44 protein-coding genes, 5 tRNA genes and 1 riboswitch (2 of these 50 running past the window's edge) are annotated in these 57,671 nt (G+C 71.3%); of the genes, 30 read left to right on the plus strand and 19 right to left on the minus strand.

The window, feature by feature from the left end; translation table 11 throughout:
* Window positions 1-185: the 3' portion of a hypothetical protein gene (locus tag ACW69E_RS19975; RefSeq protein WP_457499638.1), read on the plus strand. Its footprint begins 676 nt before the window's first position; only the last 185 of its 861 coding nucleotides appear in the window; its start codon lies beyond the left edge, outside the window; the stop codon is at window positions 183-185.
* Window positions 186-708: 523 nt separating this feature from the next.
* A complete protein-coding gene (gene bldC, locus ACW69E_RS19980; protein ID WP_020869672.1) occupies window positions 709-915 on the plus strand; it encodes a developmental transcriptional regulator BldC in 207 nt (68 codons plus the stop codon).
* Window positions 916-1,506: 591 nt separating this feature from the next.
* Here the strand turns inward: bldC and ACW69E_RS19985 are convergent.
* The 3 genes from ACW69E_RS19985 to hrpA form a co-directional block, all read right to left on the minus strand.
* A complete protein-coding gene (locus tag ACW69E_RS19985; RefSeq protein ID WP_457499639.1) occupies window positions 1,507-1,797 on the minus strand; it encodes a DUF6274 family protein in 291 nt (96 codons plus the stop codon).
* A gap of 134 nt (window positions 1,798-1,931) precedes the next feature.
* Window positions 1,932-2,006, minus strand: a tRNA-Asp gene (locus ACW69E_RS19990).
* 161 nt (window positions 2,007-2,167) lie between these two features.
* Window positions 2,168-6,232, minus strand: coding sequence for an ATP-dependent RNA helicase HrpA (hrpA, locus tag ACW69E_RS19995; protein ID WP_457499640.1), 4,065 nt, complete (start codon window positions 6,230-6,232; stop codon window positions 2,168-2,170).
* Window positions 6,233-6,338: 106 nt separating this feature from the next.
* Between hrpA and ACW69E_RS20000 the strand changes: the two genes are divergently transcribed.
* The 3 genes from ACW69E_RS20000 to ACW69E_RS20010 all read left to right on the plus strand — a co-directional run bounded on the left by ACW69E_RS20000 (window position 6,339) and on the right by ACW69E_RS20010 (window position 8,268).
* Window positions 6,339-7,511: an ABC transporter permease gene (locus tag ACW69E_RS20000; protein ID WP_457499641.1), complete on the plus strand. Its 1,173-nt coding sequence runs from the start codon at window positions 6,339-6,341 to the stop codon at window positions 7,509-7,511.
* A 158-nt stretch (window positions 7,512-7,669) separates the two neighbouring features.
* The gene (locus ACW69E_RS20005) at window positions 7,670-7,933 is read left to right on the plus strand and encodes a hypothetical protein (protein ID WP_457499642.1); all 264 of its coding nucleotides are present in this window, start codon (window positions 7,670-7,672) and stop codon (window positions 7,931-7,933) included.
* The gene (locus ACW69E_RS20010; protein WP_457499643.1) at window positions 7,930-8,268 is read left to right on the plus strand and encodes a type II toxin-antitoxin system PemK/MazF family toxin; all 339 of its coding nucleotides are present in this window, start codon (window positions 7,930-7,932) and stop codon (window positions 8,266-8,268) included. Before ACW69E_RS20005 ends, ACW69E_RS20010 begins: the two co-directional genes overlap by 4 nt.
* An 89-nt stretch (window positions 8,269-8,357) precedes the next feature.
* On the opposite strand, the gene ACW69E_RS20015 is transcribed toward ACW69E_RS20010, so the two are convergent.
* The 4 genes from ACW69E_RS20015 to ACW69E_RS20030 form a co-directional block, all read right to left on the minus strand.
* Window positions 8,358-8,431, minus strand: a tRNA-Phe gene (locus tag ACW69E_RS20015).
* A 4-nt stretch (window positions 8,432-8,435) separates the two neighbouring features.
* A tRNA-Asp gene (locus tag ACW69E_RS20020) sits at window positions 8,436-8,510 on the minus strand.
* Window positions 8,511-8,548: 38 nt separating this feature from the next.
* A tRNA-Glu gene (locus ACW69E_RS20025) sits at window positions 8,549-8,621 on the minus strand.
* A gap of 102 nt (window positions 8,622-8,723) precedes the next feature.
* A complete protein-coding gene (locus ACW69E_RS20030) occupies window positions 8,724-10,355 on the minus strand; it encodes a metallophosphoesterase family protein (RefSeq protein WP_457499644.1) in 1,632 nt (543 codons plus the stop codon).
* A 138-nt stretch (window positions 10,356-10,493) separates the two neighbouring features.
* Between ACW69E_RS20030 and ACW69E_RS20035 the strand changes: the two genes are divergently transcribed.
* The 13 genes from ACW69E_RS20035 to ACW69E_RS20095 all read left to right on the plus strand — a co-directional run bounded on the left by ACW69E_RS20035 (window position 10,494) and on the right by ACW69E_RS20095 (window position 23,369).
* Entirely contained in the window at window positions 10,494-10,856 is a 363-nt protein-coding gene (locus ACW69E_RS20035; protein ID WP_457499645.1) for a metallopeptidase family protein, read from the plus strand.
* Between the two features lie 74 nt (window positions 10,857-10,930).
* The gene (locus ACW69E_RS20040; protein ID WP_457499646.1) at window positions 10,931-11,401 is read left to right on the plus strand and encodes a FluC/FEX family fluoride channel; all 471 of its coding nucleotides are present in this window, start codon (window positions 10,931-10,933) and stop codon (window positions 11,399-11,401) included.
* An 8-nt stretch (window positions 11,402-11,409) separates the two neighbouring features.
* A complete protein-coding gene (gene crcB, locus ACW69E_RS20045; protein WP_457499647.1) occupies window positions 11,410-11,784 on the plus strand; it encodes a fluoride efflux transporter CrcB in 375 nt (124 codons plus the stop codon).
* 54 nt (window positions 11,785-11,838) lie between these two features.
* The gene (locus ACW69E_RS20050; RefSeq protein ID WP_457499648.1) at window positions 11,839-12,621 is read left to right on the plus strand and encodes a hypothetical protein; all 783 of its coding nucleotides are present in this window, start codon (window positions 11,839-11,841) and stop codon (window positions 12,619-12,621) included.
* 252 nt (window positions 12,622-12,873) lie between these two features.
* Complete coding sequence (locus ACW69E_RS20055; RefSeq protein WP_457499649.1) at window positions 12,874-14,838, plus strand: DEAD/DEAH box helicase; 1,965 nt, start codon at window positions 12,874-12,876, stop codon at window positions 14,836-14,838.
* Window positions 14,839-15,151: 313 nt separating this feature from the next.
* A complete protein-coding gene (locus ACW69E_RS20060; protein ID WP_457499650.1) occupies window positions 15,152-17,257 on the plus strand; it encodes a LamG-like jellyroll fold domain-containing protein in 2,106 nt (701 codons plus the stop codon).
* 79 nt (window positions 17,258-17,336) lie between these two features.
* Window positions 17,337-17,409, plus strand: a tRNA-Lys gene (locus ACW69E_RS20065).
* A gap of 395 nt (window positions 17,410-17,804) precedes the next feature.
* On the plus strand, window positions 17,805-18,161 hold the full coding sequence (locus ACW69E_RS20070; RefSeq protein WP_457499651.1) for a PRC-barrel domain-containing protein: 357 nt from the start codon (window positions 17,805-17,807) through the stop codon (window positions 18,159-18,161).
* Window positions 18,162-18,202: 41 nt separating this feature from the next.
* On the plus strand, window positions 18,203-18,364 hold the full coding sequence (locus tag ACW69E_RS20075) for a hypothetical protein (RefSeq protein ID WP_457499652.1): 162 nt from the start codon (window positions 18,203-18,205) through the stop codon (window positions 18,362-18,364).
* Between the two features lie 234 nt (window positions 18,365-18,598).
* Window positions 18,599-19,027 (plus strand): SHOCT domain-containing protein, encoded by a 429-nt coding sequence (locus tag ACW69E_RS20080; RefSeq protein WP_457499653.1) that lies wholly within the window; start codon window positions 18,599-18,601, stop codon window positions 19,025-19,027.
* Between the two features lie 210 nt (window positions 19,028-19,237).
* A complete protein-coding gene (locus tag ACW69E_RS20085) occupies window positions 19,238-20,548 on the plus strand; it encodes an APC family permease (protein ID WP_457499654.1) in 1,311 nt (436 codons plus the stop codon).
* Between the two features lie 125 nt (window positions 20,549-20,673).
* Window positions 20,674-21,900 (plus strand): PP2C family protein-serine/threonine phosphatase, encoded by a 1,227-nt coding sequence (locus tag ACW69E_RS20090; protein WP_457499655.1) that lies wholly within the window; start codon window positions 20,674-20,676, stop codon window positions 21,898-21,900.
* A 226-nt stretch (window positions 21,901-22,126) separates the two neighbouring features.
* A riboswitch (cyclic di-AMP (ydaO/yuaA leader) is annotated at window positions 22,127-22,305 on the plus strand.
* Window positions 22,306-22,316: 11 nt separating this feature from the next.
* The gene (locus ACW69E_RS20095) at window positions 22,317-23,369 is read left to right on the plus strand and encodes a M23 family metallopeptidase (protein ID WP_457499656.1); all 1,053 of its coding nucleotides are present in this window, start codon (window positions 22,317-22,319) and stop codon (window positions 23,367-23,369) included.
* A 147-nt stretch (window positions 23,370-23,516) separates the two neighbouring features.
* Here ACW69E_RS20095 and ACW69E_RS20100 read toward each other — a convergent pair whose 3' ends face one another.
* Window positions 23,517-24,269: an antibiotic biosynthesis monooxygenase gene (locus ACW69E_RS20100; protein WP_457499657.1), complete on the minus strand. Its 753-nt coding sequence runs from the start codon at window positions 24,267-24,269 to the stop codon at window positions 23,517-23,519.
* A gap of 190 nt (window positions 24,270-24,459) precedes the next feature.
* Here ACW69E_RS20100 and ACW69E_RS20105 point away from each other — a divergent pair, with 190 nt between their 5' ends.
* Window positions 24,460-25,170, plus strand: coding sequence for a hypothetical protein (locus tag ACW69E_RS20105; RefSeq protein ID WP_457499658.1), 711 nt, complete (start codon window positions 24,460-24,462; stop codon window positions 25,168-25,170).
* 15 nt (window positions 25,171-25,185) lie between these two features.
* Here ACW69E_RS20105 and ACW69E_RS20110 read toward each other — a convergent pair whose 3' ends face one another.
* From ACW69E_RS20110 to ACW69E_RS20120, 3 genes are read right to left on the minus strand one after another with little or no spacing between them, the layout of a single operon-like run.
* Window positions 25,186-25,674: a glutathione peroxidase gene (locus ACW69E_RS20110; RefSeq protein WP_457499659.1), complete on the minus strand. Its 489-nt coding sequence runs from the start codon at window positions 25,672-25,674 to the stop codon at window positions 25,186-25,188.
* Window positions 25,675-25,684: 10 nt separating this feature from the next.
* Window positions 25,685-25,909, minus strand: a complete 225-nt coding sequence (locus ACW69E_RS20115) for a DUF397 domain-containing protein (protein WP_457499660.1) — start codon at window positions 25,907-25,909, stop codon at window positions 25,685-25,687.
* The gene (locus ACW69E_RS20120) at window positions 25,909-26,754 is read right to left on the minus strand and encodes a helix-turn-helix domain-containing protein (protein WP_457499661.1); all 846 of its coding nucleotides are present in this window, start codon (window positions 26,752-26,754) and stop codon (window positions 25,909-25,911) included. Before ACW69E_RS20120 ends, ACW69E_RS20115 begins: the two co-directional genes overlap by 1 nt.
* A gap of 253 nt (window positions 26,755-27,007) precedes the next feature.
* Here ACW69E_RS20120 and ACW69E_RS20125 point away from each other — a divergent pair, with 253 nt between their 5' ends.
* From ACW69E_RS20125 to ACW69E_RS20140, 4 genes are all read left to right on the plus strand, one after another.
* Window positions 27,008-27,601 carry an ATP-binding protein gene (locus ACW69E_RS20125; RefSeq protein WP_457499662.1) on the plus strand — a complete coding sequence of 198 codons (594 nt, stop codon included), beginning with the start codon at window positions 27,008-27,010 and terminating at the stop codon, window positions 27,599-27,601.
* 56 nt (window positions 27,602-27,657) lie between these two features.
* On the plus strand, window positions 27,658-28,104 hold the full coding sequence (locus ACW69E_RS20130; RefSeq protein WP_457499663.1) for a very short patch repair endonuclease: 447 nt from the start codon (window positions 27,658-27,660) through the stop codon (window positions 28,102-28,104).
* Between the two features lie 94 nt (window positions 28,105-28,198).
* Complete coding sequence (locus ACW69E_RS20135) at window positions 28,199-29,179, plus strand: DNA cytosine methyltransferase (RefSeq protein WP_457499683.1); 981 nt, start codon at window positions 28,199-28,201, stop codon at window positions 29,177-29,179.
* Window positions 29,180-29,352: 173 nt separating this feature from the next.
* Window positions 29,353-30,462 carry a DNA cytosine methyltransferase gene (locus tag ACW69E_RS20140; protein WP_457499664.1) on the plus strand — a complete coding sequence of 370 codons (1,110 nt, stop codon included), beginning with the start codon at window positions 29,353-29,355 and terminating at the stop codon, window positions 30,460-30,462.
* 53 nt (window positions 30,463-30,515) lie between these two features.
* Here ACW69E_RS20140 and ACW69E_RS20145 read toward each other — a convergent pair whose 3' ends face one another.
* From ACW69E_RS20145 to ACW69E_RS20155, 3 genes are read right to left on the minus strand one after another with little or no spacing between them, the layout of a single operon-like run.
* The gene (locus ACW69E_RS20145; RefSeq protein WP_457499665.1) at window positions 30,516-31,412 is read right to left on the minus strand and encodes a DUF6339 family protein; all 897 of its coding nucleotides are present in this window, start codon (window positions 31,410-31,412) and stop codon (window positions 30,516-30,518) included.
* Complete coding sequence (locus tag ACW69E_RS20150; protein ID WP_457499666.1) at window positions 31,409-32,383, minus strand: hypothetical protein; 975 nt, start codon at window positions 32,381-32,383, stop codon at window positions 31,409-31,411. Before ACW69E_RS20150 ends, ACW69E_RS20145 begins: the two co-directional genes overlap by 4 nt.
* Window positions 32,380-34,470: a helix-turn-helix domain-containing protein gene (locus ACW69E_RS20155; RefSeq protein WP_457499667.1), complete on the minus strand. Its 2,091-nt coding sequence runs from the start codon at window positions 34,468-34,470 to the stop codon at window positions 32,380-32,382. Before ACW69E_RS20155 ends, ACW69E_RS20150 begins: the two co-directional genes overlap by 4 nt.
* A gap of 655 nt (window positions 34,471-35,125) precedes the next feature.
* Between ACW69E_RS20155 and ACW69E_RS20160 the strand changes: the two genes are divergently transcribed.
* From ACW69E_RS20160 to drmB, 5 genes are all read left to right on the plus strand, one after another.
* Entirely contained in the window at window positions 35,126-35,371 is a 246-nt protein-coding gene (locus ACW69E_RS20160; protein WP_457499684.1) for a hypothetical protein, read from the plus strand.
* A gap of 477 nt (window positions 35,372-35,848) precedes the next feature.
* Entirely contained in the window at window positions 35,849-40,546 is a 4,698-nt protein-coding gene (locus ACW69E_RS20165) for a DEAD/DEAH box helicase (RefSeq protein WP_457499668.1), read from the plus strand.
* Window positions 40,543-42,462: a UvrD-helicase domain-containing protein gene (locus tag ACW69E_RS20170; protein ID WP_457499669.1), complete on the plus strand. Its 1,920-nt coding sequence runs from the start codon at window positions 40,543-40,545 to the stop codon at window positions 42,460-42,462. The genes ACW69E_RS20165 and ACW69E_RS20170 overlap by 4 nt, the downstream gene beginning before the upstream one ends.
* Window positions 42,463-42,470: 8 nt before the next feature.
* A complete protein-coding gene (locus tag ACW69E_RS20175; protein WP_457499670.1) occupies window positions 42,471-45,701 on the plus strand; it encodes a helicase-related protein in 3,231 nt (1,076 codons plus the stop codon).
* A 1-nt stretch (window position 45,702) separates the two neighbouring features.
* Window positions 45,703-47,559, plus strand: coding sequence for a DrmB family protein (drmB, locus tag ACW69E_RS20180; RefSeq protein WP_457499671.1), 1,857 nt, complete (start codon window positions 45,703-45,705; stop codon window positions 47,557-47,559).
* A 128-nt stretch (window positions 47,560-47,687) separates the two neighbouring features.
* Here the strand turns inward: drmB and trmB are convergent, their stop codons facing one another.
* Entirely contained in the window at window positions 47,688-48,422 is a 735-nt protein-coding gene (gene trmB / locus ACW69E_RS20185; RefSeq protein WP_457499685.1) for a tRNA (guanosine(46)-N7)-methyltransferase TrmB, read from the minus strand.
* Between the two features lie 222 nt (window positions 48,423-48,644).
* On the minus strand, window positions 48,645-49,946 hold the full coding sequence (locus ACW69E_RS20190; protein WP_457499672.1) for an alpha/beta hydrolase: 1,302 nt from the start codon (window positions 49,944-49,946) through the stop codon (window positions 48,645-48,647).
* 154 nt (window positions 49,947-50,100) lie between these two features.
* Here ACW69E_RS20190 and ACW69E_RS20195 point away from each other — a divergent pair, with 154 nt between their 5' ends.
* Window positions 50,101-50,952: an SAM-dependent methyltransferase gene (locus tag ACW69E_RS20195; RefSeq protein ID WP_457499673.1), complete on the plus strand. Its 852-nt coding sequence runs from the start codon at window positions 50,101-50,103 to the stop codon at window positions 50,950-50,952.
* 41 nt (window positions 50,953-50,993) lie between these two features.
* Here ACW69E_RS20195 and lhgO read toward each other — a convergent pair whose 3' ends face one another.
* Both lhgO and ACW69E_RS20205 read right to left on the minus strand, forming a co-directional pair.
* Window positions 50,994-52,286 (minus strand): L-2-hydroxyglutarate oxidase, encoded by a 1,293-nt coding sequence (gene lhgO, locus ACW69E_RS20200; RefSeq protein WP_457499686.1) that lies wholly within the window; start codon window positions 52,284-52,286, stop codon window positions 50,994-50,996.
* A 136-nt stretch (window positions 52,287-52,422) separates the two neighbouring features.
* On the minus strand, window positions 52,423-53,913 hold the full coding sequence (locus ACW69E_RS20205) for an MFS transporter (protein ID WP_457499674.1): 1,491 nt from the start codon (window positions 53,911-53,913) through the stop codon (window positions 52,423-52,425).
* 725 nt (window positions 53,914-54,638) lie between these two features.
* On the opposite strand from ACW69E_RS20205, the gene ACW69E_RS20210 reads away from it, so the two are divergent.
* Window positions 54,639-56,834, plus strand: a complete 2,196-nt coding sequence (locus ACW69E_RS20210) for an asparagine synthase-related protein (RefSeq protein ID WP_457499675.1) — start codon at window positions 54,639-54,641, stop codon at window positions 56,832-56,834.
* Window positions 56,835-56,922: 88 nt separating this feature from the next.
* On the opposite strand, the gene ACW69E_RS20215 is transcribed toward ACW69E_RS20210, so the two are convergent.
* A protein-coding gene (locus ACW69E_RS20215; protein WP_457499676.1) for an NPCBM/NEW2 domain-containing protein crosses the window boundary here: on the minus strand, window positions 56,923-57,671 show its 3' end. It continues 1,135 nt past the right edge of the window; 749 of the gene's 1,884 nt are visible here — the last part of the coding sequence; its start codon lies off the right edge, out of view; it ends in the stop codon at window positions 56,923-56,925.

Consider the following 57,671-nt stretch of genomic DNA (forward strand, 5'->3'; position numbering starts at 1 on the left):
AGCTGGACTACGGCGGACTGGTGTATACCATCCCGGAGGAACAGCTCGCCTCCGACCACTCCGCGGCCGACACCGCGGAGGGGCTGGCGGCGCTGCGGGAGGGCGACGGCGAGCGCGCGAGCGCCGTCTACGAGCGGCTGACCGAGCGATGGCGGACGGTACGGCACCGCGGGATGGCCAGCTGAGGCGTTCCGCGTGGGCGGGACGGCGGGGCCGGGGGCTCCGGCGGACGCCCTGTGCGCCGTGAACCGGATCCTTCCGATCCGTTCCGGACCTTCGGGTCGGGGGCGCCCCAAGGTGACCGACCGCACTTACCGGGGTCTTGCCTCGAAGGGCATCTCTCATGCCAAAATAGGACAAGGAGTCCGGAGGGGGCTTCATCCGTCCAACTAAGGTCGGATCCATCGGTATTGCGATCCCTTCCAGGGGGACTGGAGGGGTCCGCTCACGTTGTAACCGATCGTCACGATGGTGTGACCGTCCGTTATGACACGGTCCATCGGCTTCCGTCGAGGTTGGACACCTGAGAGGGCAATTCCATCGGTTTGGCCGACGTGGCTGGACAGATGGTGTAGTTGTAGTGCCGAGGACAAGCCGTTCGTCCTATAACCGACTCGGCCCGCGTCCGCCATTTCGGGCAACGCGGGTCAAGGTGCAGAATTTAGAGGAAAGAACCGTGATGGTTCGGTTCTCCCGAGGAGGCCGCTCATGACCGCTCGCACCCCTGATGCCGAGCCGCTGCTGACCCCGGCTGAGGTTGCCACCATGTTCCGTGTGGACCCGAAGACGGTCACGCGCTGGGCCAAGGCAGGCAAGCTCACGTCCATCCGCACGCTCGGAGGGCATCGCCGCTACCGCGAGGCGGAGGTGCGCGCCCTGCTCGCGGGCATCCCGCAGCAGCGCAGCGAGGGCTGAACAACCCCATGATTCGGGCGTGACGGGGCCCCCATCCCGCTTCGCCGCCCGACTCGGCACAACCTTTCCGGCCGGTGTCCCCCACGCGGCCTGAACGTCGATCGCGCTGGGCTCCGCCGGGTCCAGCGCGATCTTGCGTACTCCCTCGCGCCCGTGCGCCGTGGTGCGTGCGAAGGCCCCCCGGGTTCCGGCCGGGGGGCCTTCGCGTGCGGCCAACCCGGCCTGTTGTGTGCCCGGTTCACCGCGCCGGCCGGAGGTGTCGGGAGGTGTGCCCGAGGGCTGTTCGGAGTCCTCGCAGGGCCCCCTGCGGGGGGCGCGCAGAGGCACCGGGAGGGGCGCTCGGGTGCAGTGCAATGGCACATATTAAATTTACCCGATGTAGGAAGGGGTTAAATTCCTCTCTCTGATCAACCGATTCGGTGACTCCCGTCACACAGCACGGGTCTTGCACGCCCCAACTACCGTACGGTAATGGGAAATAAGCGTACGACGCCCCGTAATCGGACCTCCGGTCGGATGTCGCCCCCACCGCCGGCCGCCACCCGGCGGCGCACGAGCGGCCTCGCGGGCGAAGGGGCCGTCAGGCCCGGCTCAGGGCCCGCCGGGGCCCGGTGGGCCCTCCACGGGCGCGGCGGGCGGCTCGGGGTCCTCCCCGGGGTGTGCGGACCGCACAGGCCGTACGGGCGGCTCCGGGCACGGGACGGAGGAGGCGGCCGGGGGCGATCCGCCGGGACGCTCGCCCGCGGGCTCCATCGCCAGCCGCTGCAACCGGTGGCAGACCGGGCAGTGCCGGGTGGCGTGGCCGTAACGCGTCGCGGCGGACAGATGGGCCCGCAGCAGGGCCCGTGTCTCGTGCCGCGGATACCTCGGAGTCGTCGGCATCGCGCCCACCTCCCTGTAGCAGGGATGTACCCGCGGCCTGAGGAGCCGTCAAGACGGCCCGTGCGCCGGGGATGCCCAAGGGCGCGTAAAACGGCCAGTGGCCCGGATCCACGGGGGATCCGGGCCACTCGATGCGGTCCTGACGGGATTTGAACCCGCGGCCTCCACCTTGACAGGGTGGCGAGCACTCCAAACTGCTCCACAGGACCTGGAGGCCGCAGCGCCGGGCGCTGCCCGAGCTGCGAGAAGGACTCTACAGCAGCTCAGGGACACAAAGCGAACTCACTCTCAGTCCCGGCCCGGCTACCGGCCCGCCACCGGCTCGCGACCGGTCGGTCCCTGTGCCGGTCCGGCCCCTGTGCCGGTCCCGCTACGGCGCCGCCGCGTCCACCGCCTTCACGATGCGCTTGTCCGAGACCGGGTAGGCCGTCCCCAGGGCGTGCGCGAAGTAGCTGACCCGCAGTTCCTCGATCATCCAGCGGATCTCCCGTGCCTCCCGCGGCACCGGCCGCCCCTTCGGGAACTGCTCCAGCAGCCACTCGTACTCGTCCCGCATCTCCCTCACCTTCGCCATCCGGGCGCGGTCCCGGTCGGCATTGGTCGGGAGCTGCTGGAGACGGCGGTCCACGGCCATCAGATAGCGCAGCAGGTCCGGCAGGCGCCGGGCGCCGTGGGCGGTCACGAAGCCCGGTCCGACCAGCTCCGTGAGCTGCTGCCGCACATCCGCGAGGTTCGGCGCCAGCGTCGGGCTGACCGACAGCGGGGGCGACTTCATCCGGCGCTCGCACGACTGCCAGGCGGCGAGGACCTCGCGCACCTGCCGCACCGTCGCCACCGTCGCGTCGGTGATGTCGGCGCGCACGGCGTCGAAGAGCTTGCGGAAGTCCTCCTCGTTCCAGGCCGGGCCGCCGTGCGCCGCGATCAACCGGTCCGCGGCGGCCGTCACGCAGTCGTCGAACAGCGCCTGGACGCTGCCGTGCGGGGAGGCGGCGAGGGAGAGCCGGTCCTGGTTGGTGAGTTTGGACTGGGCGAACTTGGCCGGATTGGACGGGAGGTTGAGCAGGACGAGCCGGCGCGTGCCGCGCCACATCGCCTCGCCCTGCTCGTCCTCGGTGTCGAAGAGCTTCACCGACACCGACGCGCCGTCGTCCACCAGCGCCGGGTACGCCCTGACCGGCTGGCCGGCCCGCCGCGTCTCGAAGGTGCGCGGCAGGGCGCCGATGGTCCAGGAGGTCAGCCCGGTGCGCTGCTCCAGACCGCCGCCGGCGCCGTCGCCGCCCTTGTCCCGGGCGGAGTCGAACGCCTTGGACAGCGCGGCCCGGGTGCGCGGGCGCAGGGCGTCCCTCAGCTCCTCCAGGTCCTTGCTCTCGGCGTCGCCGGAGACCTTGCGGCGCCGCTCGTCCACCACCCGGAAGGTGATCTTCAGATGGTCGGGGACCCTGGACGGGTCGAAGTCCTCCGGGGCCACCCGCACTCCCGTCATCCGCGTCAGCCCCCGCGCCAGCACGGCCGTCAGCGGCTCGTCCAGCGTCTCCCGGGGGATGTCGCCGTCCCCTCCGGCGACGGTGTCCAGGAAGCGCCGGGCGAAGTCGGGGGCGGGCACGTAGTTGCGGCGGATCGGTTTGGGCAGCGAGCGGATCAGCTCGGTGACCAGATCCGCGCGCAGCCCGGGGATCTGCCAGTCGAAGCCTTCGGAGGAGACCTGGTTGAGCACCTGGAGGGGGATGTGGACGGTGACGCCGTCGGCGTCCGCGCCCGGCTCGAACTGGTACGTCACCCGGAACCTCAGCCTGCCCTGGCGCCAGGAGTCGGGGTAGTCGTCCTTGGTGACCTGCCCGGCCCGCTCGTTGATGAGCATGGACTTCTCGAAGTTGAGCAGGTCCGGCTCCTCCTGGCGTTTGCGCTTCCACCAGGAGTCGAAGTGCGCGCCGGAGACGACGTGTTCGGGGACGCGCCGGTCGTAGAAGTCGAACAGCGTCTCGTCGTCGACGAGGATGTCGCGGCGGCGGGCCCGGTGTTCCAGCTCCTCCACCTCGCCCAGCAGCCTGCGGTTGTCGTGGAAGAACTGGTGGTGGGTGCGCCAGTCGCCCTCCACCAGGGCGTTGCGGATGAACAGCTCGCGGCAGGTCTCCGGGTCGATGCGCCCGTAGTTCACCTTGCGCTGGGCCACGACGGGCACGCCGTACAGCGTCACCTTCTCGTAGGCCATCACCGCCGCTTGCTTCTGCTCCCAGTGCGGCTCGCTGTAGGTGCGCTTGACCAGATGACCGGCGAGCGGCTCGATCCAGTCCGGGTCGATCTTCGCGTTGACCCGCGCCCACAGCCGCGAGGTCTCCACCAGCTCGGCCGACATGATCCAGCGCGGCGGCTTCCTGAACAGCGCGGAGCCGGGGAAGACGGCGAACTTCGCGCTGCGCGCGCCCAGGTACTCGTTGCCCTTGGCGCTCTCCCGCCCGCCCTCGCCCGGGGAGCTCTTCCCGCTCTCCTTGACCTCCTTGAGGCCGATGTGCGAAAGCAGGCCCGCCAGCAGCGACTGGTGGACGCGGTCGGCGTCCGCGTCCTGGTCGTTCATGTGGACGCCCATGGACTTGGCGACCTGGCGGAGCTGGACGTAGATGTCCTGCCACTCGCGTATGCGCAGGTAGTTGAGGAACTCGGACCGGCACATCCGGCGGAAGGCCGAGGAGGACAGCTCTTTCTGCCGCTCGCGCACGTAGCGCCACAGGTTGAGCAGGGCGAGGAAGTCGCTGTTCTCGTCGCGGAACCGGGCGTGCTGCTGGTCGGCCTGCTGCTGCTTGTCGGCGGGACGCTCGCGCGGGTCCTGGATGGACAGCGCCGCGGCGATCACCATGACCTCGCGGACGCAGCCGTTGCGGTCGGCCTCCAGCACCATCCGCGCCAGCCGCGGGTCGACGGGGAACTGCGCCAGCTTCCGGCCCGTCTCCGTCAGGCGCTTGCGAGGGTCCTTCTGCTTCGGGTCGAGCGCGCCCAGCTCCTCCAGCAGCTGCACCCCGGCCTTGATGCTGCGGTGGTCCGGCGGGTCGATGAAGGGGAAGCGCTCGATGTCGCCCAGCCCCGCGGCGGTCATCTGGAGGATGACGGAGGCCAGGTTGGTGCGCAGGATCTCCGGGTCGGTGAACTCCGGCCGGGAGAGGAAGTCCTCCTCGGAGTACAGCCGGACGCAGATGCCGTCCGAGGTGCGGCCGCAGCGGCCCTTGCGCTGGTTGGCACTGGCCTGCGAGACCGGCTCGATCGGCAGCCGCTGGACCTTGGTGCGGTGGCTGTAGCGGGAGATGCGGGCGGTGCCGGTGTCGATGACGTACTTGATGCCGGGGACGGTCAGCGAGGTCTCGGCGACGTTGGTGGCCAGCACGATCCGCCGGCCGCCGTGCTTCTGGAACACCCGGTGCTGCTCGGCGTGCGACAGCCGCGCGTACAGCGGCAGCACCTCCGTCTCGTGCCCGATATGCGGCTTCGCCGCGTGGCGCAGGTTCTTCCTGTTCAGCGCGTCGGCGGTGTCGCGGATCTCCCGCTCGCCGGAGAGGAAGACCAGGATGTCGCCCGGCCCCTCGGCCTGGAGCTCGTCGACCGCGTCGCAGATCGCGGTGATCTGGTCCCGGTCGGGGTTGTCGCCCTCCTCCTCCAGCAGCGGCCGGTAGCGGACCTCCACCGGATACGTACGGCCGGACACCTCCACGATCGGGGCGTCGCCGAAGTGGCGGGAGAAGCGCTCGGGGTCGATCGTCGCGGAGGTGATGACGACCTTGAGGTCCGGGCGGCGGGGCAGCAGCCGGGCGAGGTAGCCCAGCAGGAAGTCGATGTTGAGGCTGCGCTCGTGCGCCTCGTCGATGATGATCGTGTCGTAGCGGCGCAGCTCGCGGTCGGTCTGGATCTCGGCCAGCAGGATGCCGTCCGTCATCAGCTTGACCAGGGTGTCCTCGCCCACCTGGTCGGTGAAGCGGACCTTCCAGCCCACCGCCTCGCCCAGCGGCGTGCGCAGCTCCTCGGCGACGCGCTCGGCCACCGTGCGGGCCGCGATCCGGCGCGGCTGGGTGTGCCCGATCAGCCCCTTCACCCCGCGCCCGAGCTCCAGGCAGATCTTGGGGATCTGGGTGGTCTTGCCGGAGCCGGTCTCGCCCGCGACGATCACGACCTGGTTGTCCCGTATCGCCTGAAGGATCTCGTCCTTCTTCTGGCTGACGGGCAGCTGCTCGGGGTAGTCGATCGCGGGGACGGCGTCCCGCCGTGCGGCCACGCGCAGCTCGGCGCGCTCGACCTCGGCGGCGATCTCCTCGAGCACGGCGCGCCGCGCCTCCGGCTTGCGGATGCGGCGGATGCCCTCCAGTCGGCGGCCGAGCCGCTGCTGGTCGCGCAGCATCAGCTCGGGCAGTCGCTCCAGGACGGCGGGGAGGCTGGGATCAGACACAGTGGACATACGGGCTCCAGGATCGCACCCGCACCGAGTGCCGGGCGAATCAATTCACCGCTCCTCGTGACAGGATTGCGGTGTTATGGGCGAAACGACTGTCTAGGGTGAGCGCATGAACGCCCGGCGCCACCCCCTCCCCGACGACCCCGAGGGCGCTGGGGAGCCCGACGGCTCGCGCACCGCGCACGGCTCTCATGATGCCCGCGCCGGGGAGGAATCCGGACAGGGCGGCCGGGGAGGGGGCACCGCCGGGCGGTGGCGGCGCTTCAAGGACTCGCCCTTCCTGCCCGCCGCCGTGCTGTCGCTGCTCATCGCCGCCGCGGCCGGGCTCTTCGCCGGCTCGTACACCTACGCCATGGCCGACCCCACCCCGCGCCGTATCCCCGTCGCGGTCGTCGGCGCCACCGGGGACGCCTCCGTCCACCGGGAGCGCGCGCAGGCGTTCGCCGCCGCGATCGGCGAGGACCTGAGCTCCTCCCTGGAACTGCGCGAGTACCCCACCGCCGCGGCGGCCGACGAGGCCCTGGAGTCGCAGAAGGTCTTCGCCGTGCTGCGCATCCCCGGCGACCCGGGCCGGGAGCGGCCGGTGCTGGAGGTCTCCAGCGCCTCGGGCGCCTCCGTCGCCGAGCTGCTGACCGAGGCCGCCCGATCGGTGGGCGAGGAGGCCGGACTGCGGGTGACGGTGCGGGACGCCAAACCACTGGACCCGGGCGACCCGCGCGGCCTGGCCCTGTTCTACGTCACCCTCGCGGCGGTGGTCACCGGCTTCATCGGGGCCATCCAGATGAGCGTCCACGCCGGGGGCCTGAACCCCGCCGAGCGGATCGCCTTCACGGCCGCCTACTCACTGCTGGGCGCCTTCGCCATCGCGGCGGCCGTGGACTGGCTGCTGAACGCGATCGACTTCCCCTTCGTCCACTCCTGGATGATCCTCGCCCTGACCATGTTCACCTCGGGCATGGTCTTCACCATGTTCCAGGCCCTGATCGGCCGCTGGGCCATGCTCCCCACCTGGGGCCTGATGGTCCTCATCGGCAACCCCTCCTCCGGGGGAGCGGTCTCCTGGCCCCTGCTGCCCTCACCGCTGGGCACCATCGGCCGCTGGCTCCCGCCCGGCGCCTCCGTCAACGCCCAGCACACGGCCGTCTACTTCCCCGGTTATCTGCACGCACAGCCCTATCTGGTGCTGGTCGGCTGGGCGGTCGTCTCCTGCGCCGTCTTCTGGATCCTGCGCCACCGCCATCCGGGCGGCCGGGACGGCGGCTCCCGGGCAGGGGGGTCCTGACCAGGCCCGGCCGGGGCGAGTTCCTTGACGCAGGTCGACAGCGGTCCCACACTGGTTGTATGACATCTGTACGACAGGCTGGAGGAGGAGTGGGTACCGCATCGACCCGCAGGAAACGGCCGGCCGGAAGGACCGCCGGACTCAACGAGACGGCGCCTGTGCTCGGGCCCAGCAAGCTGGCACAGGTCCGGCTCCGTAGTGATGAGATGGAGGCCCTCCAGGAGGTCATGCGGACGCTGCACCTCGGCTCAACCTCCGACGCCCTTCGTGAAGGGCTGAGGCTTCTCGCGAGGGAGGCGGCCGAGGTGGGGGCGGCCGAGGAGATCCGTGCCTTCTACCGCGGGCAGGCCGCGCCGCTGCCCGAGGGCGTTGCCGAGCCGAGTGACGCCGAACTCGCGGCGGCGGACGAGACGCAGTGGTGAGTCCTGGTACAGCGCTGCGCGGCGAGGTATGGGTTTGTGCGCTGCCCCAGCCGGTGGGACCGCATCCGGTGGTCGTCCTCACCGTCAACCGGATCGCGGAACCGCTTGCATCGGTCACGGTCGCACTCATCACGGGTACATCCGGCCCGCAGACCACCCACGTTCCGATCGGACCGGACGCGGGCCTGAAGAAGTACGACGAGTCCTACGTGAACTGCGCAGACCTCCACACAGTGGCCAAGCCGCGGCTGCGGAGAAAGCTCGGGCTTCTGGCCCCGGGCGAACTGCGCCGTGTGGAGGAATCCGTCCGGTTGATCCTCGGACTGAGGCACTGACCTCGGGGCCGACCCCGTCGGCGTACGGACCGGCGCGGAAACGGTGAAAGCCCCGCTCCGGAGACCCGGAGCGGGGCTTTCACCTGCGGTGGCTGGGGCCGGGGTCGAACCGGCGACCTTCCGCTTTTCAGGCGGACGCTCGTACCAACTGAGCTACCCAGCCGCAGCGGTCCTGACGGGATTTGAACCCGCGGCCTCCACCTTGACAGGGTGGCGAGCACTCCAAACTGCTCCACAGGACCAAGCTATGTACGAGCACCAGTCTCGCACAGGTTGTGCGTGCCCCCAACGGGATTCGAACCCGTGCTACCGCCTTGAAAGGGCGGCGTCCTGGGCCACTAGACGATGAGGGCTGATGGCCCACCTGGGCGCTTCTCAGCGCGTCGGGGACGTGAGAAGCATATGGGATGGCGGGACGGATCGCCAAAACGGATTTCCGGCGACGCCCGGGCGGGCTACTCGGCGGGCTGCCGGGACGGCGACTCGGACGGGGATCGGGACGGGGACTCGGAGGGAGACCCGGAGGGAGACCCGGAGGGAGACGGGGACGGGGAGGGGGAGCTGCCCGGCTCCACGTCCTCCGGCAGACGGCGGCTGACCTCGGCCGTCGTCAGGCCCAGACCGCCCAGGGTGATCTCGTCCCACGCCTGGAGCCGTTTGGTGTCCTGGTCCAGATAGAGCACCGAGGCCATCACCTTCTGCGGCTCGTCGCCCTCCACGGCCCGCAGTCCGCCGCCGCCCGTGGAGCCCTCGATCATCAGCCGGGTGCCCTCCTCCATCACCCGCGCCTCCCGGCGGTGGACGTGGCCGGCCAGCACCAGGGGCACGTCGCCGTCCGTCTGCTGGGCCGCGATCGGGTTGTGCGCGGCGGCGATGTGCACCGGCTTGCCCGCCGCCGCGCTCCTGCGCAGCGAGGCGGCCAGTTTCCGGCCCGCGACGCGCTCGGCCGCGTCGCCCTTGGCGACCACCGAGCGGTCCGGGGTGAACTGCGGATCGCCGACGCCCGCGATCCGCAGACCGCCCACGGTCACCGGCTTCCCGTCGTCCAGGACGTGGGTGTTGTCCAGCTTCTCGATGTACTCCTGGGTGGTGCGCGAGTCGTGGTTGCCGCGCACCCACACGTACGGCGCGCCGAGGTCCTCGACCGGGTCCAGGAAGCCGTTCTCGGCCGCGGTGCCGTGGTCCATGGTGTCGCCCGTGTCGATGATCACGGCGATGTCGTACTGCTCGACCAGTGACCTGACGATGTGCCACGCGGCCGGGTTGAGGTGGATGTCGGAGACGTGCAGCACGCGGATGGTGCTGGGGTCCGGCTGGTAGGCGGGGAGCGTGGACGTGGCGTCGTAGAGCTTGGTGACGTTGGTGACCAGACGCGCCAGCTCCTGCTGGTAGACGTCGAAGTCGGTGACGATGCTGCGCGCGTTGCCCACCACGCTCGGCGCGCTGGCCAGCAGCCCGGAGAACTTCGGCTCCAGCAGCGACTTCGGGTTCCACGTCGCGTAGGCGCTCGCGCCGGAGGCCGCCAGGAGCGCGAGCGCGAGACCGCCCGCCGCGAGCGCGCGCCGCGGGCGCCGGTAGACGGCCAGGCCGAGCGCCGTGGCGCCGGAGACCACCGCGACGGAGGCCTTCACCGCCAGGTCCCGTGTGCCGGACCGCACATCGCCGGTGATCTGCTCCTCCAGCCCGCTGATCCGCTCCGGGCGGTCTATCAGGGCCTGGGCGCGCTCGGGGTCGAGCTGGTCGATGCCGACGTCCAGGGCGAGCGGGGCGTGGTGGCTGTCCAGTTCGAGCGCGCCGAGCGGCGGCACGCTGATCTCGGTGCCCCCGGTCAGCGAGGGGCGCAGCGACATCCGGGTGTCCACCGGTCCCACGTCCGCCTTCACGCTGCCCAATGCGAGCAGTCCCAGCCAGGCGCCGAGCAGTGTGACGGCGGCCAGCGCGAACGCGCGGGCGTACGGGTGGGGGGTGTGGCTCAGGGAGTACACCGGCGCGGGCCGGTGCGCCCGGAAGCGGCTGCGCAGAGCACGGGGAACGGCTGCGGACCGGCGGGCGGGGACCCGGCGCGGCCGGAGGGGTTCTCGGCTCATGCCGTGCCATATGCCCGTCCGGGTGGCGACTATGCGGCGGACGCACGGTGGACGGGCGGCGTCCGCGCGGCCCGCCGCCGCGCCGCGGTCCTGTGCCGGCCCGTGCGCCGTCCGCGTGCCGTGACGGACAATGGGCGCGTGCTGGAGATAACGCGCGAGGAGTTCGAGGAACTGGTGGCCGAGGCGCTCGACCGGATCCCGCCGGAGCTGACGCGGCTCATGGACAACGTGGCGGTGTTCGTGGAGGACGAGCCGCCCGCCGAGGATCCCGAACTGCTCGGGCTCTACGAGGGCACGCCGCTGACCGAGCGCGGCGAGTGGTACGCGGGCGTCCTGCCGGACCGCATCACCGTCTACCGCGGGCCCACCCTGCGGATGTGCGAGCGCGAGGGCGGCGACCGGCAGACGGTCGTCGAGGAGGTGGAGATCACCGTGGTGCACGAGATCGCCCACCACTTCGGCATCGACGACGAGCGGCTGCACGACCTGGGCTACGCGTGAGCGGAGGCTTCCGGGACAGGCGCGGGAAGGGGACCGCGGAGGGCCCCGGGGAGGACGGGGGCCCGGGGGACGGGGTGATCGACCCCGACGTCGATCTGCACGTACCCGCCCAGCGCGCCGAGACCGCCGGGGCGCACGCGGTGGTCGTCCTCGCCGCCGTCGCGGCGGGCGGTGCGCTGGGCGCCTGCGCCCGGTACGCCCTCACCCTGCCCTGGCCGGCCGCGCCCGGGGGCTTTCCCTGGGCCGTCCTCGCCGTCAACGCCGCCGGGTGCGCGCTGATCGGCGTGCTGATGGCGCTGCTGGAGGAGCACGGTGGGAAGGGACCCGGTGGGGCGTGGGCGCGTCACCCGCTGGCGCGGCCCTTCCTGGGCACGGGCGTGCTGGGCGGTTTCACCACCTTCTCCGTGTACGCGCTGGATGCCGTACGGCTGCTGGAGGAGGGCGCCGCGGGTACCGCGCTGCTGTACCTGGGCGCCACCTTGGCCGCCGCCCTCTGCGCAGTGTGGGCGGCCACCGCCGCGACCCGGGCGGCCGTGGCGCGGTGAGTGGCGCGGTGGGCTGGCTCCTGGTGGCGCTCGGCGGCGCGGCGGGCGCGTGCCTGCGGTACACGGTGGACCGCGCGGTGCAGTCGCGGCACGAGTCGCTCTTCCCCTGGGGCACCCTCACCGTCAACGCCGTCGGCAGCCTGCTGCTGGGCCTGGTGACCGGCGCCGTCGGGGCGGGGGCGGCGGGGCCGGGGGCCGCCGCGCTGCTCGGCACGGGGCTGTGCGGCGCGCTGACGACGTACTCCACCTTCTCCTACGAGACGCTGCGGCTGGCCGAGAGCGGCCACCGGCGGGCGGCGCTGGCGAACGCGGCCGTCACGCCGCCGGTCGCCCTGGGAGCGGTGTGGGCGGGTCTGGAGCTGACGCGTTACCTGGCGGGCTGACGGGAGTTGGGCAGGGGGAGCCCGCCCGTCTCCCGCCCTCCGGAGGTGCCGCCCGTGCGCCCGTCCAGTCCCGCCCATCGCAAGCACGCCCATGAGCACGCCCGCCGGCCCGTCCGTACGGACGCCCGCGCGAGCGTCCGTACGGCCGCCGGCGCCCTGCTGCTGGCCACCCTCAGCGGCTGCATGACGGTCGGCTCCTCCGGAGGCGAGGGGGAGGAGGGCGGCGGCCGGGAGCCGGCCGGGCACCGGGTCTCCAGGGACGCCGGCGACCCGCGGACGGGCAGCGGGGTCGCTCCGCGCGGCGGGGAGCGGGGCGCGGACCACGCGGAGCAGGGCGGGCGGAAGGACCGGGGCGGTGAGGACGGGTCCTCGAAGCGGCCGTCCGGTTCGCCGTCCTCCTCGCCGTCCTCCGCCGCCCCCACGGCGGGCGCTCCGCGGCCGAAGAAGCCCTCCGCGTCGGCGAGTTCGGGCAGGGGCGGAGGACGTACGACCGCCCCGCCCACCCCCTCGCGCACCGCCGCGCCACCGCCCGCGGACCCCACGACCCCGCCCGCCGAGCCCACCCCGTCACAGGGGAGCGGCGGCACCGGCGGCGGGGACGGCGGCGGAGGTGACGGCGCAGGTGACGGAGACGGCGGGGGCGGCGAGGGCGGCGGGGGCGGCGGTGCGCAGGACGGCCCCGGCGAGGGCACGGAGTCCGGCGCCGAGGGGCTTTCCCGGCTGTCGGCGCGGTACGGAATGAACGGAGGGCCGTCCGTCGTTCACTCCTCGTACGACATCCACGGAACCGGCGGCCCGCACCACTCAGGCGAACGCTTCGGTCCCGCGGACCGGTAGACTTACCCGCAGGCGGTCGCCACCGCCGTTCCTCCAGCCCCACCGGCAGCGCGGACAACGGATTTGCGCTCGGGGAGGGGAGGTCGTATGGTGGCAGATCGTTTGCTCCCATTTGCCCGGCGCCGTGAATCAGTAGCGCGCCGTGTGGCGCGTTCCTCACCTGAGCCGTGGCTGACCGCATCGAGGCGGTCTTATGCGAAAACACGGAGTTGCGGGCGCGTGCCATGTGACTTCCGAGAGGTTTGTTTTCGCATGTCTGTGACCACCCCTGACGTCGTCCTGCCCGAGGACGAGCCGACGACCACGTTCGCCGACCTCGGTCTGCCCGGCGAGATCGTCCGCAAGCTCGCGCACAACGGCGTCACCGTCCCGTTCCCGATCCAGGCCGCGACCATCCCGGACGCGCTGGAGGGCAAGGACGTCCTCGGCCGCGGCCGCACCGGCTCCGGCAAGACGCTCAGCTTCGGCCTGCCGCTGCTGGCCCGCCTGGCCGGCGGCCGCACCGAGCGCAAGCGCCCCCGCGGCGTCATCCTCACCCCCACCCGTGAGCTGGCCATGCAGGTCAGCGACGCGCTCCAGCCGTACGGCGACGTCCTCGGCCTGAAGCTGAAGGTCGTCTGCGGCGGCACCTCGATGGGCAACCAGATCGCAGCCCTGGAGCGCGGCGTCGACGTCCTCGTCGCCACCCCGGGCCGGCTGCGCGACCTGATCAACCGCGGCTCCTGCTCGCTGGACGACGTGGAGACCGCGATCCTGGACGAGGCCGACCAGATGGCCGACCTGGGCTTCCTGCCCGAGGTCACCGAGCTGCTCGACCTGGTGCCGGCCGGCGGCCAGCGGATGCTGTTCTCCGCCACGCTGGAGAACGAGATCGACACCCTGGTGCGCCGCTACCTCGTCGACCCCGTCCACCACGAGGTTGACGCGGCCCAGGGCGCGGTCACGACGATGAGCCACCACGTGCTGATCGTGAAGCCGCGCGACAAGGCGCCGGTCACCGCCGCCATCGCCGCACGCAAGGGCCGCACCATCGTCTTCGTCCGCACCCAGCTCGGCGCCGACCGCGTGGCCGAGCAGCTGCGCGAGGCGGGCGTGCGGGCGGACGCGCTGCACGGCGGCATGACGCAGGGTCTGCGCACCCGGACGCTGGCCGACTTCAAGGACGGCCGCGTCAACGTGCTGGTGGCCACCGACGTCGCCGCGCGCGGCATCCACGTCGACGACATCGACCTGGTGCTCAACGTGGACCCGGCCGGCGACCACAAGGACTACCTGCACCGCTCCGGCCGCACCGCCCGCGCGGGCCGCTCCGGCACGGTCGTCTCGCTGGCGCTGCCGCACCAGCGGCGGCAGATCTTCCGGCTGATGGAGGACGCGGGCGTGGACGCCTCGCGCCACGTCATCGGCCGCGGCGACGCCTTCGACGACGATGTGGTGGAGATCACCGGCGCCCGGTCGCTGACCGAGGTGCAGGCCGAGTCGGCGCTGAACGCCGCCAAGCAGGCCGAGCGCGAGGTGGCCGAGATCGCCCGGCAGCTGGAGCGCGCGCAGCGCCGCGCCGCCGAGCTGCGCGAGGAGGCCGACAAGCTGTCGGCGCGCGCCGCCCGCGAGCGGGGCGACGACCCGGAGGCGGCCGTGGCCGCGGTCGCCGAGGCGACCGAGGCGGCGGTGGCCGAGTTCACCGCCGAGGCCGACGCGGCGGAGGCGAAGGCCGAGGCCGAGGCGCGCCGGGCGCGCGAGGAGCGGTCGTACGACCGCCGCGACGACCGGGGCAACTTCCGCCGCGACCGGGACCGCGACGACCGCCGCCCCTACGGCCGTGACCGCGACCGGGACCGTGACGAGCGCGGCGACCGCGGCGACCGGCGTCCGTTCAACCGGGACCGGCGTGACGACCGGGGCGACCGCGGTGACCGGGGTGAGCGTCGTCCGTTCAACCGCGACAGCCGTGACGACCGGGGCGGCTTCCGCCGCGACAACGACCGGCGCGAGTTCGGCCACCGCGGTGGCGGCGACCGCCCGTTCAACCGGGACCGCGACGACCGCCGTCCCTTCAACCGCGACCGCGACCGTGACGAGCGCCGCCCCTACGGCCGCCGTGACGACCACCGCGGTGGCGGCTACCAGGGCGGCGGGCACCAGGGCGGCGACCACCGCGGCGGCGGCCGCTCGTTCGACCGCCGTGCGGACAAGCCGCGCTGGAAGCGCAACGGCTGAGCCGGACAGACCAGTTGAGGGCCCGGCCCGGAGCACCGCTCCGGGCCGGGCCCTCCGGCGTGTCCGGCCCCGTGCGGGCGGCGGATATCGCGGTGCCGCTGTCACCGCCCGTTGGTAGCCTCCCGGGGACTCGCACGGCGGACGCACGGAACCCCCACCTCTCTCCTGCCTCCGCCTGCCTTCTCCTGCCTCCGTCTCCGCCGGGTGCGGTACGCGCGGAGGGTTTGTGTCCCCGAGGAATCCGAAGGGTGATCAGAACGTGCGAAAGCACCGAAGAGCCGGCCACCGGTCCAGACCGGCCCGGTTCGCCGCCGTGGCGGCGACCGCTTCCCTGGCCGTGACCGGCCTGCCGGCGGTGGCCGCCGCGGCGGAGAACAGCCCGCCCTCCCGGCCGCTCGTCTCCGAACTGTCCACCGGGAGCGCCGAGTGCGCCGCCGGAGAGGACCGCCCGCACGTCGGGACGCCTCCCCAGCTCCGGGCCGTACTCCACGACCCCGACGCCGCGCCGGTCGCGGGCGAGTTCGAGATCGGCTGGAAGGACGCCGACGGCGAGCGGCAGCGGCGCACGCCGGGCCCCACCACGTACAAGAAGAGCGGCTCCCCGTTCACCCTGTCCGCTCCTTCGGACATACCCGCCCACACGGTGATCTCCTGGCGGGTGCGGGCGCACGACGGCACGGAGTGGGGGCCGTGGAGCTCCTCCGGCGGGCAGCACCGCTGCGAGTTCGTCTACGACGACAAGGCCCCCGCCGCCCCGGCGGTCTCCTCCTCCGACTACCCCGACGACGACGTCTGGCACGACGGCGTGGGCGACTACGGGTCCTTCGTCCTCGAGGCGTCCGACGACGACACGGTGGCCTACCGGTACTCCTTCGACGGCGGCTCGCACCGGACCGTCCCCGTCCCCGTGCCCGGCTCCGGCGAGCCGGTGACGATCCGGTGGGCGCCCACGAGGAGCGGATCCCACTGGATCGAGGCGCAGGCCGTGGACCGGGCCGGCAACACGAGCGCCCCCGCCCGGCACGGCTTCCGGGTCAGCGACGGCCGCGCCCCCGTGTCCCACTGGAAGCTGGCGGACCCGGCCGGTTCCGGCGAGGCCGCGGACGAGTCCGGCCGGCACCCGGCCGCGGCCGGCGGTGGAGTGGAGTTCGGCGCGGCCGGCCCCTCCGGCACGCCCATCGCCTCGGCGGCCGCCCTCGACGGCACCGAGGACGCCCACCTCGCGCCCGGGGCAACTGCCGTGGACACCACCGGGGTGTTCTCCACGGGGCTGTGGGTGCGCCCCCGGAGCGTGGACCGCGACATGACGGCGGTCGGTCAGGACGGCACCTCGGGCGGCCCCTTCACCCTCGGCCTCGACGCGGACGGCGGCGCGGGCGGTACGGGCCCGGCATGGACCTTCGAGCTGCCGACCGGATCCGGCCCCCTCAAGGTCCGAGGCGGCCGCCCGGCGGCCGGGCAGTGGGCGCACCTCGCCGGCGTGTACGACCCGGTGGCGGGCACGGCCCGGCTGTACGTGAACGGCCGCGCCGTGGCCACCGAGGAGCCGGCCGCCGAGGCCGAGGCCACGGGGGCGCTGCAGATCGGCCGCGCCCACCGGGACGGTGAGGCGGGCGGCCACTGGCACGGCGAACTCGCCGACGTCCGGGCATGGGACCGGATCGCCGCCGCCGGCGAGCTGACCGGGCTGGCCGAGCGCGGGGCCGAGCGCACCGGCTACTGGCAGCTCAACGAGGCGCCGGACGGCACCAGTCCCGAGTACGACGGCGGTCAGGGGCTGACCCTGGGAGGCGGCGCCGAGGTCTTCGCACCGGAGTGCAGTACGGACACCGACATCTTCTGCGACGCCGAGCAGCCCCTGGTCGGCACCGGACACCTGCGGCTCGACGGTGACGGGGACCACGCGGCCACCGCGGCGCCGCCCGTCGCCACGGACGACGGCTTCACCCTGGCCGCCCAGGTCCGCGTCGCCGAGTACGAGCCGTCCCGCGACATGGCCGTGCTGTCCCTGCCCGGCGAGCACACCAACGCCCTCGTCGTCCGCTACCGCGCTGACGTCCACCGCTGGGAGCTGTCCGTCTCCCACGCGGACCGCGCGGACGCCGGGACGACCACCGTCACGGCCGAGCCCTACGCGGGCGACCCCTCGGGCCAGCACCTGGCGGTGGTGTACGACGCGAGCGGCGGCACCGTCCGGCTCTACGTGGACGGCAGCCTGCACGCCTCGGCCGAGGCGGACCTCCCGGCCTCCCGCACCTGGGCGGCCACCGGCGGCCTCCAGGTGGGCCGTGCGCTGACGGCCGACGGCTGGGGCGAGTATCTGCACGGTGACGTGGACGAGGTCCGTGCCTACTCGGGCACACTCACCGAGTCCCAGCTCATGATGCTGAGCATGCCCTGGGAGATGCCCGACCTGTAGGCCGCGCCGACCCACCGGCCGTGACACCGTGCGCAATACCTTCGGAGCGCGGCCGGTGGGCGGGCTATGCTTCGTGGGCGGGCCGTTAGCTCAATTGGCAGAGCAGTGGACTTTTAATCCATTGGTTGTGGGTTCGAGTCCCACACGGCCTACCGGGCCCCTCGGGGCCGGAACCCCCGCCGACGCAGGTCGGCGGGGGTTCCGCCGTTTCCGGCGCGGTCCCGTCTGCCGAACCAGCGGGCGCGGCGGGCGCGTTGTGCGTGCGGGCGCCGCTCGGCGGTGTGCCCGGCGCCGCGGGCGCGGGTGCGCGCGTACGGGTCCGGGTGCCTGGGCGCGGCGGAGGGTGCCGTACGGCGGGGCGGGGCGGGGCAGGACCCGCGGAGGCGGTGATTCGTCGCTTATGCCGGGAAAGCGGCTCGGGCGTAGCATGAGGGCGTAACCGGCGCGCCCGTGGCGCGGCGGGCCTCGGAGGCCGGCTCCGCGCACGCGTGCGGGCGGGCACGGCACGGGCCCGCCGTCCGGGCCGTCCGTCCAGGGAGCTGAGCGCATGATCCGTCCAGCAGACATCCGCGAGTGGCGCGGCCGTGACGTCGTCGACGCGGACGGGCACAAGGTCGGCCCGCTCGAGGCGGTCTACACCGACACGGCGACCGACGAGCCCGCCATGGTCACCGTGCGGATCGGGCTGCCCATCCGTCAGCGCCTGGTGTTCGTGCCCCTGGACGAGGCGGTCGCCGGCCCGGACTACCTCAGGGTGCGGTACGGCAGGGCGCTGGTGAAGAAGGCCCCCTCCATCGGCACCGACGACGTGCTGTCCGCCGAGGAGGAGGAGCCGGTCTTCCGGCACTACGGCGTCCCCTACCGGCCGGGCGCCGGGGGCGAGCGCCGGCTGGCGCGCGGCTGACCGGGGCCGCGCCCGAACCGTGTGAAGGAGGCGTCCACGACATGGCGGTCTTCCTGTTCCTGCTCCTCGTCGCGGCCGTGCTGGGTGTGCTCGGCGCGGTGGTGGAGGGGCTGTTCTACCTGCTGTTCATCGGTATCGGGGTCCTGGTGCTCGCGGTCCTCGTCGTCTCCCTGCAACGGTCCCGCCGCCGCACCGGCCGCTGAGGCCGCCGCACCCGGACGGGTGCCGTGTTGCGCGCCCGACCGGGGGCGCAATACTGAACGAGAGGGCCGAAAGCGCGTGAAAAAGCCTGTCCGGCCCTGTGGAAGCGGCCGGGCGGCGCCTTCGCGCGAGGACGCGCCCCGGCGGCGAACAGACGAACACGACAGCCGTGCCGGCCCGGTGCCCGAGGACCGGGGCGCCCGGGCGGAGCGACCGTCCGACCGCGAGGTGGAGCAATGGACGGGTACCTGTACATGGCCTACGACTATCCGGTGCTGGGGGCGTTCCTCACCTTCCTGTGGTTCTTCCTGTGGGTCGTGTGGCTGATCCTGCTGTTCAAGGTCATCACCGACGTCTTCCGCGACCACGAGCTGAACGGCTGGGGCAAGGCCGGCTGGCTCGTCTTCGTGATCGTCCTCCCCTACCTCGGCGTCCTCGTCTACCTGGTCGCCCGGGGCAAGGGCATGAGCGAGCGCGAGGTGAGGCGGGCCAGGACGGAGAGGGAGGCCTTCGACGCCTACATCCGCGAGACCGCGGGCGCGGGCACCGGCGCCGCCACCGGCGCCGCGGGCGTCGACCAGTTGGCCAGGCTCTCCGAGCTCAAGGCGAAGGGGGACCTCACCGAGAACGAGTACCAGCGGGCCAAGGAGAAGATCCTGGCCTGAGCGGCGGGCGGGGCCCGGCTCCGACGGCGGCGCGGACGGGTTCCGCGCCGCCGTCGTGCTCCTGCCCCCGCCTCCGCCCGGCGGCGGGCCCGGAAGCGGGGGCGGGCCCTGTGGCGGTAGCGTCCGGTGCCGCCGGCTGCTCGCCGGCCGCCGGCCGCCGGCCGGCAGCAGGCGGGGACGGCACGGGCACACCCACGGGAGGGGACGGGAATGAGCGGGACGGCGGAGGGCGCACAGGAGGCTCCCGGGCTGCAGAGGCGGCTGGGCACCGGCGACGCGGTGGTGATCGGCCTGGGGTCGATGATCGGCGCGGGCGTCTTCGCGGCCTTCGCCCCGGCGGCCCGCGCGGCCGGGGCCGGCCTGCTGCTCGGCCTGGCGCTGGCGGCGGTGGTCGCGTACTGCAACGCGACCTCCTCGGCCCGGCTGGCCGCCCGCTACCCGGCGTCCGGGGGAACCTACGTCTACGGCCGCGAGCGGCTGGGGGAGTTCTGGGGCCATCTGGCCGGCTGGGGCTTCGTGGTCGGCAAGACCGCCTCGTGCGCGGCGATGGCCCTGACGGTGGGGCTGTACGTGTGGCCCGAACAGGCGCACGCGGTCGCGGTCGCGGCGGTGGTGGCGCTGGTGGCGGTGAACTACGCGGGCGTGCGGAAGACCGCCTGGCTGACCCGCGCGATCGTGGTGACCGTACTGGCGGTGCTGTCCGCCGCCGTGGTCGTCTGCCTGACCTCCGGCGAGACGGACGCCGCCCGGCTGGCCTTCTGGTCGTCCCGGGCAGGGGCCGGCTCCTCCGGTGACTCCGGCGGTGTCTCGCCCGGCGGGGTGCTCCAGGCGGCGGGCCTGCTGTTCTTCGCCTTCGCCGGCTACGCGCGCATCGCCACCCTCGGCGAGGAGGTGCGCGACCCGGCCCGCACCATCCCCCGGGCGATCCCGGTGGCGCTGGGCATCGCCCTGGTCGTCTACGCCGCCGTCGCGGTCGCGCTGCTCGGCGTGCTGGGTGGCGACGCGCTGGGCCGGGCGACCGCGCCGCTGGCCGACGCGGTGCGGGCGGCGGGCGTACCGGAGCTGGCCCCGGTGGTACGGGCGGGGGCGGCGGTGGCGGCGCTGGGCTCCCTGCTCGCGCTGATCCTCGGCGTCTCCCGCACCACCCTGGCGATGGCCCGCGACCGGCACCTGCCGTCCGCGCTGGCCGCCGTGCACCCGCGCTTCGGCGTGCCGCACCGCGCCGAGCTGGCGGTCGGCGCGGTGGTGGCGGTGGTGGCCGCCACGGGGGACCTGCGCGGTGCGATCGGCTTCTCCTCCTTCGGCGTCCTGGCCTACTACGCGATCGCCAACGCCTCGGCCTGGACCCTGGGCCCCGGCGAGGGCCGGCCGCCGCGGATCGTGCCGGCGGTGGGGCTGGCCGGGTGCGTGGTGCTGGCCTTCGCCCTGCCGCTCGCCTCGGTGGTCTCGGGGGCGGCGGTGCTGGCGGCCGGCGCCGCCTCGTACGGGGTGCGCCGCGCGCTCGCCGCGCGCGGGGCGTAGGCGCCCCTTTCCACCCCCTCGCCCCGCGCCCCGGTCCGCCTCGTCCCCTCGTCCGGGGGCCCGTGTGGTCCGGCCGGCGCTTGATCGACTCGCCGGGGCGCCGGGGGTCGGGAAGAGTTGGAAGGGTGCACGGTGACGGGCGGCAGGAGACGGGCGGCGGCAGGACCCGGGTCCGCGCCATCCCCGTCATCGGCCGCCCGCCCTGGCTGCTGCCCCTGCTGCTGGTCCTGCTGGGGCTGTCGGTCAATCTGCTGACCGCTCCCGAAGTGTTCCTGAGCGCGCCGTTCATCGCGGCGTGCCTGATCGCCGCGGCCCTGTGGACGTTCGGCGGCACGGCTCTCACGGTGGCCGCCACGACGGTCGCGGTCATCGCCCTGCTGGTGCGGGCCGGGCTGCACCCGGCGGAGAGCACGGTGCGGCTGGCCACCAACGCCACCGTCGGAGTGCTGGCCCTCGTCCTCAACCGCGTCCTGCACCACAGCGATGTCAGCGTGGCCTCGGCCCACCAGGTCGCCGAGGCCGTCCAGCTCGCCGTACTGCCCGTGCCGCCCGGCCGGGTCGGCGACCTGAGAATCGCGGTCCGCTACGAGGCCGCGCAGGCGCACGCCCGGATCGGCGGCGACCTGTACGGCGTGCAGCGCACCCCGTACGGGCTGCGGCTGCTGGTGGCCGACGTGCGCGGCAAGGGGACGGAAGCCGTCGGCACGGTCACCGTCATCCTCGGCGCCTTCCGGGAGGCGGCCGAGACGGAGGAGGACCTGGGGACGGTCGCGGACCGCGTCGAGCACGCCCTGCTCCGGGAGGTCGGGCAGCGCGAGGCGGGGGCGGGCCGGTCGGAGGAGTTCGCCACGGCGGTGTTCGCCGAGGTACCGATCGGCGCCCCGGGGAGCCTGCGGCTCGTCAACCGGGGCCATCCGCCGCCGGTACTGCTGACCGGGCAGGGGGACGTGCGGCTGCTGGAGCCGGACACGGAGGTGTACGCGCTGCCGCTGGGCCTGGGGAGTCTGGGGAGCCCGGTGGGCGGCCCAGGAGACGGGGGCACGGAGCCGTTGCCCTTCCCGCCCGGCTCCCTGCTGCTGCTCTACACCGACGGCCTGACGGAGGCGCGGAACGCCGAGGACGCCTTCTACGACCCGGTGGAGAGGCTGCGAGGCCGGCGCTTCGCCGGACCCGCCGCCCTGCTCGACCACCTCCTCGCGGACGTCGACGCGCACACCGGCGGGCACCGGGGCGACGACATGGTGCTGCTGGCGGTCATGCGCGACCCGGCGTCCCCGGAAACCCCGGAACCTCCGGAGCCCCCGGAGTCCTCGAAGGCCCGCGGAACCCCCGCCTGCGGTGACCGTCCGTAGCCGACGCACATCCCTCCGCATAACAACTGAGGCAACGTCAGATGGTGTGGCGTGCGTCTCATGCGCCGATCCGGCGGTCGAATCGCCCGAATTGGCGTGCTGATGCCCGGATGCTCCTCCGTCAAGAAAGCCCCATGTCCAAAGAGGGGACTTGGAATCCGGAGCGCACCTCTATTAACGTTCGATAACGCAGCGCGGTCGTCACTGTCGCCGAAGAGGGCGGCACCGTGCGCCGTCGCCGAATCCCGCAAGTGCGGCCCCGCCAACAGCGAGGACGCGCCCAGGGAACCGGGGAACCACCAATTGGGGTGAATCGGATTCATGCGGCATGCCCGTATGGATCCGTAGGAGACCTTCCTGCTCCGAACCCGTCAGCTAACCCGGTAGGCGAGAAGGAAGGAAAGGAGAGCGCCCCCGTGGCGTCCAGTACCCCGGCCCCCGAGGTCTCGTACGACCCGCACACCGCCGCTTTCGCCCCGTTCGGTCCTGAGGGCGACGGCGACCAGCCGGTGTGGAACCCGACCGAGGACTCCGTCCGCCCGGTCCGCGGCCGGCACCGCGTCGCCAAGCAGCGCACCGGCATGGCCCGCAGCGGAGCGGTCCTCGGCGTCGGCATGATCGCCGCGGTCGGCGCGGGCGGCATAGCCACCGCCAAGGACAAGACGCCGGTCGCCATCTCCCTGCCGGACGTGGACCTCGGCGCCGTGGCGGAGGGAATCCCCGTCGTCGGCGGCCTCGTCTCCGACGGCGACGACGACCCCGCCCCCCAGGGCGAGACCACCAGCCCCTTCGGCGGCACCGTCACCCAGGCCGGCCTGGACACCTCCGACGCCACCACGACCGTCGTCACGGCGGACGCCGGCGAGGCACTGCGGGCCCGCATCCTCCAGCAGGCCGACCAGCAGCAGACCGGCGCGGCCCAGGCCGCGCTGGAGGAGGCCGCCAAGGAGGCCGCGGGCAAGGCGGCCGAGGAGGCCGCCGACCAGGCCGCCGCGGAGGAGGCCGAGCGCAAGCGCAAGGCCGCCGAGGAGGCGGCGCGCAAGGCCGAGGCCGAGCGCCTGGCCAAGCTCGCGGCCAGCTACACCCTCCCCCTCAACTCGTACCAGCTCACCTCCACCTTCGGTCAGTCCGGCTCGATGTGGTCCAGCAACCACACCGGCCTGGACTTCGCCGCCCCCACCGGCACCCCGGTCAAGGCGGTGCACAGCGGCGAGATCGTCGAGGCCGGCTGGGCGGGCTCCTACGGCTACCGCATCATCCTCCGCCTCGACGACGGCACCGAGATCTGGTACGCGCACCTGTCCTCCATGACCGTCACCACCGGCAAGGTGACCACCGGCGACGTCATCGGCCGCGTCGGCTCCACCGGCAACTCCACCGGCGCGCACCTCCACATGGAGGTCCGTCCCGGCGGCGGCGACCCGATCGACCCGCTGGCCTGGCTGCGGAGCAAGGGCCAGTCCATCTGACGACGGCCGGTCCGCCCCACCCCGACCGGGCCCTTCGAGCCCCGGTCCCGCACACCCCGGCGGCCCTGGTGACACCCCCCGACACCAGGGCCGCCGGTCCTTTCCCCAACCGCGTACGCCCAACCGCGTAAGCCCGCCCGCGTACGCCTACCGCGCCCGCGCCGCCCGCTCCCCGGGGCGCTCGGCGGAGAACAGCAGCCGGTAGCGCGCCACATCGCCGCCCACCAGCCCGGGGAAGTTCCGCACCCGCTCCCACAGCGGCGACGGAGCGCCGATCCCCTCGCCCGGCGCCTCCAGCGCGTCGATGTGCGCCTGCTCGCTCTCCCACTCCGCGTAGTTGATCACGCGTGTGCCGTCCGTGCTCAGGTGGAAGTGGGCCGAGATGCCGCCCGGCGGCAGGCTCCCGTCGGCCCTGTCGTCCTCGATCGCGGCGGCCACGGTGTCCACCCACGCCCGCTGCCGCGCCTCGTCGGGCCCCTCGAACTCCACCTCCACGACCACCACGCACCCCGGCTCGGGCCGACTGCCGTCCCGGCCCGCCCCGTCCAGCCCCTCCGGCAGGCTGCGGTAGCGCCGGGTGCGCGCCAGGCGCAGCCGCTCGATCCCCGGCACCGCGTCGTCGATCTCGTCGTTGCGCTCCTGGCGGTGGGTGCGCACGTACTCCTCGTACGCCTTCTCGTCCGCCCACTGGGAGTAGTGCAGCAGTGTCCGGCCGTCGGTCCCGGCGTAGACGCCGTACGACAGGATGTCCGGCGTCGGCCACTCCCGCCCGCCCCAGGCGGCGGCGACGGCGTCCGCGGCGGCCCGCTGCCGCTCGGGTGCGCCGACGTCCCAGGCGCTGATGAGGACGGCGCCGGCGTCGGGGCGGGCGGGGTCGGGGTGTACGGGCATGGTGGACATGGGTGTGCCTCCTCGTCGGCCGGGGTGTTCCCCTGCTTCGCCGAACCACCCTCACACCTCAAGTTGCCTTGAGGTCAAGGGGGTTGAGGACCGTCCGCAGTCGCTTCCCCGCCCCGGCGCGCTGACGTTCGGGCATCCGGCTAGCCTCGACCCCGACAGGTGCGGCGGGGGATGCGGGGGCGGATCGGCGATGGGCGCGAGAACGGATGGGGCGACGGAGGCGGGCCCCGCCTCGTGGTTCACCAGGACGCTGTGGTGGTTCACGTTCCACACGGCGTGCGCCACCGCCGCGGTGGCCCTGGCCTACCTCGCCCCGGCCGCGCCGCTGAGCTGGTGGCTGCGAGCCCCGGCCACGCTGACCGCCTGCCTCCTGATCCCACTGGCTGCCCTGCTGGTACCCGTACTCGAACTGCGCCCCGTCCCGTGGGACCGGCGCAAACTGGCGTGGCAGCTCGCCTTCCCCGTCCTCACCGGGGTCGTGCTGGGCGTCACCGCCGGGCAGGCCGGACACGACGACGGCCTGCGGGAGCGGGGGCGGTGGACACAGGCCGTGGTCGTGGAGAAGAAGCAGGGGAAGACCGACCGGTGCGTCCTGCGCGCCCCGGCCGGCCGGGAGATCTCCCCGGACCTGACGCAGGGCGACGGCTGCGACGGTCACGTGGAGAAGGGCGACGTCCTGCGCGTACTCCACGACCCCGAGGGCGCGGCCGACCCCGCCACGGACGAGGACACCCCGTCGTACGACGGGGTCCTGGTGGGGGCCGCGCTGGCGCATGTGGCGCTGGGCACCTGGGGGAGCGCGCGCATGCCGCGCCTGAACCCGGTGGGCCGGGCGAACCCGGTGAACCCCGCGCTCCCCGGGCCCGGCGGCCGGTCCGCGCGGACCGGCCGCCGGGCGTGAACGCCCGCCGCCGGATCAGGCGGGCAGCCGCTCCTCGATCGCGGCGACGACCTCCGCCGCCTCCGGCTCGGTGCGCGGACGGAACCGGGCCACGGGGGTGCCGTCCGCCGCGACGAGGAACTTCTCGAAGTTCCACTGCACGTCCCCGGCCTGCCCCTCGGCGTCGGCCAGCTTCGTCAGCTCGGCGTAGAGCGGGTGCCGGCCGTCCCCGTTGACCTCGGTCTTCTCCAGCATCGGGAAGGTGACGCCGTAGGTGGCCGAGCAGAACGTGCCGATCTCCTCGGCGGTGCCGGGCTCCTGGCCCATGAACTGGTTGCACGGTACGCCGACCACGGTGAACCCGCGGTCGGCGTACTCCTTCTGCAACCGCTCCAGGCCCTCGTACTGCGGGGTCAGCCCGCACTTGGACGCGACGTTGACGACCAGCAGCACCTTGCCCCGGTGCTCGCCGAGGGTGGTGGGTTCGCCGGTCAGGGTGCGAAGGGGGATGTCGTAGAGGCTCATGGGCCCTTGTCTAGCAGAGTTCGCGCCCGCGCCCGCCGTGAGCCTTCACACCACCCAGGAACGTTTCCCACGCCCCCGCCGGAAACCTCAGCACGGGCCCGCCCGCCCCCTTGCTGTCCCGCACGGCCACACTCCCCGGCCCGTACGCCGCCTCCACGCACTCGGTCGCTCCCGCGCCACTGTACGAGGACTTGAACCAGGAGTTCTCCGGTATCACGGGTATGGCTGGGCGCATCACATCTCCTCGCGGACACGTCTGATCAACTCTGTTGAGGCTGCCATGTCCAACGCTTGGGCGCGGAGGTAGTCGAACGCAAGCCGGTACCGGCCCAGTTCCTCTTCCTTCTCCAGGAAGATCGATCCCACATGGATGTCCACGTACACGACGTCGAGCGACGGCTCGGTACCGCCGATGATGACGAAGCTGCCCATGGCGGCGGAGTGCGCGCCCTTGGAGAAGGGCAGCACCTGGAGCGTGATGTTGGGTGATCTGCCGACCTCCAGCAGATGACCGAGCTGCTCACGCATCACCTCGGGCGAGCCGACGACCCGCCGGATGACCGATTCGTCGAGCACGGCCCACAGGTGCGGAGGCTTGTCGCGAGCGAGGATCGCCTGTCGCCTCATACGGAGATCCACGAGCCGGTCGATCTCCTCGGGGGCGAGCCGCATCTCGGACGCGTACTGCACCGCCTCCGTGTAGCGGCGGGTCTGGAGGAGCCCGGGAACGTACAAGCAGGCGAAATGGTCCTCGCGCGCAGCCTCGTCCTCAAGCGTGAGAAGCAGGTTCATGGTCTCTGGAAGCTTGTCGGCGATGGATCCCCACCACCCCAGCTGTCGGGCGTCCTTGGCAAGCCTGACGGCTGCCTCGCGCTCGGCGTCGGTCACTCCGTAGCGCCGGCAGAGGCTGTCCACGACGAGCCATCTCACAGGCCCTTCCTGCGTCTCGTACCGGCTCACGGTGGCCTTCGAGACTCCGACGAGATGACCGGCCTCCTCGAGCGTCATCCCCGACTGGGCGCGGAACTTCCGCATCATCGCGCCGAGCTGGCGGCGCCGGGTGGTGACCCTTGGCGGCATGACAGCAACCCTCCTGCTCTGCGGGCTCCCGCCCGCGCATGGCCAACCAGGCTACGAGTGAGCCGAGTTGACCTCCGGTGATTCACTCGATCGATTTCTGTGAGAAGTTACATGAGGAAATATCTCATGCCACAATCGCAGCCAGACGGTCACCCGGCGAATCCGCACGGAGCGGCAGGCGCAGCGTCGGTGTGACGCGAAGGGAGTGCGACCCATGGACGGCTACGGCATCACGGAACCCCGACTGCGCTCGGTGCTGCCTTTCAGAGCGGCTCCGGAGGAGCTGAGCGGACTGCGGCTGACGGTCAGGGAACAGCTGGGGCTCTGGGGGCTGACCGACCTGGTGGGCGACGTGGAGGTGGTCGCGGGTGAACTCGCGGCCAATGTCGTCAGGCATGTGGGCCAGGACACTGCGGCGACCCTCGTCCTGGCGGTGGGCGATGGCCGGCTGCGCCTCGAAGCCCACGACGGCTCCCACGTGGTTCCCGCGATCAGGCGGCCTGGCGACTACGACGAGAACGGCCGTGGACTGCGCCTGCTCGCCGCGCTGGTAGCCGACTGGGGAACGCTGCTCACGGCATCCGGCAAGGTGATCTGGTGCGAGTTTCCCCTGGGGACCAACGAGGAGTGCCAACGCCTGCGGCGAGCCGCGAGCACCCTGGAGGTCTACGGCCGTATCTCCGGCCGACTGGCGCCGACCAGTACGCGTAGTCTCGCCGTTCTCGAAGGATCGGCGACCGGGCTCATCACCGATCTCCTCCACTGGCTGGCGAAGCAGGGGCGGGACCCGGACGACTTCCTCGACCGCGCCCAGATGAGCTACGAGGCAGAGGCGGATGTCGCGTAGTTTCCCGAACTCCGCCTCGGCTGCGGCGACGCCTCGCCCGCCGGCACGATGGCTGTATGCCTGCTCCTTCCTCTCCGGGTGTCTCGGCCCGGATGAGCCGCCAAGCCAACCGCGACACGAGCCCGGAGGTAGCGGTTCGCCGCCTGCTGTACGCCGCCGGGTATCGCTACCGGCTGCACCGGAAGGTTCCGGGTATGCCACGTCGGACCATCGACATCGCTTTTCCCGGTACCAAGGTGGCGGTCTTCCTGGACGGCTGTTTCTGGCACGGGTGCCCCGAGCACGCCACTCAACCCAAGGCGAACAAGGAGTGGTGGCGCCAGAAGCTCGATCGGAACATCAGCCGCGACCTGGAGACGACGGAACGGCTCTCGGAGGAAGGATGGACGGTGCTGCGCTTCTGGGAGCACGAGTCCCCTGACTCGGTGGCCGATCGGGTTGCCCAGGTGGTGACGGAGCGCCGAGCACGCTCCCGAACAATGCCCGGCACCCGCGATCTTTGATCGATCCCGCGCGTGTGCTGCTTCTTCCGGCTACGGTCGATGCCGGCCGGACAGGAGCAGCACACGGGGGGACGTTCACTTGACCTCGGCTCGTCTGACATCGCTGGAAATCTGTGCGGGAGCCGGGGGGCTGACGATGGGGCTCGATGCGGCCGGATTCGATCCGGTCGCCCTGGTCGAGAGGAACCGGCACGCGTGCGACACCCTGAGGACCAACCGCCTCGGTTGGCGAGTCCTGGAGATGGACCTGCGGGACTTCGTCGCACAGGAGCATCCGTACACCTACGACGTCGATCTGCTGGCGGCCGGGCTTCCACGGGTCAAGTCCCCGGCCGCTGTCAGGCGCATCGAGGATCTCTACGAGAGGGAACTGCTGGAGGCAGCCGTATGGTTGGTCGCCGAGGTGCGACCGCGCGCGGTGCTGATCGAGAACGTTCCCGCCCTGGTGAGCGACGATGCTTTCACCGACATACGCGAGTTCGTCCGACTCGAGCTGGAGCACCTCGGATACGCGCTGCACTGGCGGACGATCAACGCCCGCGACTTCGGGATCGCTCAGGATCGGAAGATGGGCCTGCTGGTCGCACTCCAGCCCGACTCGGCGGGGCGCTTCCGGTGGCCGGAACCACTGCGCACGCCCCCTCCGACAGTAGGAGCCGTGTTGTGGAAGTCCATGGCGGCACGGGGGTGGCCCGGAGCGGCGGCCTGGGCGGCTCGGGCCGATCGTCCCGCCCCTGCGATCGTCGGCGGTTCGGAGCGCCGAGGCGGTGCCGATCTCGGCCCCACCGGCACCAAGAAGGCATGGGCACGCATGGGGGTCAACGGCGGAGGCATCGGGGACGAGGTGCCCGGCGCCGACCACCAGTGGGATCCGAACGGCGAGGTGAGGAACCTGCCGAAGCTCACCGTCGAGCAGGTGGCGCTCCTCCAGGGCTTCCCGCCCCACTGGAGGCTGCAGGGCGGCAAGACCGCCCGATACAGGCAGCTCGGACACGCGACGCCGCCACCTGTTGCCCGTGCTCTGGGAGAGCGAATAGCGACGGCCCTGCGACCACACGGAGGAGGTCTCTCATGAGCCGGTGTACGTGTGGGCCCGCCGTGGGGCGCGGCTCTGAGCAGCAGCTATTCTGTCCGATCGACATCGGCAACCCTCTGACGGGCAAAGCGGAGCGACTGCGCCCGAAATACCCCGATCGTCACCCGCGCTGCCTTCGAAAGCCAGGAGATCACGTGTCAGCCCATCGAATCGTGGATCTGTTCGCAGGACCGGGAGGGCTGGACGTCGCAGCGCGCTGGTTGGGGGTGCCAGCGACGGGAGTCGAGCTGGATCCGAATGCCTGCGCCACCAGAAGGGCAGCCGAGCTGAGTACCAGGCAGGACGATGTTTGCGAACTCAACCCATCGCACTTTTCCGGTGCCACCGTTCTGGCAGGCGGACCGCCTTGCCAGACCTACACCGTCGCTGGCGACGGAGACGGTCGTCGCGCTCTCCAGTTGATTCTCTCTTCCGCTGAGAGCATGGCAAAGAAGAGTTTTGAAGATGTTGTAGCAGAGATTCCCGGAAATAGCGTAGACCCGAGGACATTGCTGGTTCTCCAGCCCTTGCGATGGGCTCTGATGGCAATGAAAAAGAAGCCCTATGAAGTGATCGTGCTGGAGCAAGTGCAAACTGTTCTACCCATTTGGGAGGTGATGGCGAAAGTCCTTCGAGGGGAGGGGTACAGCGTGGATTTCGGAATTCTGCGCTCGGAGCAGTTCGGTGTTCCGCAGACAAGGCGTCGAGCTGTTCTTGTTGCCCGCCTCGACGGTCCTGCGCGTCTTCCCGAAGCGACTCATCGGTGCTACAGAAAAGGAATCGCCCGCGAGGAGGGGGACCCGAGCCTGGACCCCTGGGTGGCGATGGAAGATGTGCTGGTGGAACGGGTCAAGCCCTTCGAGGTTATCTCCAACTACGGCTCTGGAGGCGACCCCAAGGCTCGTGGCCGGCGCAGGCATGACCAGCCTGCGTTCACTGTCACCGGTAAGATCAGGCGTAACCGTGTGGTGACTCCCGGCCTGCCCGATTCTCGATTCTCCTACGCCGAGGCCGGGCAGCTGCAAAGCTTCCCTGTGAATTACCAGTGGCGAGGCAGTGATGTGGCCCAGCAGATCGGGAACGCAATTCCTCCTGTGCTCGCGGTTCATATCCTGGCCGCAGCTCTCGGAATCGGAAGGGAAGGCGTGGTCAATGCATTGCAGAAGGCCGCTTCGGAGCGCGCAACAATATATCCATCCGGGAATGTGATCTCACGGATTGGAGAAGAACCTCCGACTGTAGATCGAAGTGCTGTGACGGAAGAAATTTTCTCGGTTGTTTGAGTTTTTTCGTCCCTCCTTTCTGGTGTTTTCTTGATCGGTTGAGCAACTCCGGATCACTCGAGGTCTACAGGTTCCCTCTCCCCGGATACCTTCCCCCGCACCGGAGCTTCCACAAAGAGCTTCTCGAACTGCTCGACCAGCGTGGCCACCGAGTCGCGCGGGATCTCGCCGTCATCAGGTCCGTCCGGCAGGGAGTCCCGCGAGACCGGCGGAGCCATGTCCCCCTCGCTGACCCAGTAGCGCAAGGCATCCGTATCCGGACCGTCGTCCGGGGCCAGCACGTCGTACATCAGTGTGCTGCCGGCGGCGTTGACGGCGGTGGCCAGTGCGTTGACCTCGCGGCCTGTGGTGACGATGCCCTGCTCGATGAGGCGGGTCATCGCTCGGGCGGTGGGCCGATGGTCGATGACGTCGAGCCGCAGCACTGTGTTGAGAACATCCTGGTTGCGACATGCGGTGACGACAGGCCGGTAGTCCTCGCCGTCCCGGAACAGCTCGGCCGCCCACCACAGACGCGCGAACGACTGCTTGTAGTGCGGTCCGCAGAAGCGGTCGGCCGTGACCGCCGCCTTTCTGTCACCTTTACTCCGCGGAAGGTGGCGCCAGACCACGTAATCGGGAGCGACCACCAGCGCGACGAAGTTCCACAGGGCGGTTTCCGCGGCCTCGGCACGTGTCAGCCGGAGTGTGGCGTGCAGTCGCGGGGCGAGCCAGGCGTCGGCGTGGGTTCGGTCATCGGCGTGCAGGCGCATCGCGTCCTCGAGAAGTTCTCGCAAGGGTCGGGTGCCCCACTGTGAACCGGGCTTGTCGATGGGCTCGGAAGCACGGGACAGAGCCACCAGAGGCGGGTCCTCCTGACCGGTGAGCACGCCTCGGGTGAGGTTCTTGGTCGCCAGGGCATCGCGGAGAAGACCAAGGCGCTCGGGAAGGTCGTCGATGTCACGGCTCATAGGGAAGTTCCCTCGTCGGCTCGGTCGAGTACACGAATGGCGGTGCCCAGGTTCTTGGCGACTCTCGCTCTGCGGGAAGCCGCGTACTGGATGCGGGACTGAAGCTCGCTCCATCCGACGCTTTCCGCGCGCCGCGAGTGGATCTCCCACAACGCATCGGCCGCGGACACATCGGGCAGTACGTCGGGCAGCATGGTGCGCAGCACCGAGTCCCGCCAACCGGAGGGCCACTGGGGTGCGCCGTCCTCGTCCGTCTCCAGATCGCTCACCGCCGCATGGAACATCGCTGTCCAGGTGTCGGTGGCGATCTGCGCGGCGAGTACACCGCGTACGGCCTTTTCCAGCGAACTGCCCTTGGAGTCGAGCAGTTCGACGACGCCCTCGAAGCCAGTGTTGAGGTGCACGGTGGGCATCTCACCGGAGGTCTCCACCAGCCAGGGCGCGTCCTTGAATGGACGAAGCCAGTCCTCCTCGCCGTCGCGGAAGTCGGTCTCGTTGAACCTGATCTCCCGCTGACGCACGGGGGTGCGAGCGACCAGATCGACGATCCAGTCGTCCTCGGAACTTCCGATGACACGGCCGGCCACGCCGTCCACAGTGGCGACGACACTCACCGACAACTCCGCCCTGCTGCGGTAGGAGTCGCGGGCCAGGGTGATGCTTCCGACCCAACTACCGCCAACTGAACGACGCAGGTGCCTCACGGTACGGGTGTTGGTGGCACCCTCGGTGAGGACGGCGACACAGGTGATGTCCTCCCACCGGCTCGAGCCCATCTCGGTGTCCGGGAGGTCGGCCCGCAGTTCCAGACGGGCCTCGTCCCAGTCCCGTCGCTCGGCCTGATGGACGGCGACGACCCGTTCCTGCCGAGAGATCATTTCCAGTGGCAGTTCCCGTCCGTCCAGCTTGACGGCTGTGACCTTGAACGCCACCTCGCCGACGAGAGTCGCGTACGGCACCAGGGCCTTCATGCCGTCTCCCCCCTTGCCTTCTGAAGATCGATGATCAGGCGCGCCATGCCGGCGGCCACGGGATGGCTCTCGGTGTCGGTGACGCCGCTGAACGAGGCGGTGCGCATGCCGGGCTCGAAGTGGAGGTGTCCGTTCTCCACGCGGCAGTTCTCCCCGGCGATCAGCTCGGACCATCGCACGGTGGGCTTGCCACCGGAGCGGACGTCGAACTTCGCCACTGGGGTCATCAGCCACGGATCCTCGCGCCGGGGCAGTTTCACCTCGACCTGAACCCGCCAGGCGCCGGACGAGGTCAGCTCACCGTCGATGTTGCGGATCGTAGGGTGACCGTCCGTGCGCCTGCCGGGACCGCTGCCCCCGTCGAGCCTCAGCAGTTCGCGCAGTACGGCCGGGCCGCCTCGGGACTTCTCCTCCCGTCGGGCCACCAACTGCCTGACGGCGATGTTCATGTCGCGACGGAAGTCGAGGACTCGCTGGCGCGCCCCACGCGCGTAGCGGGAGGCCAGCTCCTCCGTCTTGGTCCAGTCGTTGTGCTCGGGCGGCTCGGAGGCACGCAGGAAGGCCTCCGCGAGGTCGGCGTCGTCCGTGACGCTGCCCGTGGCACGGCCTGCGAGCAGGACGGCCTGGAAGGGATTGGTCCCCAACGGCAGATCCGGAACGCGGCGGGCGCTGATGGTCATGCGGCTACCGCGCATGCACACCAGATGGTTGGGCCTGCCGTCCTTGTCATCTGCGGGGGTCACCAGCAGCACGGCGCGGTGTGTTGTCGCGGAGCCCTTCTCTCCTCGCAAAGGTGGCACGGTGAGTGGCACATGTGTGAGGGCGACCTGGTCGAGGCCGGAGAGCCGGTCGACGGTCCTGCCGTCCAGGTAAGCCTTCAGAGCACGTGAACGTGCGGGTTCGTAGGTATGAGGATCGACCCGCTCCTCCTTGATCAACACCTGTCCGTTACGAAGAGTGGTGACCGAGGCGTCCAGGAGGGCGGCGGAGGAGTCGCCATGGGTCATGGCCGCCCAGAAGTTCTCGGCCAGTGAGCGGACGAGCTTCTCGTGCATTTCCTGGACGGTCTCCGCGTCGCCGGCCGCGTCGTGCGCACCGACGACGAGGAAGGACGTACCCGGGTCGGAGCCGGCCCGGGTGAGGTGCAGTCGGTCGACGGTCGCCTCGTCCGCCCACCAGGAGCGGGCCACACCCTCGTACTCGGGTTCGGTGTCCTCCTCACCCAGCCAGGCCGGGCCCGCGAACGGCTCGCCGTTCACCTCGCGCCAGGGCAGGTCCAGCCGGCCGATCACCCGTCGCTCGGTACGGCCTTCATGGGGTTCGGAGAGAGTGCTGTTGACCAGGACGAGACCGAGCCGGCTCGTCGCCCACAGCGTGACCTTGCCCAGGCCGTAGGAACCGCTCGCATGCCTTTTGGTCTTGTGGCTGTCCAGTTGGCGCCGCACCACGGCGGCGAATCTTCCGTCCGCGTACTCGGGCCCGGTGAGGCCGGACGCGTTGTAGTCGTCGATCCGCAGCAGAAGAAGGGTGTCCGTCTCACGAAGCTCCCGCAGTCCCTCCGCGATCGTCCGACCGACCTTCTGTTCCTGGACCGCTGCTGCCTCGTAGTGGGGCAACAACTCCTCCCAGTGCAGGGCCGTGAGGAAGTTCCGCAGGTGCTCCCCGCTCAGCTCGTGCAGGACGTACCGGACACGGACGGGATCGGAGTCGAGGTGACGCTCATCGAGGCTGTTCTGGGTGGCCTCCCGGGCCAGCACGGAGACATCGGCGTCGAAGGCGAAGGCCGCGGCGTTCCCGAACTCTCGACCGCCGTCCGCGTGCGCGGGGCGGTGGTACCAGAGGACGGGACGTTCGGACGGGGCGTCCGCGGTACGCAGGTGCACGGTTGCCTCGTCCGTGCCGAGGACCTCCGCGATCGCCCGCTTCTTCTCCTCGCGTGGTTCGGCTCGGCCGGTGATCCAGGCCGACACACCGGCGCGGGTGATGCCGAGTGCCTCCGCCAGCTCGGCCTGAGTCATGCCACGACGCCGCAGCTGGCGCGACAGCCACACGCCGAAGTTCTCGGTCTGGTTGTCCTTCGCTTCCACCGGTCCTCCTTCGCGGGTACCAGCAGCATACAAGGAGAATTTGACGCTCTCCCCAAGGGGATAATTTTGTTTGCCAACCCTGTCTCGAGCCTCCTCTATGCGAAGCAGGGGTTGGTGGTTCGAGGCGCCGACGATGGTGCTGAGCTGGCCGGAGAGCGATGAGGGGAATCGGAAGAAAAGAATCCTTGACAGGGAATGGTGTGTTTGTGTCCCCTTGGAGTTGAGGTGTCCCTTTGGGGTATTGCGGCCAGGTATGTGGTCAGTAGGTTTCATGCGGGCCGCCGCAGGCTGTGGAGGCTCAAAAGCTTTCCGGCGCAAGGGAGTTGAGGGGGAGGCACGAGGCAGGTAGGGTTTCTCTGGCCTCTCGTGGAGGCGATGGGAGTTTCGGGCAGAAACTTCCTGTGCAAGGGGACAAGTGTGCCTCCAGCACCCCTGGGGTGGACACCTGTGTTGGCGCGCGAAAACTGCTGCGCTATTCCCTGATGATCGAGTGTGGAAGATCGCCGATTGCCGCTCCCGCGATACTCCGGTGTTTCTTGTCAACTGACTTGCCCGGCGTGTGGAGTGGCGGTAGAACGGTGTCGAATAATTCGAGCAGGATCCCAGGAGACATATGCCCAAGTGTTACCCCGAAGGTTTCAGGCTCGCGGTTGCGATGTTCGCTTCTGCGGATGTCGCTCCGATCCCGGAGATCGCGGCCGCGTGCGGAGTTCCGGAGTCCACGGTCAGGAGTTGGGAGCGGCAGCACCGCCTCGCGTATGAGGGGCGGTCGGTGTCGAGGCCCGGTCGGCGTGTGTGTCGGGCGAGGCGAGTGGAGGGAAGGATTCCTGCCCGGTACTGCAGGACGTCCCGGTCCCGGAGCTGTCGTCACCGGCGCTGTCAGGGCGGCGGGAAGGCGTGATCGGCAGCTAGTCGATCAGGGGGAATTCTTCGAAGGGGGAGTGTTCGAGCACCGAGGGTGGGCCTGTTCCGTTTCAGGTGGAGAGCTGCAGGGCTCGCAACACTCTTGGTGCCAGGAGTCGTCGTTCGGGTTCGGGACTTTGTGAGAGCGGGGTTTCACTTCTTCGGTAGGTAGGTGGTGCGTCACCTGATGTTCAGGTGACGCACCACCCCGGGTCGGCGGCTGCAGAGGGAGTCGCCGGCCTCTGAAGCCAATCACCCCTTGCCCCGGCATCGCGGGTGTGCGTAAGTCAGGAGTACGCGACTTTCCGGGGTTTGAGGTTCGGGGCGCGGTTACTCCGCGGTCAGGGCGCCAACAGCATAAAGATCAAATCAATATCTTCCTGATTGTGAGTCAGGAAGAGCTCATAAGGATACATTCGGGGGTCCCCCACGCTGCCCTCACTCGTTCACCATCGCATCAGGAGCCAGCAGCACGATGAGTAGTGCCATGTCCGACGCCACGGACGTCATCGGGACCGTCCTTGCCCAGTCCCGTCGCATTCTCGAGGTGTACCGAGCCGATCCCGGCCATGTGCAGGAGCATGCGAACAACGAACGTCGCATCACCCAGGGTGGATACGGGGAGCGGCAGATCTACGAGCTGGTGCAGAATGGGGCCGACGAGAACCAGGAGTACGCTGGCGGAGGGCGCATCCACGTCCTGCTCACCGATACACACCTGTACTGCGCCAACACCGGGAACCCGGTGTCACCCGGAGGCGCCGACACCATCCTGCGGATGGCTGTGTCCCGGAAGAGGGGCGGACAGATCGGCCGTTTCGGAGTCGGTGTGAAGTCGGTGCTCAGCGTCACCGACACCCCCCGCTTCTACAGCACCTCGGGATGCTTCGGCTTCGACAAGGCATGGTCCGCCGCGTGTATCCGAGAGGTGGTACCCCAGCTTTCGGAGAGGGACGAGACTCCGGTGCTGCGCATGGCACAGCCCCTCGACCTGGCCACCGACCGGGCACAGGACCCTGTTCTCGACGAACTGATGAAGTGGGCGTCCACGACGGTCGTGCTTCCCCTGCACCCCGGGGCGGATCGCCGTCTGGGAAACGACCTGCGTAACTTTCCGGCGCATTTCATGCTGTTCTCCTCCCATGTGGCCTCGGTCGTGCTGGAGGACCGTCGGAGCAACAGCCGGATGCAGCGCGTGCTGCGGCAGCGGACACACGACACCGAGCACCGGGTCATCGAGGAGAACAACGGCAAGCCGGTGCGCAACGAGCGGTGGGATGTCTTCCACATCGACCACCAGCCGTCCACCGAGGCTCAGAAGACGGCGGGCGAATTGCACGAGCGTCCGGTGATTCGGCTCTCCTGGGCCGTTCCTGGCAAGGGCGTCGAGGCACGGAAGAAGAGGGGCAGCTTCTGGGCCTTCTTCCCGACACACTACGACACCACTCTCACGGGCATCCTCAACGCCCCCTGGAAGACGCCCGAAGACCGGCAGAACCTGACCAAGAGCGACTTCAACGCCGAACTCGTCCGAGTGGCCGCCGAACTGATCGTCGCCTCGTTGCCGCGTCTGGTGGAGGACGACGATCCGGGCTCCTACCTGACCCTGCTCACCGCGCGTGGACGCGAGGCGTCCCAGTGGGGTGACGAGATGCTCAGCAAGGAGGTGCTGCGGGTCGCCGCGCAGGAGCCCTCCCTACCCGATCGGCGAGGTGTTCTGCGCAAGCCCAAGGACCTCCGTCTCCACCCCGAGGGGCTCCGGGACGAGTGGCTGAAGCTCTGGGCCGAGCATTCCGGCAGCCCCATCAACTGGTGCCACCACTCCGTGGAGAGCCGGGAGCGCCGCTCCCGGGTACGCGACATCATGGAGATCGCCGGAGTGCGCCCCGCCTCTGTCGTCGAGTGGCTGGAGGCACTGGTCGCGGACCGTACTCCCGCGGCTTCCGCGCTCGCTCTGCGCATCGTCGCCGACATGGAGGCTCTCGGTTCCGAGTACGCCACCGAAGCGGTCGGCGCGCGTGTCCTGCTCACCGAGCGCGGTGATCTGGTGGCGCCGACACGCGGCAGGATCTACCGCCGCAGCGCGGTCGACGGCGGCGGGCTGCGCGACGACATGGTGTATGTGCACCCGGACGTTGTTGTCGACGATCGGGCGCGACATGCGCTGGAGGCGCTGGGCATCCCAGAGGCGGACGCCGAGGGGCGGCTCAAAGCCGTTCTGGACCGCGGTCTCGGTCGCTACGGCAACGCCGAGTGGGAGGACTTCTGGCAGCTGACGCGGCAGGCGGGTGGAGGCCGTGCCGCCGTGGTGATCAAATCCAAGATCGAGAAGCCTGCTCGCACCATCAAGGTCCGTACGGCCGACGGTGTGTTCCGACCGATCCGTGACGCCTTCCTCGGCGGCCCGGTGGTACCTGCCGACGGGACCAGGGATCGCGAGCTGCTCATCGATCCCGCCTTCCACCGTGCAGATACCGCCCTGCTGCGGGATCTCGGTGCCACCGACCGACCTGTCCTTGACTGCGACCCGCGCGAGGACGACTGGTTCGAGGAGTACCGCGACAGGATTTACAGGGCGTATCTCCGGAGTCTGCCGAGCGACGCACGCCGTCCCAGCTTCAAGACCTTCAAGGTGGACGGCGCCAACCCGGCCGGCCCTCTCCACCTGCTGCCCAGGTTGTCCAGGGAGGGCAGTGCAGCTTTCGTCCAGCATCTGCCCCGCCACGGCCTGGTGCACAACTGGACTCTGCAGGCGGGGGCCAACCGCAACACCCAGGAGTCGGTGCGATCCCCGATCGTGTGGATGTTGCGGCAGGAAGGCGTGGTGCCCACCTCACTCGGCATCCGGAGGCCGAGTGAGTGCGTGAGCCCGGAACTCCGGGTGGACCGCAAGTTGCTGCCCGTGGCCGATGTCGACATGGAGACGGCCCGTGCTCTTCGCCTGACCACAACCTTCGAATCGGTGCCGCAGAGCCTGTGGGCGGAACTCATGACCCGCGCTCTCAGCAGTGAGGACGCCGGTTTCGTCGGCAGCGCCTACGCCTTGCTGACCCGCTTCGACGTCGAGGAGATCCCCTGGCCGGAGGACGCGCTCACCCGTTGCCAGGTGGGGGAGGAGTGGACCACCCGCTCCGACGAGGAGATCGCCGTCACCGCGGACCCCGAGCAGTACCGCATTCTTCAGCGGGAGAAGGTGCCGGCCATGCTGGTGCCCACGGCCGAGGACGCGGAGCGAATGGTCGACGATTGGCCGCTGCGGGCTCCGTCCGAACTGCTCCAGGAGGAACTCACCTTCGTCGAGCTGGGTACTCCGACACAGCTCACCGACCTCTATCCGCGGCTGCGGCAGAGGCTTCCGCACGGCACCGACTGGCAGCTGGTGCACTGCTCCGACCTGGCCAAGGTGGTCCGTACACCGGAGGGGCGGAGGGAGGAGCCACTCACCGAGGCCCGGGAGGGCGACACCGTTCTGCTGTGCGGGCCGGACGGCGAGCTGGACGTGCTGTGCGCCGTGGACCGGGTCCTGGAACTGCGCCTGGGCGAGTCCGGCTGCCGAGCACTGCTGCAACAGCAGGAGAAGGACAAGGAGGGGGAGCGCTTCCTCAAGGTGCGCCGGGAACCCGACCCCGCACGCAAACTGCTGCTGGCACTGGGCGCCGAAAGACTCCGTGAGGAGCTTCCCCCCGGACTGCTGATCGCGGACGAGGAGCTGAACGGCGAGGCACCGGACGACCAGCGAATCGCCCAGCTGGTCATCGCCACCCACGGCGAGGAGGTGCTGCGCCAGCTCGCCCCGGCCCTGGTGAAGGCGGGCTTCGATGCACCTCAGAAGAACTGGGCAGGCGGACATGCTGCCCGAACTTTCGTGAAAACCTACGGGTTCCCGGTCGAGTGGGCCGGAGACCAGGAAACGGGGCAGGCGCCGCCACCGTTCGAGACTGTGGCAGGCCCGCGCAAGCCGCTGCCACTGCACCCGTACCAGATGCGGCTGGTCGCCAACATGTACCAGCACTTGGTGCGGACGGACGAGAAGCGGGCCATGCTGCAGATTCCCACCGGCGCGGGCAAGACGCGCATCGCGGTGGAGGCGACCGTCCAGGCGATCGCCGACGGTGTTGTGACGGGGCCGGTCCTATGGGTCGCGCAGAGTGCGGAACTCTGTGAACAGGCCATTGAGACATGGAAGTTCGTCTGGTCCCAGACGGGACCCGACCAGAGTTTGCGTATCAGTCGAATGTGGGGCGGCATGGCGGCGGAGCCGGCGCCGGGCGGCCCACAGGTCGTGGTGGCGATCGACGACACTCTCTCCCGCCACATAGCCACCGAGCAGTACGCCTGGCTGCGAGAGGCCTACGCGGTCATCATCGACGAAGCCCATTTCGCCGTGCCCAAGACCTATACGAGGATCCTGGACGCACTCGGTATCGACCAGTACCGGACCTCACGGCATCTCGTCGGGCTCACCGCCACCGCGTTCCGCGGCAGCAGCGAGGAGGAGACCAGGCGACTGGCGGCCAGGTTCGGCCACAAGCGGCTGGACCACGGTGTCTTCGAAGAAGATGACCCCTACCCGCACCTCCAGGAGCTCGGGGTGCTCTCCCAGGTGGAGCAGCGTGTGCTTCCCGGCGGTAAGTACACCCTCTCCCCGGAGCAGATCACGCAGGTCGCCAGCAGCAACAGCATGACGCTGCCTGCCGCCGTGACCGCACGGCTGGCGCAGGACGTCAACCGTACGAAGCGCATCATCGAGGAGATCGAACGACTGCCGCAGCACTGGCCTGTGCTGGTCTTCGCCACCTCGGTCGAGCACGCCCACGTGCTGTCCGCACTGCTCAACGAGAGCGGCATCGCCGCCGCGTCCGTGGACTCCAAGACACCCACCGGTATCCGGAACCGGCGCATCGACGCCTTCCGCAAGGGGAAGATCCAGGTCCTCACCAACTACAACGTGCTCACCCAGGGCTTCGACGCCCCGGCGGTCCGAGCCGTGGTCGTGGCCCGGCCCACCTTCAGCCCGAACACCTACATCCAGATGATCGGGCGCGGCCTGCGCGGTCCCCTGAACGGAGGGAAGGAGAGCTGCCTGATTCTCAACGTCAAGGACAACATCGAGAACTTCGGCAGGGACCTCGCCTACACCGAGTTCGAGTACCTGTGGAAGGGGAGCGCATGACCGCCGGCCCATACCTGGACAGCCCCGCGCTGACCGACGAGCAGCGTGCGGTCGTGGAGCAGCCCGCGGACGCCATGGTGCTGGTCACCGCCGGAGCGGGAGCCGGGAAGACGCACACGCTGGTACGCCGCATCGAGGCCCTGGTGACCGACGAGGGGCTGACCACCGGCGATGTCCTGGTGCTCACCTTTTCCCGTGCCGCGGTGCGAGAGCTGCGGGAGCGACTGTCGCGGTACGGGGACCGCTCCCGGCACGTCCGGGTGACGACCTTCGACTCATGGGCTCTGGAGATCCTCAACGAGGTCGCGGCCGACATCGACTGGAGGACACGCTCCTTCGACGAGCGGATTCGAGAGGCCACGAAGGTAGTGGCCGACGAAGGACTGGCTCCGGAGTGGCTCGACGAGTTGCGGCACGTCGTGATCGACGAGGTGCAGGATCTGGTCGGTGACAGGCGCGAGCTGATCGAGGTGCTGCTGGAGTCCTACGACTGCGGCTTCACCATCGTCGGCGACCCTGCCCAGGCGATCTACAGCTATCAGGTCGCCGACCCGGACGAGCGCCTGATCGAGACCAACCGCTTCTTCGACTGGCTCCGCAGCACCTTCGTGGACGATCTGGCAGAACTCTCGCTCACCCAGAACTTCCGGGCGGCCACCGACGAGGCACGCTCGGCGCTGTCCTTCGAGGGCGTGACGCGTGGGTGCGCGACTCTCGCCGAGGCGGAGCGGGCCTACGAGGAGTTGCGGCTGGAACTCGCGGCACGAATGGATTTCGGTGACATCGGTGTGCCCTTCATCAGGGATTCCCTGTGCGTCACCGACATCACCACGGCCCTGCTGTGCCGCACCAACGGAGAGGTGTTGCTGGTCTCCGAGTGGCTGCACGGTGCGGGTGTGCCGCATCAGGTGCGTCGTGCGGCCCAGGACCGTGCGGTTCCGGCGTGGCTGAGCGAGTTGATGCGCGCCGCTCGAGGAACTCTGACCTTGACCAGGCAGCGTTTCGACGAGCTGTATCCGTCGCTCATCGGCACCGGTGGGGAGAAGGATCGCGAACGTGTGTGGCGTCTGCTGCGCGCCGGCACCCGGGAACGAACGGGGCGGTCCGTCGACCTGACGCGTCTGCGTGATGCCGTCTCCGCCGGAAGGCTGCCGGATGAACTGACCGCCCAGCCCGCACACCCCTTCGTGATCTCCACCTTTCACCGCGCCAAGGGGCTGGAGTTCGACCGTGTCCTGGTGGTGGACCCCGGGCAGATCAGCGTGGAGGAGGGGGACCTGCCCGTCGACGTGGCCGATCGCGCACGTGCGCTGTACGTGGCCATGACCCGTTCCCGCAGGGAGCTGTACCGGCTGGATCTTCCACGGGACGTCCTTCCGTATCGCGGTGGGTTCCGGCTGGTCCGCAAGGACCGGCGGACGGACAGGTGGGCGCGCTTCGGGTACCAACACTGGAGGCGTTCTGGACTGGAGCTCCTTGCGGGTGACATCCACCCCCACCACCCGGCAGGCAGTTACCAGATCGAGGATGACCCTGTGTCTCTGCAGGAGCATCTCCACTCCCGGACCACTTCGGGAGATCCGGTAATGCTGGAACGGATCGACGACGTGTCCGAGGACCACGAGAAGCGAGTCGGTCCCGGTTATGTGCTTCTCCACGGGGACCGCGCGATCGGTGTGGTCTCGGAGAAGTTCCGTCATGACCTCTACCGCCACATGCAGCAGTCCAGGACCTATCAGCCCCGGAGCTGGCCCCGTCGCATCACGGACCTGCGCATCGACACGGTGGAGACAGTCGTGGGCGAGCGCGGAGCCGCCGTCCACGCAGGTCTCGGCGAGCTGGGCGTATGGCTCGCCCCTCGCCCGACCGGCCTCGGCCGCTTCCAGTACGACCGCGCGGAAACGGAAAGGGACTGAGAACGACAATGCCCGATCTCGAGGAACACTACCGATTCCGTGCCGAGCTGGTGGAGCGGCTCAGGGCCGATCTTCTCGGGCCGACCGGTGATCAGGCCGACGCCACGGAACTGCTGGACGACTGGCCTGTGACGACCTACTCCACCGGAGTGCTCTTCCCCCGTACCGAGGACGAGGAACTGGCCCGTGAGGACGCGGAGGGGGATGGCTACGACGACGACGCGGACTCCACACTCGCCGTCGACGAGGTACCGGACACCGGAGTCGATCTGGCGAGCATCCAGCGTCCTTCGGCCACCGGGATCACCTTCGCAGTGGACCCTTCGCGCAGCCGCTCCATAACGATCACTCCCACTGCCGCCGTGTACGACCCGGTGGACAGCCAGGGACACATCACCGTGCCGGAGCGTGCGGAGCGACGGGCCGTGGAGGCGCAGGATCTCCACTGGCGTCGCCGTCCGCTCGAACTGCCCGTCGTCACAGTGGATGTCACGGAAATCCGTCAGGAGCCGGTCAAGCTTGCTCCGGGTCTGCAGATGCGGGTGCGGGTTCGCCGGCCGAGTGGCCCGCGGGGCACTGTGAGCGTCACGGCGACCCTGGTGAACACTCACTTGGTGGGCAAGGCCGATATTCGCGACACCCATTGTTTCTTCCAGGTAGGGCTGCGCGTTGACGTTCCCGGTGGTGTGCCCGCCTTGGTGGAACGTCCGACAGAGGGAGGCGCGGACGAGGAGGTTCGACTCAACAGGCTCCTCCACCGCCATGTCCCCTCCTTCGCGACCGGCCATGGTTGTGCCGCCGACTGGGACTGGACACCGCCGGCCGTCGGCGAGTTCACCGAGGGAGGCGAGCCTGCCGGGGTGGCCTGCGTCCGTACGGAATTCGTCCCGACGTACGAGGTGCTGCTCACCGATTCCAACCCGGACATCGACGTACGCCGTCTCGGGATGCAGACGCTGGCCGAGGCGACACCGGAACAGGTCGTGGAGTGGCTCCGCGAGCTGGTCGACGCCTACGGGCGCTGGATCGACGAGCGAGAAGCCGAGATCGAGGAGTTGCGCGGCGGTCCGTACGGAAGCACCGAGTACCTCGAACTCGCCGACAAGCAGATGCGGTTGTGCCGCACAGCCCAGAAACGCATGATGACCGGCATCCGACTGCTGGAGCGCGACGAGCGCGTCATGGATGCCTTCCGAACGGCCAACAAGGCCATGGCACGGCAGCTCGGCCGCAGCTTGTGGATCAGGGGCGGCCGCGAGGGGCAGCCACAGCCGCAGGGGACCTGGCGCCCGTTCCAGGTCGGCTTCCTGTTGCTCTGCCTGAACGGGATCGTCGACCCGGAGCACGAGGACCGTGGCATCGTGGACCTGCTGTGGTTCCCCACCGGTGGTGGCAAGACCGAGGCCTACCTCGGCCTGATCGCCTTCACCGTGTTCCACCGCCGGCTGCTCCGCGGCAGGGCGGGCGGTGGTGTCACGGTCTTCATGCGCTACACACTCAGGCTTCTCACCCTGCAACAGTTCGAGCGTGCCGCCAGGCTGATGTGCGCCATGGACCGGGTCCGTGCGGAGGATCCCGGGCGTTTCGGGCACGAGCCGATCTCCGTCGGTATGTGGGTGGGACGGGCGGCCACCCCGAACAACCTGGAGGAGGCCAGGACCGCTCTGCGGAAGATACGCAGGGGTGAGGTGCTGCAGGAGCAGAATCCGGTGCAACTCCGTGACTGCCCCTGGTGCGGTACGGCATTGCGGGCGGAGGACTACGCGGTCGATGTCGATCGCGGCCACATGTCGATCAACTGCCCGGGCCAGGGTTGCGACTACGGCGACGGGTTGCCTGTGCACGTGGTGGACTCCGAGCTCTACCGGGTGCGCCCCACACTGGTCATCGCCACGGTCGACAAGTTCGCGCGAGTGGCGTGGCGGGACGATGTGTCCGCCCTGTTCAACCGGAACACCGACGCGCACGGTACGCCCCCGCCCGAGCTGATCGTCCAGGACGAGCTGCACCTCATCTCCGGGCCTCTCGGCACGCTCACCGGCCTGTACGAGGCGGCGATCGACATCGCCGCGGACCGTCCCAAGGTCATCGCGTCCACGGCCACCATCCGTCGTGCGGGGGATCAGGGGAAGGCCCTTTTCGACCGAGAAGTGGCGCAGTTCCCGCCGGCAGGTCTCGACGCCCGTGACTCCTGGTTCGCGGTCCAGGCCCCTGCCGAACGCAAGGCGTCACGCCGTTACGTCGGGCTGCTCACCCCGGGTATCTCCCAGGCGACCCTGCTGATTCGAGCCTATGCCTCACTCCTGCACCATGCCGGTCGGATCGAGGGCGATGACGCGGTCCGGGACGCCTATTGGACCCTGGTCGGCTACTTCAACAGTCTCCGTCTGCTCGCGGCGGCCGAGCTACAGGTGCACGCCGATGTCAACGAGAGGCTGAAGACCCATGCACAACGGGACGGCGGTGAGGTGCCCCGTGAAGTCGTTCCGAAAGAACTGACGAGCCGTGTCCCCTCCAGCGAGATCCCCGACCGACTGGGTGAGCTGGCACACACCCTGGGCTCCGGTGCGGCGGTGGACGTCGTGCTCGCCACCAACATGATCTCGGTGGGTGTCGACATCGACCGGCTGGGGTTGATGGCCGTCCTGGGGCAGCCGCAGACGACGGCCGAGTACATCCAGGCCACCAGCCGTGTGGGGCGCCGGCATCCCGGACTGGTGGTCACCCTGTTCAACTCCGCCCGATCCCGTGACCTGTCGCACTACGAGGACTTCGTCCCGTACCACTCGGCTCTCTACAAGCAGGTGGAGTCGACCAGCGTCACCCCCTACTCCGCCCGCGCCCGTGACCGGGCTCTGCACGCGGTCTTCGTCGGTCTGGCCCGGCTGATGTTGCCGATCGCCCGTCCCAACAGAGCCGCGGCCAACATGAGCGCCTTCGAGCAGGACCTGCACGAGCTACGTGCTGCCCTGGTGGTCCGGGTGAACAGAATCGAGAAGGAAGAAGCCGACGCCACCGACATGGAGCTGAGGGAGTTCATCAGCCACTGGCGCCGGCTCGCCGAGGAGAACGACAGGTTGTTGTACGAGGCGCCCTACACCTACAGCCCGAACCCGGACCGCGACCCCGATACCGCGCTGCTCCGCACCCACTCCGATCTCGACCTCGAAGAGGCCCGCGACACGCTGTGGAGCCTCCGCGACGTCGATGTCGAGTCCGACCTCTACCTGGAGAGCTGACATGGCACGTCGATCCTCGGCCGGCGCCTCCGGCACCGCAGTGCGACAGGAGAAGGTCCGCAGGGCACCACTGGGTTCGGTACGACGTGCCCAGCAGATCACCACGTACGGCGTCGGAGCGATGATCGCCATCGGCGATCAGTCGTACATCGTCAGCGGCCTGGACACCTGGGACATCGGGGACGCCGACATCCTGTCCGAGCCGCGTCTGCAACAGCGTCTCGGGGTGAACGGCTTCCGGCTGCCCCCCGCGGCTTCGGCGCCCACCGGGAAAGGCGTGAAGGTACGTCGCTTTCCCGAGACCTACTCCTGCCCGAAGTGCTGCGCGCTGAGGCCGTTCCGGGACTTCGGCGGTCGGCGCAACGACAATCTGTGCGGTGACTGCGAGGCTCCTCTCGTGCCGTCCCGCTTCGTCGTCGCGTGTGCCCACGGCCACCTCGACGAGTTCCCGTACTGGCGATGGCTGCACGCCCGGCGTGGAGAGGAACGCAGGGCTCGCCGCGGTTGCGATCGGACGAAGGCCCGGTTGACCCTCCACAGTGAGGGACGAACGGCCAGTCTGCGCGGCATCGTGATCAAGTGCGACTGCGGTGAGAGCGGATCGCTGGAGGGCGCCTTCAGCCGGGACGCCATGGACGCATTGGGGATCACCTGCCGAGGCGGCCGCCCCTGGTTCGGCAGGGGCGCACGCGAGGCGAACTGCGCCAGTCCCCTCCGAGTGCTGCAGCGTGGTTCGTCCGCGGCCTGGTTTCCCAATGTGGCCTCCGCACTGTCCATCCCGCCGTGGCACCGCAAACTGATGCAGCTGGTCGAACGGCACAAGCGGCATCTGGTCAACAAGAGCGACGAGCGCATCGAGGAGTATGCCCGCGACGAGGGTTGGCTCGACAAGGGGCGCTACGGCGTCGAGGAAGTGATCGGGGCGGTACGGACACTGGAGAGCGCCGGCGAGCAGCCACAGGAGGACCCCGAGGAGAACACCGAGTTCGAGGCCGCAGGCAGGATCCGGCAGGAGGAGTACAGGCAGCTGTGCAGGGAGACTCCGGAAAACCCGGAGAACCAGCATTTCGTCTGTCTGCCTCCGGAGAACGCGGGCGAACTGGAAGCACCGGGAATCGGCCAGATCATGTTGGTCAAGCGACTTCGCGAGGTACGGGCACTCCACAGCTTCACTCGTATAGAACCGCTTGCGTGGACCAGGGAGGACCGGGAACGCGCGGTCAAAGTCGCACTGGACGACGACATCGACTGGCTGCCGGCCATCGAGGTCATCGGCGAGGGGGTTTTTGTCGCGCTGGACCGCGAGAAGCTGTCGGCCTGGGAATCGCTTGCCGGCCCCAACTCCCCCGAGGCTCGCGCGCAACGGCTGCGTCGTAACCATGAGCGCCATCTTCGTAGGCATGCCAGAGATCGAAACGTCCCTGTCCGTTCCTCGTTGACCTCGCGGTTCGTCCTCCTTCACACTCTGGCGCACGCGCTGATCAACGAGTGGAGTCTGGACTGCGGCTACCCCGCCTCCGCGATCCGAGAGCGTCTCTACGTCAACGAGGAGATGGCCGGCGTGCTCCTCTACACCGCCACCAGCGATTCGGCGGGAAGCCTCGGAGGTATCGTCGCCCAAGGAGATCCGGAGAAGCTGGCGAACTCGCTGAAGTCGGCGCTCGAGCGGATTTCGTGGTGCTCGGCGGACCCTCTTTGCATGGAGTCCGACGCGAGCGGCGTGAACAGTCTCAACCTCGCCGCCTGCCATGCCTGTGTTCTGCTTCCGGAGACGAGTTGCGAGATGAACAACATCTTTCTCGACCGTGCTCTCCTGATCGGCACACCTGACGAGAAAATACCCGGCTTCTTTTCTTGAGCAGGCGTGCAGCCACGCTCAGTACCGACCTCGTTCTCCCTACTCCCGGCTCCTGGGGAGCGAGGTCGGGCCGGGCGGACTCCGGTGGCGACGACCGGCCGGGCACGCACGCCCCGCCGCCGGCCCGGTCAGGGGAGGCGGCGGAAGAGGAGGTCGCGGACGACGTGGCCCTTGTCCAGGCCCTGCTGCTCGAAGCGGGTCAGCGGCCGGAAGTCCGGGCGCGGCGCGAAGCCGCCGTTCGCCTGCGTGTTCTCCAGGGCCGGGCAGTCGGTGAGGACCTGGAGCATCTGCTCGGCGTACGGCTCCCAGTCGGTGGCGCAGTGCAGCAGCCCGCCCGGCCGCAGCCGGGAGGCGGCCAGCTCCACGAACTCCGGCTGGATGATGCGGCGCTTGTGGTGGCGCTTCTTGGGCCACGGGTCCGGGAAGAAGACGCGGATCCCGGCGAGGGAGCCGGGGGCGAGCATCTCGCGCAGCAGGATGATCGCGTCGCCGTTGGCGACCCGGACGTTGGACAGCCCCTGCCGTTCGGCCTGCCCCAGCAGGTTGCCCTGGCCGGGGGTGTGGACGTCGGCGGCGAGGATGCCGGTGTCCGGGTCGTCGGCGGCCATCCGCACGGTGGCCTCGCCCATGCCGAAACCGATCTCCAGCACCACGGGCGAGCCGGGCGGGAGGGGGTCGAAGAGCTCGTCGAGGTCGAGGCGGCGGTCGCCGTCGATCTCCACGCCCCACTTCGGCCACAGCCGCAGCAGCGCGTCACGCTGGGCTGCGGTGACGCGGCTGCGGCGCGGCTGGAAGCTGCGGATGCGGCGCTCGTGGCGGTCCCCGACGGGGTTGGCGGAGGGGCCGGTGCCGTCGGGGAACATGGCGCCGGGCGCGCTGGACGCGCTGTGCGCGCTCCGGCCCTCCCGGTCGGGGGCCGCGAGCGCTCCACGCGCTCCGGGGTGCGTTCCGGGCGTCTCGGTTGCTTCCGCCGCTTCGGCGGGCTGGGGATTCTTCTCGGACACAGTGCGTACGAGTCTACGGCCGCCCGGCGCGGACCCCGGCGGCCGCGGGACGGCCGGCCGCCGGGCCCCGGGGTCCGGGCGTCAGTCCAGGCGGGCGAACCAGCGCGCGTTGTGGGCGATCGCCCGCCGGTAGGTGCCGGAGTGGTTCGCGTCACCGTGGTGCACCACCTCGGCGTACGCCCCGTGCCGGGCCAGGTCGCGCACGCAGCTTCCGGTGTTGGCGACGGGCACGTCGCGGTCGCCGTCGGAGGTGTGCAGCCGCACCGGTACGCGCGGCGCCCAGTCGCAGACGCCGTCGTTGAGCCGGATCACCTCCGCGAGCGTGCCGGAGGGGTGCCGCAGCCGCTCGTACCACTGGTCCGTCAGCAGCTCCTCCACGGTGCCGGGGAGCCGCCGGACGATCTCGTCGTCCGGGTGGTCGTTGTCGAAGAGTGCCTCCACGCGGTCGGCGTACGGTGCGCGGAACACCTCGCGGGGGTCCTCGTAGAGCGGGTGGAGCCTGTTCTGGGCGACCAGGAAGTAGGTGAGGTAGAAGACGCCGGAGACGCCTTCGACCCGCCCGTCGAACAGCGCGGGCAGCTCCACGCCCTCGATGTCGTACGGCCCGGCCACCGGCGCCAGCGCCCGCAGCCGCAAGTGCCGGTCCGCGCCCCGCGCCAGCTCCCGGCCCAGGGCCATGGCGACCTGCCCGCCCTGGGAGAAGCCGGTGACGTACACCTCGCCGGTCAGCCGCCGGCCGTGGCCGCGCGCGGCGGTGCGGGCGGCGCGCAGCGCGTCCAGGGAGGCGGAGACGGAGGAGCGGGTGTCCACGTACGGGTGGGTGCCGGGGCCGGTGCCCAGGCCCAGGTAGTCCGGGGCGACGGCGGCCCGGCCGCCGGAGGCGTAGAGGAGGGCGCCCAGGATCGAGACGTTGTCGCCGGTGGAGGGGGCGTAGCCGCGGTAGGCGGTGGTGCCGTGCAGTTCGGAGACGGTGGCCAGGCGCTTCCCGCCGCCGTCCGGCAGGACGAGGAGGGCCGAGGCGGTGGTCGGCTCCCCGGCGGGGGTGACGGTGGCGTAGACGATGCGGTGGGCGGCGATCCCGTGGCGTACGGCGGAGGCGTCCACGCCGTCGGCGGTCAGGAACTCCCCCAGCCGGCCGGAGGTCAGCTCGAACAGGGGCGTGGTGGACAGCAGGGCGCCCCGGGCGTGCCGCGCGGTGCCCGCCGTGCCCGCTGTCTCCGCCGTGCCCGCCGTGTCCGTGCCGGCGCGTACGGCCGCCGACGCGGGCACGGCGGTCAGGGAGAGCAGGAGGGCGGCGGCGAGGGCGGCGGCTGCGCGCCGTGCGCGCCTGCCGGGGAGAAGGGGGGCGGGCCGGGAGCCGGGCCGGGTGTCGTTTTCCGTCATGCGGACGATCGTTCCGCGGTGTCCGGGGCTCCGGAATGCGGGCGCCCACCGGGCCGGGCCGGGGGAGAACCCCACCCCGGTCAGGGGGTGGGTGGGGGCTGACGCGGTGTGCGATCGTGTGCCCCTCACGGTCGGCACCGAGGAGGCGGACAGGATGGCGGACGGAACGGCGGACGAAGCGGCGGGCAGGACCGCGGACGGGGCGGCGGGCGGCGGCGCGCGGCCGGGTGACGGCAGCGGGATCGACAGCTCCCGGCCCCACTCGGCCCGGATCTGGAACTACCTGGCGGGCGGCAAGGACTACTACGAGGTCGACGCCGACGCCGCCGAGAAGGTCCTGGCGGCCTTCCCCGGCATGCGCGACATCACCCGCGCCTCGCGCGCCTTCATCGGACGCGTGGTGACGCACCTGGCCGGGCAGGAGGGCATCCGGCAGTTCCTGGACATCGGCACCGGCCTGCCCACCAGGGACAACACCCACGAGGTCGCCCAGCGCACCGCACCCGAGTCGCGGATCGTCTACGTCGACAACGACCCCCTGGTGCTGGTGCACGCCCGCGCCCTGCTCACCAGCTCCCCCGAGGGCGCGTGCGACTACATCGACGCCGACGTCCGCGACCCGGAGAGGATCCTGGCCGAGGCCGCGCGGACCCTGGACTTCTCGCGTCCGGTCGGGCTGATGCTCATGGGCATCCTGGGCCTGGTCCCCGACTACGACCAGGCCCGCGCGGTGGTGCGGCGGCTGGTCGAGGCCCTGCCGCCGGGCAGTTTCCTCGGCCTGAACGACGGCTCCACCGCCGACCCGGTCTACGTCCAGGCCATCGAGAACCACAACGCCCGGGGCACCGCCACCCCCTACACCCCGCGCAGTCCGGAGGAGATCGCGGGCTTCTTCGAGGGGCTGGAACTGCTGGAGCCCGGCGTCGTCTCGTGCTCGCGGTGGCGGCCGGAGGGCGAGCCGGGGCCGGAGACGGCCGTGTACGGCGGGCTCGCGCGCAAGCCGTAGGGCCGCGACGGCGCGGCCGGGCCCAAGCGGCGCCGCGGGCCTCAGCGCGTGGCGTCCAGCGCCGCCAGCGCCCGCCGCGCCACCTCGCGGCCGATGGGCAGCGAGGCCGTCGCCGCCGGGGAGGGCGCGTTGAGGACGTGGACTGTGTGCGGGGCCTCGGTGATCAGGAAGTCGTCGACCAGCGCGCCGTCCCGCCCGACCGCCTGGGCCCGCACCCCGGCCGGGGCGGGGCGCAGATCGGCGGCCTCCACCTCCGGCAGCAGCCGGCGCACCGCCTCGGTGAAGGCCGCCTTCGACAGCGAGCGGCGCATCTCCCCGGCCCCGTAGCGCCAGTGGCGGCGGGCGATGTGCCAGAAGCCGGGCCAGCCCAGCGTCCCGGCCAGATCGCGGGCGCGGGCGGTGCGCCACCGGTAGCCCTCGCGGGCCAGGGCGGGCACGGCGTTGGGGCCGATGTGGACCGAGCCGTCGATGCCGCGCGTGAGGTGGACGCCCAGGAAGGGGAACGCCGGGTCCGGCACCGGGTAGACCAGGCCCCGCACCAGCCAGGCGCGCTCCGGGGCCAGCTCGTGGTACTCCCCGCGGAACGGCACGATCCGCACCGGCGGCGCGTCGCCCGCCAGCCGGGCCACCCGGTCGCAGTGCAGTCCCGCGCAGTTGACCATGGCGCGCGCCCGCACCACCGCACCCGCCGCCGTACGGACGGCCACGCCCACACCCGGGCGGCGGTCCACGGCGACCACCTCCGCGCCGTGGCGCACCTCGGCCCCGGCCGCCTCCACCAGGCGGGCCAGCTCGGCGGCGACCGCGCCGTAGTCGCAGACGCCGGTGGTGGCCACGTGGATGGCGGCCAGGCCCTTCACCTGCGGCTCGTACTCGGCGATCTGGGCCGGGCCCAGTTCGCGCACCGGGATGCCGTTCTCCCGGCCGCGCTGCACCAGCGCGTGCAGCCGGGGCAGCTCGGCGCGCTCGGTGGCGACGATCAGCTTCCCCGTCACCCGGTGCGGAATGCCGTACTCCGCGCAGAACTTGACCATCTCCGTCGCGCCCCGCACCGCGAAGCGGGCCTTGAGCGAACCGGGGCGGTAGTAGACGCCGCTGTGGATCACCCCGCTGTTGCGGCCGGTCTGGTGCCGGGCCGGGCCGTCCTCCTTCTCCAGCACCACCACCCGCGTACCGGGCCGGGCGCGGGTGAGCGCGTACGCCGCCGACAGGCCGACGATCCCGCCGCCCACCACCAGCACGTCGCAGTCGTACGCCGCGCGCCGCGCGGTGGGCCCGCCGGCGGAAGGGGACGGGGAGGAGGCGGCCGAGGAGACAGTGGACACGTCCTCCATCATGGCCCGGAGCACCGACGGACAACCGTCCGGCCGCGCACCGGACATCCGAACGGCCCCCGGGAGCGGCCCGTACCGCCCGCGCCAGGACACACCGGACACGCGGGGCGCACCGGGCGCGCGGCGCCCACCAGGCTCACGCCGGGGCGGCGAGCAGCGGGCGGGCCCGCTCCCGCAGCTCCGCCACACGCGGCTCGTCGCCGTACGGCTCCAGCCGGTGCAGCAGGTCCCGCACGTACTCCGTCGTCCGCGCCGAGGAGATCCGCCCGGCGACCTCCACCGCCCGGGTGCCCGCCGCGCAGGCCGCGTCCAGATTGCCCGACTCCAGCTCCGCGACCGCCGACACCACCAGCCGCAGACCGTGCGAGCGGACGAACTCCTCCGTCGGCCGCGACAGCGCCTGCTCGGTGAAGCGGCGCACCTGGCGCGGGGCCTTCAGATCGCGGTAGCACTCGGCGGCGTCGGCGGCCAGGCGGTCGTAGGAGTAGAAGTCGAGCCAGGACGGGTCCGGGTCGCCGTCGCGGGAGCGCTCCAGCCAGCCCTCGGCCGCCGCCAGCGAGGTGCCACAGGCCGCCGACTCGCCCGCCTTGGCCAGGGCGCGGGCCTCGACCAGATGGAAGAAGCTCATCGTGCGGGCCGTGGCCAGACCGCGGTTGCGCTCCAGCGCCGCCTGCGCCAGGTCCACGCCCTCGTCGGCGAAGCCGCGGTACGTCGCCTGCAGCGACATCGACGCCAGCACGTATCCGCCCAGCGGCACGTCCGCCGCCGCCCGGGCCAGCCGCAGCGCCTGGATGTAGTAGCGCTGCGCGGCCTCCTGCTGACCGGTGTCGAAGGCCATCCACCCGGCCAGGCGCGTCAGTTCGGCGGTGGCGCCGAACAGCGAGCGGCCCACCTCGTCGCTGTAGGAGCCCAGCAGCAGAGGGGTGGCGTCCACCCGCAGGCACTCGGGCACCATCGACGAACGCCAGTCGCCGCCGCCGTACTTGGAGTCCCAGCGCCGGGCCTCCTGCGCGGCCTCCCGCAGCTTGACCACATCGCTGTGGCCCACGCGCGGGGACGCGGGGGCGGGCGGGGGCGGGCGCTGCTCGTCGGCGGGGCCGGGGACCGGGCCGGCGGCGCCGGTCAGGACGGCCCCGGCCAGGGGCGAGGCGTCCCGCGCCACCGAGCTGTCGGCGGGCTTGATGAGCCAGCGCGAGGTGGGCACGGCGTAGGCGCTCACCGAGAACGAGCCCGCCAGCGACTGCCACACGCCCCCGCCCCCGCCGCGCCGCCCGGCCGGATCCAGCCGGTACAGCTCGGTGGCCGACCGCACGGCCGCGCCGACGTCGCGGGGGAAGGACAGGCCGACCTCCGGTGCCGGATCGGCGTCCGCCAGGCCGATCTCGTGCAGCGGGACGGGACGTCCCAGCTTGCTGCCGATCGCGGCGGCGATCAGATGGGGGGCCACGCCCTGCGGCACCATGCCCTTGGAGACCCAGCGGGCGACCGACGTCTTGTCGTAGCGGAGGGTCAGTCCTCTCTGCGCCCCGAGGTCGTTGACCCGGCGGGCGAGCCCGGCGTTGCTGATCCCGGCGAGGGCGAGGACGGCGCCGAGTTTCTCGTTCGGCCCGCGTGGCTCCCTGGACATGCGCACCCCTGACACACACCGACGGCCACCCCGTGCCGCGCACACGGGGCATTCGTCAACCCAGCGTAGTTCGCCGCATCCCTACCGTTAAGGGGCGTCTTCCGGGATGGCGGGATTCGTGCAGGCTCCGCGGCGCGCGGGCCGGCGGCGCGCGAACGGCGCGCGGGACGCCGGCGGGCACCCCGGGCCGCACCGCGCATGCTCCCCCGGCGTGTGCTCCGGGTGTGTGCCGGTGCGCCTGTCCGTGCGCTCTGTGCGGCCCGCACAGGGGGCGTTTCCATGGGTGCTGCGTGGGTCGGCCCACTGCACTGGAAGCAGTGGGCTGGGGGAATGCCGTCGTCCCATTCCCCGCGGACGGCGGTCCGGTCCGGGAGGCGGTGAAGCCTCCCGGACTGCCGCAGAGGCGCCGGCGACGCACCGGCGACTCGCCGGCAGGGCTCCGACAACGAGCCGACGAGACGCCGACGATGATTCGTTAGGCATATCTCACGGCAAATATTTGGCCGAATGACGCCGCTCCCCGCGGAGCCGTCGAGCGGGCCGTCACGGCGCCGGGGCCCGGCGCCGGCTTCCGCGCGTCCGCGTGCCCGGGCACCTCCCGCACGCCCATCCCGTGGCAGCATGGTCCGCAGCGACGGCGGTTGACGGCTGCCGACGGTGACCCGCCACCGATCGGCCGCCGCCGACGGCGAGTTACCGATCCACGGGGCCATGCGGAGGCGGCGATGCGGTGGTTGGTGGGATGGGCCGCAGACCACGCCTCCGGCGCGGGCGGCGCGGCCAGACCCGGGCAGACGATCCAGCCGGTGGGGGCACGGCAGTTGTGGGACGGCCCCGACCCGCTGTGGGCGGTCGGCGACTGGCGGCCCGACGAGGTGCGCCTGGTCGAGGCCGACGGCGGCAGCAGACTCGCGGTGCTGGGCCACTGCGGCGCCTCCGACGAGCAGCTGCGCATCGGACTGTTCGCCGCCCGCGGCGGCGCCCTGCGCCATCTGACCGCCTGGCCCGGCAGCTACACCGCGGTCGTACGCGTCGGCCGCCGCGTCACCGTCACCACCGACCTCGCCGGAGCCCGGCCCGTCTTCCACACCCCGTGGGCGGGCGGCACCGCCTACGCCACCGCCGCGCTGCCGCTGGCCGACCTGATCGAGGCGCAGCTCGACGTCGGACACCTCGCCGCCCTGCTCGCCTGCCCCGACGCGCCCGAGGCCCTGGGCGACGGCACGCCCTACGCGGGGGTGCGCCGCGTGGCGCCCGGCCACGCGCTGGTCATGCGCGACGGCCGCAGCCGCGAGACCGTCAGCTACGAACCCGCCGTCCCCACCGTCGTCGCCGCGCCCCCCGTCGACGCGGAGGCGGCGGTCGCCGGGGTGCGCGAGGCGCTGGTGGAGGCCGTACGGGTGCGGCTGGCCGCTCCGCGCCACGCACCCGTGCCCGACCTCGGCAGCCTCGACCCCGGACCGGTCCCCGGCATGGGACCGGCCCAGCGGCTCGCGGACCGGCCGGGCGGGCGGGCCAGGGGCCCCGCCCCCGGCATCGGCGCCGACCTGTCGGGCGGCAGCGCGTCGGCGACACTCGCGCTGCTGGCCGCCGGACTGCCCGGCGTCCCGGGCACGGTGTACGGCACGCCGGGGACGTCGGCGGGCGAACGGCTGCTGGCCGTCACCTTCAACGACCTCACCCTGGACCCGCTCTCGGGGCGCGAGGCCGAACTGGAACGCGCCCGCAGCATCGCGGAGAACCCCCGGCTGCACCACGTCGTCGTCGCCGTCGGCGAGGAGGCCCTGCCGTACGCCGGGCCCGGCGGCGGCCCGCTCGCCGACGGGCCGCTGACCGACGAGCCGGGCCCCTCGCTGGTCGTCGCCGAACGGCACCGGCTGCGCCTGGCGGCCGGCAGCGCCGACCACCTGTCCGGATACGGCGCCCGCGAGGTGCTCGACGCCCACCCGGCCCGGCTGGCGGACCTGCTGCTGGACCGGCGCCGCCGCCATCTGCTGCGGCCGGTCACGGCGCTGGCGAAGGCGGAGGGCGCGAGCGGGCGCTCGGTGCTCGTACCGCTCACCGTCTACCGCGCGGCACGGAGGCTGGCCCGTACGCCGTACCGGGACGGGGTGCTGGAGACGGCGCGGCGGCTGCGGGAGCGGGACGTCGCCGGGGCCGGGGTGGGCTTCGGAGCCTGGAGCGCGGGCGGTGCGGGCGGGGTCGTCCACGAGGCCGGGCCGGGCGTCCTCGACGCCTCGCTGTCCGCCCTCGCCTGGTGCCGCCCGGGACCGGCCGCGCGCTGGCTGACGGGGGAGGCGCTGGCCGAAGTATCGATTCGGCTGGAGCGGGCCGCCCTCCGCCCGGCGCCCGGGGAGACCGGCACACGCCCGGGGGAGCGGCGGGCGCGGGCGACGCTCGCCCGGCTGGCGGCCGACCACCGGATACTCGAACAGGCCGCGGAGGTACGCAGCCAGCGACTGCACGCGCCCTTCCTGGACAACCAGGTCGTCCGCGCCTGCCGGGCCCTTCCCGAGGCGCTGCGCGTACAGCCGGGGGCGCGGGCGGCAGTGCTGCGCGCCGTCCTGGCGGGGGCGGGCGTCCACGAACTGCCGCCCGGCTGGGGTACCCCCTCCCGTGCCACCCACACGGCGGCGGCACGGACCGGGCTGCGGTCCCGCGTCGGCGACCTCATCGATCTCTTCGACGCGCCCCTGCTGGCCGACGCGGGGCTGGTGGAGGCCCGGGTCGTACGCAGGGCGCTGCGGGCCGCGGCCGAGGGCGAGGCGCTGCCGCTGGACGGACTGGCGGAACTGGTCTCCACCGAGGTCTGGCTGCGCCGGCTGCTGGCCCGCCGGGGCAGCTGCTGGACGGGCACGGGAGCGGCGACCGCCGGCCGGCGCGCGGTCGCCGGAGGAGTGCCGCCGCGCCCCAGCCTGTGAGACGGGCTTGGGGCCGGGCTCGTGACCGGGCCGGGGCTCGCCCCCGCCACGCCGCCGGTCACCTCGCGAACACCGGCCGCGGGACGGGTCAGCGGCAGCCGATCCGCGCCTGGGCCCAGCCCGCCATGACCACCGAGTCCAGCAGGCCGTCCGGCTCGACCACCAGCCGGAGCGTTCGCACCCCGGTCAGGGGGACGTGGACCGGCGCCGGCTCCTCGCCCCGCCGGACGACACCCGACTCCCACAGCCGGGCCCCGTCGCCGTACACGGAGAACCGGACCGCCCCCCGCAGCGCCGTCAGATCGTCCACCCCGGCGAGCGCCTCGAACGAGACGCAGTCGCCGCCCAGATCGACCACCACGGAGGAGTGGGCGGACACCGTCACCCCGTAACCCCGGTCCCGGCCGCCGATGCGCAGCTCCGAGCGCTGCCACAGCCGACTGCTCCCCTCCCGTACGGAAGGCCCCTCCGAACCGCCCCCACGGGGCAGCAGGTCGAGCCGGTGGACGGTGGTCGCGGACTGCCGGGGCGCCGACGGGGAGGCCGGCGGAGACGCCGGTTCGGACGCGGGACCGGCGGCCCCGCCGCTCCCCGGCCCGGAACCGGGCGCGAGTGCCCCGGAACCCGGCTCCGCCCCGGACTCGTATCCCGGCCCGCCTCCGGACGACGGCGCGGACGGGAAGCCCGACTCCGGGCCCGGCTCCGGGCCGGTGCCCGACGGGACCGTTCCCCGGCCCGGGAGGTCCTCACCCTCGTCGGCCGCACCCCGCGGCGACACGGTCTGCGCCCTCGAACCCCCCGCCTCCGCCGCGGGCCCCGTCTCCACCCCGCCGACCG

The sequence above is a fragment of the Streptomyces sp. SS8 genome (genome assembly GCF_054072955.1).

What these genes read in the sequence shown, in the direction of transcription:
- bldC (WP_020869672.1), top strand. Translation starts at nt 709, where the DNA reads ATGACCGCTCGCACCCCTGATGCCGAGCCGCTGCTGACCCCGGCTGAG.
- ACW69E_RS19985 (WP_457499639.1), bottom strand. Translation starts at nt 1,797, where the DNA reads ATGCCGACGACTCCGAGGTATCCGCGGCACGAGACACGGGCCCTGCTG.
- hrpA (WP_457499640.1), bottom strand. Translation starts at nt 6,232, where the DNA reads ATGTCCACTGTGTCTGATCCCAGCCTCCCCGCCGTCCTGGAGCGACTG.
- ACW69E_RS20000 (WP_457499641.1), top strand. Translation starts at nt 6,339, where the DNA reads ATGAACGCCCGGCGCCACCCCCTCCCCGACGACCCCGAGGGCGCTGGG.
- ACW69E_RS20030 (WP_457499644.1), bottom strand. Translation starts at nt 10,355, where the DNA reads ATGAGCCGAGAACCCCTCCGGCCGCGCCGGGTCCCCGCCCGCCGGTCC.
- ACW69E_RS20055 (WP_457499649.1), top strand. Translation starts at nt 12,874, where the DNA reads ATGTCTGTGACCACCCCTGACGTCGTCCTGCCCGAGGACGAGCCGACG.
- ACW69E_RS20070 (WP_457499651.1), top strand. Translation starts at nt 17,805, where the DNA reads ATGATCCGTCCAGCAGACATCCGCGAGTGGCGCGGCCGTGACGTCGTC.
- ACW69E_RS20075 (WP_457499652.1), top strand. Translation starts at nt 18,203, where the DNA reads ATGGCGGTCTTCCTGTTCCTGCTCCTCGTCGCGGCCGTGCTGGGTGTG.
- ACW69E_RS20080 (WP_457499653.1), top strand. Translation starts at nt 18,599, where the DNA reads ATGGACGGGTACCTGTACATGGCCTACGACTATCCGGTGCTGGGGGCG.
- ACW69E_RS20085 (WP_457499654.1), top strand. Translation starts at nt 19,238, where the DNA reads ATGAGCGGGACGGCGGAGGGCGCACAGGAGGCTCCCGGGCTGCAGAGG.
- ACW69E_RS20100 (WP_457499657.1), bottom strand. Translation starts at nt 24,269, where the DNA reads ATGTCCACCATGCCCGTACACCCCGACCCCGCCCGCCCCGACGCCGGC.
- ACW69E_RS20105 (WP_457499658.1), top strand. Translation starts at nt 24,460, where the DNA reads ATGGGCGCGAGAACGGATGGGGCGACGGAGGCGGGCCCCGCCTCGTGG.
- ACW69E_RS20110 (WP_457499659.1), bottom strand. Translation starts at nt 25,674, where the DNA reads ATGAGCCTCTACGACATCCCCCTTCGCACCCTGACCGGCGAACCCACC.
- ACW69E_RS20115 (WP_457499660.1), bottom strand. Translation starts at nt 25,909, where the DNA reads ATGCGCCCAGCCATACCCGTGATACCGGAGAACTCCTGGTTCAAGTCC.
- ACW69E_RS20120 (WP_457499661.1), bottom strand. Translation starts at nt 26,754, where the DNA reads ATGCCGCCAAGGGTCACCACCCGGCGCCGCCAGCTCGGCGCGATGATG.
- ACW69E_RS20130 (WP_457499663.1), top strand. Translation starts at nt 27,658, where the DNA reads ATGCCTGCTCCTTCCTCTCCGGGTGTCTCGGCCCGGATGAGCCGCCAA.
- ACW69E_RS20145 (WP_457499665.1), bottom strand. Translation starts at nt 31,412, where the DNA reads ATGAGCCGTGACATCGACGACCTTCCCGAGCGCCTTGGTCTTCTCCGC.
- ACW69E_RS20150 (WP_457499666.1), bottom strand. Translation starts at nt 32,383, where the DNA reads ATGAAGGCCCTGGTGCCGTACGCGACTCTCGTCGGCGAGGTGGCGTTC.
- ACW69E_RS20160 (WP_457499684.1), top strand. Translation starts at nt 35,126, where the DNA reads ATGTTCGCTTCTGCGGATGTCGCTCCGATCCCGGAGATCGCGGCCGCG.
- ACW69E_RS20165 (WP_457499668.1), top strand. Translation starts at nt 35,849, where the DNA reads ATGAGTAGTGCCATGTCCGACGCCACGGACGTCATCGGGACCGTCCTT.
- ACW69E_RS20170 (WP_457499669.1), top strand. Translation starts at nt 40,543, where the DNA reads ATGACCGCCGGCCCATACCTGGACAGCCCCGCGCTGACCGACGAGCAG.
- ACW69E_RS20175 (WP_457499670.1), top strand. Translation starts at nt 42,471, where the DNA reads ATGCCCGATCTCGAGGAACACTACCGATTCCGTGCCGAGCTGGTGGAG.
- drmB (WP_457499671.1), top strand. Translation starts at nt 45,703, where the DNA reads ATGGCACGTCGATCCTCGGCCGGCGCCTCCGGCACCGCAGTGCGACAG.
- trmB (WP_457499685.1), bottom strand. Translation starts at nt 48,422, where the DNA reads ATGTTCCCCGACGGCACCGGCCCCTCCGCCAACCCCGTCGGGGACCGC.
- ACW69E_RS20190 (WP_457499672.1), bottom strand. Translation starts at nt 49,946, where the DNA reads ATGACGGAAAACGACACCCGGCCCGGCTCCCGGCCCGCCCCCCTTCTC.
- ACW69E_RS20195 (WP_457499673.1), top strand. Translation starts at nt 50,101, where the DNA reads ATGGCGGACGGAACGGCGGACGAAGCGGCGGGCAGGACCGCGGACGGG.
- lhgO (WP_457499686.1), bottom strand. Translation starts at nt 52,286, where the DNA reads ATGGAGGACGTGTCCACTGTCTCCTCGGCCGCCTCCTCCCCGTCCCCT.
- ACW69E_RS20205 (WP_457499674.1), bottom strand. Translation starts at nt 53,913, where the DNA reads ATGTCCAGGGAGCCACGCGGGCCGAACGAGAAACTCGGCGCCGTCCTC.
- ACW69E_RS20210 (WP_457499675.1), top strand. Translation starts at nt 54,639, where the DNA reads ATGCGGTGGTTGGTGGGATGGGCCGCAGACCACGCCTCCGGCGCGGGC.